At 74.2% G+C, this 55,505-nt stretch carries 50 protein-coding genes (2 of these 50 cut by a window edge); 20 read left to right on the forward strand and 30 right to left on the reverse strand.

Features of this window, described 5'->3' with window-relative positions:
* Positions 1-278 carry the 5' end (the start) of a class I SAM-dependent methyltransferase gene (locus ACZ6S8_RS24750; RefSeq protein ID WP_469459150.1) on the reverse strand. The gene continues 322 nt to the left of window position 1, outside the view, so 278 of the gene's 600 nt are visible here — the first part of the coding sequence; its start codon is at positions 276-278; its stop codon lies beyond the left edge, outside the window.
* 180 nt (positions 279-458) lie between these two features.
* Here ACZ6S8_RS24750 and ACZ6S8_RS24755 point away from each other — a divergent pair, with 180 nt between their 5' ends.
* The 5 genes from ACZ6S8_RS24755 (at position 459) to ACZ6S8_RS24775 (ending at position 5,477) form a co-directional block, all read left to right on the forward strand.
* Complete coding sequence (locus ACZ6S8_RS24755) at positions 459-1,235, forward strand: MHYT domain-containing protein (RefSeq protein WP_469459152.1); 777 nt, start codon at positions 459-461, stop codon at positions 1,233-1,235.
* A 138-nt stretch (positions 1,236-1,373) separates the two neighbouring features.
* The gene (locus ACZ6S8_RS24760) at positions 1,374-3,950 is read left to right on the forward strand and encodes a sensor histidine kinase (protein WP_469459154.1); all 2,577 of its coding nucleotides are present in this window, start codon (positions 1,374-1,376) and stop codon (positions 3,948-3,950) included.
* The gene (locus ACZ6S8_RS24765; RefSeq protein ID WP_469459156.1) at positions 3,947-4,390 is read left to right on the forward strand and encodes a roadblock/LC7 domain-containing protein; all 444 of its coding nucleotides are present in this window, start codon (positions 3,947-3,949) and stop codon (positions 4,388-4,390) included. The genes ACZ6S8_RS24760 and ACZ6S8_RS24765 overlap by 4 nt, the downstream gene beginning before the upstream one ends.
* Positions 4,387-4,785 (forward strand): DUF742 domain-containing protein, encoded by a 399-nt coding sequence (locus tag ACZ6S8_RS24770; protein ID WP_469459386.1) that lies wholly within the window; start codon positions 4,387-4,389, stop codon positions 4,783-4,785. Before ACZ6S8_RS24765 ends, ACZ6S8_RS24770 begins: the two co-directional genes overlap by 4 nt.
* Entirely contained in the window at positions 4,785-5,477 is a 693-nt protein-coding gene (locus ACZ6S8_RS24775; protein WP_469459158.1) for a GTP-binding protein, read from the forward strand. The genes ACZ6S8_RS24770 and ACZ6S8_RS24775 overlap by 1 nt, the downstream gene beginning before the upstream one ends.
* 60 nt (positions 5,478-5,537) lie before the next feature.
* On the opposite strand, the gene ACZ6S8_RS24780 is transcribed toward ACZ6S8_RS24775, so the two are convergent.
* The gene (locus ACZ6S8_RS24780) at positions 5,538-5,975 is read right to left on the reverse strand and encodes a PPOX class F420-dependent oxidoreductase (protein ID WP_469459160.1); all 438 of its coding nucleotides are present in this window, start codon (positions 5,973-5,975) and stop codon (positions 5,538-5,540) included.
* Between the two features lie 105 nt (positions 5,976-6,080).
* Here ACZ6S8_RS24780 and ACZ6S8_RS24785 point away from each other — a divergent pair, with 105 nt between their 5' ends.
* A complete protein-coding gene (locus ACZ6S8_RS24785) occupies positions 6,081-6,479 on the forward strand; it encodes a roadblock/LC7 domain-containing protein (RefSeq protein WP_383916705.1) in 399 nt (132 codons plus the stop codon).
* Between the two features lie 134 nt (positions 6,480-6,613).
* Complete coding sequence (locus ACZ6S8_RS24790; RefSeq protein WP_469459163.1) at positions 6,614-7,528, forward strand: DUF6397 family protein; 915 nt, start codon at positions 6,614-6,616, stop codon at positions 7,526-7,528.
* On the opposite strand, the gene ACZ6S8_RS24795 is transcribed toward ACZ6S8_RS24790, so the two are convergent.
* The 3 genes from ACZ6S8_RS24795 to ACZ6S8_RS24805 form a co-directional block, all read right to left on the reverse strand.
* Positions 7,492-7,893, reverse strand: coding sequence for a YchJ family protein (locus ACZ6S8_RS24795; protein WP_469459165.1), 402 nt, complete (start codon positions 7,891-7,893; stop codon positions 7,492-7,494). The two genes, ACZ6S8_RS24790 and ACZ6S8_RS24795, sit on opposite strands and share 37 nt — an antisense overlap.
* An 8-nt stretch (positions 7,894-7,901) precedes the next feature.
* Positions 7,902-8,831, reverse strand: coding sequence for an acyl-CoA thioesterase (locus ACZ6S8_RS24800; protein WP_469459167.1), 930 nt, complete (start codon positions 8,829-8,831; stop codon positions 7,902-7,904).
* Positions 8,832-8,946: 115 nt separating this feature from the next.
* The gene (locus tag ACZ6S8_RS24805) at positions 8,947-11,469 is read right to left on the reverse strand and encodes a DEAD/DEAH box helicase (protein WP_469459169.1); all 2,523 of its coding nucleotides are present in this window, start codon (positions 11,467-11,469) and stop codon (positions 8,947-8,949) included.
* Between the two features lie 145 nt (positions 11,470-11,614).
* On the opposite strand from ACZ6S8_RS24805, the gene ACZ6S8_RS24810 reads away from it, so the two are divergent.
* Positions 11,615-12,406: a metal-dependent hydrolase gene (locus ACZ6S8_RS24810; RefSeq protein WP_469459171.1), complete on the forward strand. Its 792-nt coding sequence runs from the start codon at positions 11,615-11,617 to the stop codon at positions 12,404-12,406.
* A gap of 110 nt (positions 12,407-12,516) precedes the next feature.
* On the opposite strand, the gene ACZ6S8_RS24815 is transcribed toward ACZ6S8_RS24810, so the two are convergent.
* From ACZ6S8_RS24815 to ACZ6S8_RS24830, 4 genes are all read right to left on the reverse strand, one after another.
* The gene (locus ACZ6S8_RS24815) at positions 12,517-14,298 is read right to left on the reverse strand and encodes an ABC transporter ATP-binding protein (protein ID WP_469459173.1); all 1,782 of its coding nucleotides are present in this window, start codon (positions 14,296-14,298) and stop codon (positions 12,517-12,519) included.
* On the reverse strand, positions 14,295-16,133 hold the full coding sequence (locus ACZ6S8_RS24820; protein WP_469459174.1) for an ABC transporter transmembrane domain-containing protein: 1,839 nt from the start codon (positions 16,131-16,133) through the stop codon (positions 14,295-14,297). Before ACZ6S8_RS24820 ends, ACZ6S8_RS24815 begins: the two co-directional genes overlap by 4 nt.
* Positions 16,134-16,244: 111 nt before the next feature.
* On the reverse strand, positions 16,245-19,181 hold the full coding sequence (locus tag ACZ6S8_RS24825; RefSeq protein ID WP_469459176.1) for an FAD-binding and (Fe-S)-binding domain-containing protein: 2,937 nt from the start codon (positions 19,179-19,181) through the stop codon (positions 16,245-16,247).
* Between the two features lie 36 nt (positions 19,182-19,217).
* Positions 19,218-19,682 (reverse strand): MarR family winged helix-turn-helix transcriptional regulator, encoded by a 465-nt coding sequence (locus ACZ6S8_RS24830; protein ID WP_469459177.1) that lies wholly within the window; start codon positions 19,680-19,682, stop codon positions 19,218-19,220.
* An 86-nt stretch (positions 19,683-19,768) separates the two neighbouring features.
* Here ACZ6S8_RS24830 and ACZ6S8_RS24835 point away from each other — a divergent pair, with 86 nt between their 5' ends.
* Positions 19,769-21,661 (forward strand): ABC transporter ATP-binding protein, encoded by a 1,893-nt coding sequence (locus ACZ6S8_RS24835; RefSeq protein ID WP_469459179.1) that lies wholly within the window; start codon positions 19,769-19,771, stop codon positions 21,659-21,661.
* 63 nt (positions 21,662-21,724) lie between these two features.
* On the forward strand, positions 21,725-22,588 hold the full coding sequence (mltG, locus tag ACZ6S8_RS24840) for an endolytic transglycosylase MltG (RefSeq protein WP_469459181.1): 864 nt from the start codon (positions 21,725-21,727) through the stop codon (positions 22,586-22,588).
* Between the two features lie 65 nt (positions 22,589-22,653).
* Here mltG and ACZ6S8_RS24845 read toward each other — a convergent pair whose 3' ends face one another.
* The 16 genes from ACZ6S8_RS24845 to ACZ6S8_RS24920 form a co-directional block, all read right to left on the reverse strand.
* Positions 22,654-23,799 carry an FAD-dependent oxidoreductase gene (locus ACZ6S8_RS24845; protein WP_469459388.1) on the reverse strand — a complete coding sequence of 382 codons (1,146 nt, stop codon included), beginning with the start codon at positions 23,797-23,799 and terminating at the stop codon, positions 22,654-22,656.
* Positions 23,800-23,849: 50 nt separating this feature from the next.
* Positions 23,850-24,944 carry an LLM class flavin-dependent oxidoreductase gene (locus tag ACZ6S8_RS24850; RefSeq protein WP_469459183.1) on the reverse strand — a complete coding sequence of 365 codons (1,095 nt, stop codon included), beginning with the start codon at positions 24,942-24,944 and terminating at the stop codon, positions 23,850-23,852.
* Positions 24,944-25,993, reverse strand: coding sequence for an ABC transporter substrate-binding protein (locus tag ACZ6S8_RS24855; RefSeq protein ID WP_469459185.1), 1,050 nt, complete (start codon positions 25,991-25,993; stop codon positions 24,944-24,946). The genes ACZ6S8_RS24850 and ACZ6S8_RS24855 overlap by 1 nt, the downstream gene beginning before the upstream one ends.
* A gap of 111 nt (positions 25,994-26,104) precedes the next feature.
* Entirely contained in the window at positions 26,105-26,827 is a 723-nt protein-coding gene (locus ACZ6S8_RS24860; RefSeq protein ID WP_469459187.1) for an ABC transporter ATP-binding protein, read from the reverse strand.
* Positions 26,800-27,669, reverse strand: a complete 870-nt coding sequence (locus ACZ6S8_RS24865) for an ABC transporter permease (protein ID WP_469459390.1) — start codon at positions 27,667-27,669, stop codon at positions 26,800-26,802. The genes ACZ6S8_RS24860 and ACZ6S8_RS24865 overlap by 28 nt, the downstream gene beginning before the upstream one ends.
* A 235-nt stretch (positions 27,670-27,904) precedes the next feature.
* Positions 27,905-27,988, reverse strand: coding sequence for a putative leader peptide (locus ACZ6S8_RS24870; protein ID WP_401533603.1), 84 nt, complete (start codon positions 27,986-27,988; stop codon positions 27,905-27,907).
* A 238-nt stretch (positions 27,989-28,226) separates the two neighbouring features.
* Entirely contained in the window at positions 28,227-28,709 is a 483-nt protein-coding gene (locus tag ACZ6S8_RS24875; protein WP_469459189.1) for a hypothetical protein, read from the reverse strand.
* A gap of 17 nt (positions 28,710-28,726) precedes the next feature.
* Positions 28,727-28,978: a hypothetical protein gene (locus tag ACZ6S8_RS24880; RefSeq protein WP_386523579.1), complete on the reverse strand. Its 252-nt coding sequence runs from the start codon at positions 28,976-28,978 to the stop codon at positions 28,727-28,729.
* 127 nt (positions 28,979-29,105) lie between these two features.
* Positions 29,106-30,470 (reverse strand): cytochrome P450, encoded by a 1,365-nt coding sequence (locus ACZ6S8_RS24885; RefSeq protein ID WP_469459191.1) that lies wholly within the window; start codon positions 30,468-30,470, stop codon positions 29,106-29,108.
* 92 nt (positions 30,471-30,562) lie between these two features.
* Positions 30,563-31,240, reverse strand: coding sequence for an HAD family hydrolase (locus ACZ6S8_RS24890; RefSeq protein WP_469459193.1), 678 nt, complete (start codon positions 31,238-31,240; stop codon positions 30,563-30,565).
* Between the two features lie 45 nt (positions 31,241-31,285).
* Positions 31,286-31,765, reverse strand: a complete 480-nt coding sequence (locus ACZ6S8_RS24895) for an Lrp/AsnC family transcriptional regulator (protein ID WP_267719050.1) — start codon at positions 31,763-31,765, stop codon at positions 31,286-31,288.
* 142 nt (positions 31,766-31,907) lie between these two features.
* Positions 31,908-32,708 (reverse strand): DUF1295 domain-containing protein, encoded by an 801-nt coding sequence (locus ACZ6S8_RS24900; RefSeq protein WP_469459195.1) that lies wholly within the window; start codon positions 32,706-32,708, stop codon positions 31,908-31,910.
* Entirely contained in the window at positions 32,705-33,991 is a 1,287-nt protein-coding gene (locus ACZ6S8_RS24905) for a class I SAM-dependent methyltransferase (protein ID WP_469459197.1), read from the reverse strand. Before ACZ6S8_RS24905 ends, ACZ6S8_RS24900 begins: the two co-directional genes overlap by 4 nt.
* The gene (locus ACZ6S8_RS24910) at positions 33,928-34,665 is read right to left on the reverse strand and encodes a DUF1365 domain-containing protein (protein WP_469459199.1); all 738 of its coding nucleotides are present in this window, start codon (positions 34,663-34,665) and stop codon (positions 33,928-33,930) included. Before ACZ6S8_RS24910 ends, ACZ6S8_RS24905 begins: the two co-directional genes overlap by 64 nt.
* Positions 34,659-35,942 (reverse strand): NAD(P)/FAD-dependent oxidoreductase, encoded by a 1,284-nt coding sequence (locus ACZ6S8_RS24915; protein ID WP_469459201.1) that lies wholly within the window; start codon positions 35,940-35,942, stop codon positions 34,659-34,661. The genes ACZ6S8_RS24910 and ACZ6S8_RS24915 overlap by 7 nt, the downstream gene beginning before the upstream one ends.
* A complete protein-coding gene (locus tag ACZ6S8_RS24920; RefSeq protein ID WP_469459203.1) occupies positions 35,939-38,032 on the reverse strand; it encodes an MMPL family transporter in 2,094 nt (697 codons plus the stop codon). The genes ACZ6S8_RS24915 and ACZ6S8_RS24920 overlap by 4 nt, the downstream gene beginning before the upstream one ends.
* 258 nt (positions 38,033-38,290) lie before the next feature.
* On the opposite strand from ACZ6S8_RS24920, the gene ACZ6S8_RS24925 reads away from it, so the two are divergent.
* The 3 genes from ACZ6S8_RS24925 (at position 38,291) to ACZ6S8_RS24935 (ending at position 42,545) form a co-directional block, all read left to right on the forward strand.
* Entirely contained in the window at positions 38,291-40,063 is a 1,773-nt protein-coding gene (locus ACZ6S8_RS24925; RefSeq protein ID WP_469459205.1) for an SDR family oxidoreductase, read from the forward strand.
* A 16-nt stretch (positions 40,064-40,079) separates the two neighbouring features.
* Positions 40,080-41,456 carry a cryptochrome/photolyase family protein gene (locus tag ACZ6S8_RS24930; RefSeq protein ID WP_469459207.1) on the forward strand — a complete coding sequence of 459 codons (1,377 nt, stop codon included), beginning with the start codon at positions 40,080-40,082 and terminating at the stop codon, positions 41,454-41,456.
* A gap of 69 nt (positions 41,457-41,525) precedes the next feature.
* Entirely contained in the window at positions 41,526-42,545 is a 1,020-nt protein-coding gene (locus ACZ6S8_RS24935) for a MerR family transcriptional regulator (protein WP_469459209.1), read from the forward strand.
* On the opposite strand, the gene ACZ6S8_RS24940 is transcribed toward ACZ6S8_RS24935, so the two are convergent.
* Both ACZ6S8_RS24940 and ACZ6S8_RS24945 read right to left on the reverse strand, forming a co-directional pair.
* On the reverse strand, positions 42,469-43,053 hold the full coding sequence (locus ACZ6S8_RS24940; RefSeq protein WP_469459211.1) for an RNA polymerase sigma factor: 585 nt from the start codon (positions 43,051-43,053) through the stop codon (positions 42,469-42,471). The genes ACZ6S8_RS24935 and ACZ6S8_RS24940 overlap by 77 nt on opposite strands.
* 71 nt (positions 43,054-43,124) lie before the next feature.
* The gene (locus ACZ6S8_RS24945) at positions 43,125-43,619 is read right to left on the reverse strand and encodes a hypothetical protein (protein WP_469459213.1); all 495 of its coding nucleotides are present in this window, start codon (positions 43,617-43,619) and stop codon (positions 43,125-43,127) included.
* 98 nt (positions 43,620-43,717) lie between these two features.
* Here ACZ6S8_RS24945 and ACZ6S8_RS24950 point away from each other — a divergent pair, with 98 nt between their 5' ends.
* The 3 genes from ACZ6S8_RS24950 to ACZ6S8_RS24960 all read left to right on the forward strand — a co-directional run bounded on the left by ACZ6S8_RS24950 (position 43,718) and on the right by ACZ6S8_RS24960 (position 46,337).
* On the forward strand, positions 43,718-44,311 hold the full coding sequence (locus ACZ6S8_RS24950) for a histidine phosphatase family protein (RefSeq protein WP_469459214.1): 594 nt from the start codon (positions 43,718-43,720) through the stop codon (positions 44,309-44,311).
* 76 nt (positions 44,312-44,387) lie between these two features.
* A complete protein-coding gene (locus ACZ6S8_RS24955) occupies positions 44,388-45,905 on the forward strand; it encodes an APC family permease (RefSeq protein WP_469459216.1) in 1,518 nt (505 codons plus the stop codon).
* Positions 45,906-45,914: 9 nt separating this feature from the next.
* Positions 45,915-46,337: a universal stress protein gene (locus ACZ6S8_RS24960; RefSeq protein WP_469459217.1), complete on the forward strand. Its 423-nt coding sequence runs from the start codon at positions 45,915-45,917 to the stop codon at positions 46,335-46,337.
* Positions 46,338-46,441: 104 nt separating this feature from the next.
* On the opposite strand, the gene ACZ6S8_RS24965 is transcribed toward ACZ6S8_RS24960, so the two are convergent.
* From ACZ6S8_RS24965 to ACZ6S8_RS24975, 3 genes are all read right to left on the reverse strand, one after another.
* Positions 46,442-47,722, reverse strand: a complete 1,281-nt coding sequence (locus ACZ6S8_RS24965; protein ID WP_469459218.1) for a cation:proton antiporter — start codon at positions 47,720-47,722, stop codon at positions 46,442-46,444.
* Complete coding sequence (locus ACZ6S8_RS24970; RefSeq protein ID WP_469459220.1) at positions 47,709-48,368, reverse strand: flavin reductase family protein; 660 nt, start codon at positions 48,366-48,368, stop codon at positions 47,709-47,711. The genes ACZ6S8_RS24965 and ACZ6S8_RS24970 overlap by 14 nt, the downstream gene beginning before the upstream one ends.
* Before the next feature lie 122 nt (positions 48,369-48,490).
* Positions 48,491-50,092, reverse strand: coding sequence for a tryptophan halogenase family protein (locus ACZ6S8_RS24975; protein WP_469459222.1), 1,602 nt, complete (start codon positions 50,090-50,092; stop codon positions 48,491-48,493).
* 173 nt (positions 50,093-50,265) lie between these two features.
* On the opposite strand from ACZ6S8_RS24975, the gene ACZ6S8_RS24980 reads away from it, so the two are divergent.
* From ACZ6S8_RS24980 to ACZ6S8_RS24995, 4 genes are all read left to right on the forward strand, one after another.
* Positions 50,266-51,231, forward strand: a complete 966-nt coding sequence (locus ACZ6S8_RS24980) for an AfsR/SARP family transcriptional regulator (protein WP_469459224.1) — start codon at positions 50,266-50,268, stop codon at positions 51,229-51,231.
* Between the two features lie 157 nt (positions 51,232-51,388).
* On the forward strand, positions 51,389-52,897 hold the full coding sequence (locus ACZ6S8_RS24985) for an aldehyde dehydrogenase family protein (protein ID WP_469459392.1): 1,509 nt from the start codon (positions 51,389-51,391) through the stop codon (positions 52,895-52,897).
* On the forward strand, positions 52,894-54,864 hold the full coding sequence (locus ACZ6S8_RS24990; protein ID WP_469459226.1) for a non-ribosomal peptide synthetase: 1,971 nt from the start codon (positions 52,894-52,896) through the stop codon (positions 54,862-54,864). Before ACZ6S8_RS24985 ends, ACZ6S8_RS24990 begins: the two co-directional genes overlap by 4 nt.
* A 3-nt stretch (positions 54,865-54,867) precedes the next feature.
* On the forward strand, positions 54,868-55,505 hold the 5' portion of the coding sequence (locus ACZ6S8_RS24995; protein WP_469459228.1) for a thioesterase II family protein. The gene runs 112 nt beyond the window's last position; only the first 638 of its 750 coding nucleotides appear in the window; the start codon lies at positions 54,868-54,870; the stop codon falls past the right edge of the window.

The following is a 55,505-nucleotide window of genomic DNA, read 5'->3' on the forward strand; positions in this document are numbered from 1 at the left end:
AGCGCGCCGTCGGACCCCCGTCCGGCCCGCTGCGCGGCGGCCAGCATCTGCGGGGTGAGGTCGGCGCCGAGCACCGTGCCGGAGGGGCCCACGGCCGCGCGCAGGGCGGGCAGCGCCCGTCCGGTGCCGCACCCCGCGTCGAGCACGCGGTCGCCGGGCCGCAGTGCGCATTCGGCCACGGCCGTCGTGAAGGCGGGCCCGTCCCCGGGGAACTTGCGGTCCCAGTCCGCGGCGCGCGCCCCGAAGAACTCCTGCACGTGTGTGTGGTCTTCGCTCATGCGCCCATGATCCCCCACCGCGGTCGGCGCGGGCGGGCCGTGCGGACGGTGCGGGCCGTGCGCAAGGTGGTACGCGGCGTGATCGAAGACAAACGTATCTCTGTCATATTCCAGCAGTTCCAGCGGCTTTCGAAATGCGCCCCCTGTTCGCGCCCTCACCCGGACTAGCGTCCGGTGGCCATGGGACACCTGGACCACGCCGCCTACGGCTGGCTGACACCCGCACTGTCATACGTGATGGCATCGATCGGCGCCGCCCTCGGCCTGCGCTGCACCGTCCGCGCGCTCGCCGCGACGGGCGCCTCCCGCCGCAACTGGCTCCTCGCCGCCGCCTCCGCCATCGGCACCGGCATCTGGACGATGCACTTCGTCGCGATGCTGGGCTTCGACGTCATCGGCACCGAGATCCACTACAACGTGCCGCTGACCATCCTCAGCCTCGTCGTGGCGATGGCGGTCGTCGGCGCCGGGATCTTCGCCGTCGGCTACGGCAAGAGCCCCCGCCGGGCCCTCGTCCTGGGCGGCCTCACCACCGGCCTGGGCGTCGCCAGCATGCACTACCTCGGCATGGCGGCCCTGCGCCTGCACGGCGAGGTCTCCTACGACCCGCTCGCCGTGGGGCTCTCCGTCGCCATCGCCGTGGTCGCCGCCACCGCCGCGCTGTGGGCCGCGCTCAACATCAGGTCGCCGCTGGCCGTGGCCGGCGCCTCGCTCGTCATGGGGGCCGCCGTCAGCAGCATGCACTACACGGGGATGCTGGCCGTCGCCGTCAGGGTCACCCCCTCGGAGGCGGCCCTGTCCGGAGCCACCGCCACCCAGTTCATCTTCCCGCTCGCGGTCGGGCTCGGCTCCTACCTGTTCATCACCGCCGCCTTCGTCGCGCTCTCGCCGACCGCCGACGAACGTGCCGCCTCCGCCTCCGCCCAGAACCTGGGGGAGCGCGCCGTCGCGCACTGAGCGGGCCGCGCGACACCGCCCCCCCCGCGACCACCACCCCGCCCGCCCGCGACCACCACCCCGCCCCGGCCACCGCCCCGCCCGACACCGCAGCCCGCACCGCCGCACCCGTAGGCACCGCCCCGGAACGAGGAGCCCATGCGCACACCCCGCAGCACACCGGAAGCAGCGGCGCAGCGGCTGCCCGCGCCCCCGGCCCGCGGACGCCGGGCGCACGCCGGGCCCCCTGCCGAGGAGCCGGCGCCGCCGGAGGCCTTCCCGTACGGCCGCCCCGGTCCGGGCGCCGCGCAGGGGCCCCGGCCCCGGCTGCGCCTGCGTCCCCGAACCGTCCGGGCGAAGATCGTCTCGCTGCTGATGGTCCCGGTCGTCTCCCTCCTCGCCCTCTGGGGCTTCGCCACCGTCAGCACCGCCCAGGACATCGCCCGCCTCAGCCGGGTCCAGCGCGTCGACGCCGGGATACGCACCCCCGTCGCGGCCGCCGTCACCGAGCTCCAGGCCGAGCGGCGCATCGCCGTCCGCCTGCTCGCCGACCCCGCCGCCGACCAGCGGGCCGCCCTCGACCAGCAGGCCCGCCGCACCGACGGCGCCGTCCGGCGACTGCGGCTCGGCGACCGGCACACCGTCGCCGACTCCGGCGGCCACCGCGCCGACATCGTGGCGCGCCTGCGCGGGTTCGTCGCTGCCGCCGAGGCCCTGGCACCCGGCCGCGAGGACATCACCGGCCGGCGCACCTCGCCCGAGGCCGCCTACCAGGCGTACACCCGGGCCGTCGACGCCGCCCTGGCCGTGGGCGGGGCCCTCACCGGCGGCGAGGACGCCGAACTCGGCCCCGACGCACGGGTCCTCCTCGAATTCGACCGCGCCGCGGAACTGCTGTCCCGGGAGGACGCCCTGCTCGCCCTGCCGGGCCAGCGCAACGCCGAAACGCTTCGGCAGCTCACCAGCGCCGTCGAGACCCGCCGCACCCTCACCGACTCCGCCGCCCGCGACCTCCCCGCCGGCGGGCGGGCCTCCTGGCAGGCCGTCGCCGAGAGCGCCGTCCACGCTGCCCTCACCGGCGCCGAGGACCGGGCGCTGGCCGCCGGAACGGCCCGCGAGGCCCAGGGGGCGCCCGCCGGTTGGGAGGCCGCCCACGCCTCGGTCGCCGCCTCGATGCGGGAGATCGGCGAGGCGGCGCGCACCGCCGCCGCCGACCGGGCGGACCCGTTCGCCGGGGGAGCGCTCGGCGCGGCCGGGGCCGCCGTACTGTTCGGCCTCGCCGCCGTCGCCGCCTCCCTCGTCATCTCGGTCCGCATCGGGCGTGCGCTGGTGGTGGAACTCGTCTCGCTGCGCAACACCGCCCTGGAGATCGCCCGCCGCAAACTTCCCGATGCCATGGACCGGCTGCGCGCCGGCGAGAAGATCGACGTCGCCGTCGAGACCCCGGCCGGAGCCGCCGCCGACGACGAGATCGCCCAGGTCGGCGAGGCCCTGGCCACCGTCCACCGGGCCGCGCTCAGCGCCGCGGTCGAGCGGGCCGAACTCGCCAGCGGGGTCTCCGGGGTGTTCGTCAACCTGGCCCGCCGCAGCCAGGTCCTCGTCCACAAACAGCTGACCCTGCTCGACTCCATGGAACGCCGCGCCGACGACCCCAACGAGCTCGGCGACCTCTTCCGGCTCGATCACCTCACCACCCGGATGCGCCGCCACGCCGAAAGCCTGATCATCCTGTCGGGAGCGGCCCCGGGGCGGGCCTGGCGCATGCCGATCCCCCTCACGAACGTCGTCCGGGCCGCGGTCTCCGAGATCGAGGACTATCCGCGGGTGGAGGTGCGCGGGCTCGCCGAGGCCGCCGTCGTCGGCGGCGCCGTCGCCGACCTCACCCACCTGCTCGCCGAACTCATCGAGAACGCGACCCAGTTCTCCCCTCCCCACACCAAGGTCCGGGTCAGCGGCGAGCCCGTCGGCGCCGGCTACGTCCTGGAGGTGGAGGACCGCGGCCTGGGCATGGGCCGCGGCCCCCTGAACGACGCCAACCGCCGCATCGAGCAGTCCGAGGCGCTCGACCTCTTCGACAGCGACCGGCTCGGCCTCTTCGTGGTCAGCCGCCTCGCGGCCCGCCACGGGATCCGGGTCCACCTGCGCACCTCACCCTACGGAGGGACCACGGCCGTGGTGCTGCTGCCGAACTCCCTGCTCCAGGGCGCCCTCACGCCCGGCGCCCCCGCACCGGAACCCCGGGAGCGGGCCGCCCGCTCCGCAGCGGGGCAGCCGCCCTCCGCCGAGGAGCCGGTACGGGAGGGGACCCGCGCCCCGGCCGTACGGGAGGAGTCGCACGCGGTCCCGATCCCGGACCGGACCCCCGCCGGGCCGGGGCCGGGGCCGCGTCCCGCCGCGCAGCCGCGCCCGGCCCCCGTGGCGCCGCTCCGGCCGCGCATCCCCGGCGGCGCGGCCGGCCGTACGCCGTCCACCGCGCCGGACGGGCCGTCCGGCGTCCGGGACGTCCCGGACGCCCCGGTGACGGAACTGCCGCGCCGCGTGCGCCAGGCCAGCCTGGTACCGCAGCTGCGCGAGGCTCCCGAGCCCAAGGTCCCGGCCGGCGCCCGCGCCGCCGAGGACCCGCCGGGCCGCAGCCCGGAGCAGGCCCGGGACCGGATGGCGGCCTACCGGGACGGATGGGTCCGGGGGTCCCGGGAGAACGCATCCCACGCCGCCAGTGAAGGAGAAGAACGATGATCGAACACAAGAGGACCGACCTCGACGGAGCCCGCAGGCCCGGCGAACTGGACTGGCTCCTGGACGACCTGGTGACGCGGGTCCGCGAGGTACGGCACGCCGTGGTCCTGTCCAACGACGGGCTGGCGGTCGGCGCCTCCAGCGCACTGAGCCGCGAGGACGCCGAGCACCTGGCCGCAGTGGCCTCCGGCTTCCACAGCCTGGCCAAGGGCGCGGGCCGGCACTTCCACGCCGGGGGCGTGCGCCAGACGATGGTGGAGATGGACGAAGGGTTCCTGTTCGTGGCGGCGGCCGGGGACGGCTCGTGCCTGGCCGTCCTCAGCGCCGCCACCGCGGACATCGGCCTCATCGCCTACGAGATGGCCCGGCTGGTCAAGCAGGTCGGCGAGCACCTCTACACCCCGGCCCGGCTGGCGGCACGCCCGCCGGCCGCCGGCTGAGGGCGGTCCCGGACGTGAACGGCCAGTGGTACGACGCCGACGCGGGCCCGCTGGTCCGCCCGTACGCCATGACCGGCGGGCGGACGAAGCCGGGGCCCCACGGGGTGCGCTTCGACCTGATCGCGCTGGTCGTCGTGGACCCGGAGGGAACCGCCGCGGACGCCGAGGCGCTGCTGGGACCCGAACACCGGTCCCTGCTGCGGCTCTGCCGGTCCGACACCCAGTCGGTGGCGGAGCTGGCCGCCGATGCCGACCTGCCGGTGGGCGTGGTGCGGGTCCTGCTCGGGGACCTGCTGGAGGGCGGGCACGTCAAGGTCAGCAGACCGGTGCCGCCGGCCCGGCTGCCGGACGAGCGGATCCTGCGTGAAGTCATCGACGGATTGCGAGCGCTGTGATGGGACGACACGACGACGGGACCGCGGGCCGCGCCCCGGACACCGACCCCTGGGACGCCGCAGCGGACGCCGAACCCGACGCCGAACCCGATGACGACGGGGAACTGGCCGCCCTGGCGCTGAAGATCCTGGTGGCCGGAGGCTTCGGGGTCGGGAAGACCACGCTGGTGGGCGCCGTCAGCGAGATCCGCCCGCTGCGGACGGAGGAGGCGCTGAGCGAGGCGGGCGAACTGGTCGACGACACGGACGGGGTGGACCAGAAGACCACCACCACCGTGGCCATGGACTTCGGGCGGATCACCATCCGGTCCGGGCTGTCGCTGTACCTGTTCGGGACGCCGGGGCAGGACCGCTTCTGGTTCCTGTGGGACGAGCTGTCGCAGGGCGCGCTCGGCGCCGTGGTGCTCGCTGACACGCGGCGGCTGGAGGACTGCTTCCCGGCGGTCGACTACTTCGAGCACCGGCGGATCCCGTTCGTCGTCGCCGTCAACTGCTTCTCGGACGCGCGGCGGTACGGAGCGCACGACGTGGCGCAGGCGCTGGACCTGAACCGGGGCACGCCGGTCCTGCTGTGCGACGCGCGGGACAAGGACTCGGGGAAGGAAGTGCTGATCAGGCTGGTCGAGTACGCGGGGCGGGTGCACACGGCCCGGCTGCTCGACTCGGTGGAGCCGCAGGCCGACCCGGTGTGAGCCGGCCCGCGGCCCGGCCGGAGGGGGCGGGATCCCCCCGGCGCTCCGGCGGGGCCCTCGTCAGTCCGCCACTCCGGAGGTGGCGATCACCTTGTCGATCGGGACCCGCACGAGGAGCTCGCCCGGGACGGCGTTGCGGCGGCCGAAGGCCTCGCCGCGCTCCTCGCCCATGTAGCGGGCGCCGATCCTGGTGGCCCAGGTGAGCATCGCCTCGGGGTCGTCGGCGTGCTCGCTGATCTCGGCGCGGCCCTGGAGCACGACGTACGCGAACGGCGGCCGGTCGTCGTCGACGCAGAGCGCGACGCGGCCGTCGCGGGCCAGGTTCCGCCCCTTGACGGTGTCCTTGCCCGTGTTGAACACGAAGGAGTCGCCGTCGAGCACGAACCAGACGGGGGCGATGTGCGGACTGCCGTCCTCGCGGACGGTGGAGAGTTTGCCGGTACGGGTGGAATGCGAGGCGAAAGCCCGCCATTCCTCTTGCGTCATCTTCTTCGCCATGGGGACATCCTCCTTGTCGGAAAGGCGCTGGTGGGGAAGGCTGGCGGCACGACTACGCGGGGTGGGGCGCGGCCATGGCGGCGGCGCCCACGGGAGGGGCTCGAAATGGCACTGGACAAGCAGCTCGACTGGCTGCTGGACGACCTGACGCGCAGGGTCCAGCAGGTGCGGCACGCGGTGGTGCTGTCCAACGACGGCCTGGTGACGGGCGCGAGCGCGGGGCTGGCACGGGAGGACGCGGAACACCTGGCGGCCGTCGCGGCCGGTCTGCAGAGCCTGGCCAAGGGCTCGGGCCGGCACTTCCGGGCCGGGGAGGTCCGGCAGACGATGGTGGAGTACGACGAGGGGGTCCTGTTCGTCATGGCGGCGGGCGCGGGCAGCTGCCTGTGCGTGCTGAGCGCCTCCGAGGCCGACATCGGTCAGGTCGCGTACGAGATGACGCTGCTGGTCAACCGGGTGGGGGAACACCTGGGGGTCGCGGAGCGGCGGCTGACCGGCGGCTGAGCAGGCGGCCGGCCGGGGGCCGCGCGGTTCATGCCCCCGAGGTTGTCCACAGGCCTGACATCCTGTCGTTGCACTGCGTTACGGTCTTCACAGAGAGTAATCACAGCTCGTGGGGGAGGACCGTAATGATGCGCATGGGGACCGTAGGCCGGGACGACGTGGCCATCGGTGTGGCAGGAGAGGCGGCTGAGGCCGCCATCGCAGCCATGGCCGCGACCACGGCCGTGGCTGTGGCCGTCTCCGGGAGCGTGGCCGTGACCGAGGCCGCGCAGCCGGAGGGGCGTGCGGGTGCGTCGGTGGGCGGAGTGCAGGCCGCGGGGGAACTGGGCCTGAGCCGGAGCGAGTTCGCCCGGGCCGTTCAGCTCGGGATCGTACGGGCGGGCCCGCCCGCCGCCGGGGGAGCCGCGCGCTACGCCCGGGCCGAACTGGCCCGGGCCCGGGCCGCCGAGGGCTCGCCGGCCGTCCTGCGCGGACGGCTGGAGACCGTGGCCGGGGCGGAGGCCGCGGCGACGGTGCTGGGCGTCGGCCCGAGCCGGTTCACGCGGCTCGCGCGGTGCGGGCACGTCGTCCCGGTCGGCTACCGGATCAACCGCTACCGGGCGGTGGTCTGGCTCTACCTGGCCGGGGAGCTGCGGGAGTTCGCCGTCCGGGAACCGGGGATGCTGCGCGGGAGCGCGCCCCCGGCCGACCGGGAGCTGATGACGGCCAAGGCGGACCTGCGGCCGCGGAAGTGGCGCGGCCGGCACGTGGGGCTGCTGCTGAGACGGACTGCCGACCCGTGGGAACGGGCGGCCGTGCTGGCCTCCGTACTGCCGGAGCACGACGTGCGCGACGCCGTTCCCGATCCGGCGGAGCGCATCGTCCTGGCCGCGCTCGCCCCTCCCCCTCCGTACGGCCACCCGCAGGCTCCGGCGGCGGCCGCCGTGGCGGAGCGGCTGTTGCGTGCCGAGCCGCCGGACGAGGTCGACTGGTACCGCACCAGCCTGGACTTCGCCCTGGCGGGGGCGCGCGGTCAGTCGAAGTCGACGGGGGAGAGGGGGCCGACGTAGACCCAGGCGCCGTCCTCCCGGGCGAAGGCGCTGTGCTCGTGCAGGGAACCGGTGTGCCGACCCTCGCGGTAGTGCGCCCGGAACTCCACCGAGCCCTCCGTCTCGAACATTCCGCCGCGCTCGGTGGCGAGGATCTCCAGCCGGTCCCACCGCTGTTCCGGGTCCAGGTCGAGCCGGCCCGGCCGGGTCGAGGGATGCCAGGAGCGCAGCAGGTAGGCGGTGTCGCCGACGGCGAAGGCGCTGAACCGGGAGCGCATCAGCCGCTCGGCGGTGGGGGCCTGCCGGTCACCGGAGTGGAAGCGGCCGCAGCACTCCGGGTAGGCGGCGGGCAGCCCGCAGGGGCAGGGGAGGGCCGGGGTGGGCATGGGCGAGCTCAGTTCTCGGGAGAGGCTTCGGAAGCGGGGGAGGAGGAGGGGGCCGCAGCGGTCGGCTTCGCCGCGTAGGGGCGGAAGAGGCCCTCCTGGACGACGGAGACCAGCAGCCTGCCCTCCACGTCGTAGATGCGGCCACGGGCCAGGCCGCGGCCGCCGTGCGCGATGGGCGACTCCTGGTCGTAGAGGAACCACTCGTCCGCCCGGAACGGCCGGTGGAACCACATGGCGTGGTCGAGGCTCGCCATGTCGAAACCGCGCATCCCCCACAGGGGTTCCACCGGGATGCGCACGGCGTCCAGGAGGGTCATGTCACTGGCGTAGGTGAGGGCGCAGGTGTGCACGAGCGGGTCGTCGCCCAGCGGGCCGACGGCGCGCATCCACACCGCGCTGCGCGGATCGGCGTCCTTGAGCTCCTCCGGAGTCCAGCGGAGCCGGTCCACGTAGCGGATGTCGAAGGGCTGGCGGCGGGCCATCCGCTCCAGCGCCTCGGGCAGGGCCCCCAGGTGCTCGCGGATCTCGTCCGCGACCTTGGGGAGCGTGTCCGGATGGGGGAAGTCGAGGCGGGGCGGCAGCTGGTGTTCGATGCCGCCCTCCTCCGGATGATGGAAGGAGGCGGTGAGGTTGAAGATCGTCTTGCCCTGCTGGACCGCGGTGACCCGGCGCGTGGTGAAGGACCGCCCGTCGCGCACGCGCTCCACCTGGTACACGATCGGCACCCCGGGAATGCCGGGGCGCAGGAAGTACGCGTGCAGCGAGTGGACGGGGCGGTCGCTCTCGGTGGTGCGCCCCGCCGCGACCAGCGCCTGGCCGGCGACCTGGCCGCCGAAGACCCGCTGGAGGGACTCCTGCGGGCTGGCACCGCGGAAGATGTTGACCTCGATCTGCTCCAGGTCGAGCAGGTCGACGAGTCTCTCGGCGGGGTTCGTCATCAGGGGATCTCCACTGTCTGGTCCGGTGTCTGGTCCGGCGGGTCCGGAGGCCCTGCCGGGTCCGGTGGCTGCGGCGGCTCCGGCGGGGTCGTGCGGGTTGGCGGGCGGCGGGGGCTCAGAGTTGGCCGAGCTCGCCCACCGAGGTGACGCGCAGGACCGCGCGGCCCTCCTCGTCGGACGCGGCGAGGTCGACCTCGGCGCTGATGCCCCAGCCATGGTCCCCGTTGGGGTCCGCGAAGGTCTGGCGGACGCGCCACAGGCCGTGCGCCGCGTCCTCCTCGATCTGCAGGAGCTTGGGTCCGCGCGCGTCCGGGCCGGTGCCCAGGTCGTCGTACTCGTCCCAGTACCCGTCCATGGCCTCGCCCCAGGCGTCGGCGTCCCAGCCGGACTCGGCGTCCAGCTCGCCCAGCACGTTGACGTGGTCCAGGGCGGCCAGCTCCACCCGGCGGAACATGGCGTTGCGGACCAGGACGCGGAAGGCGCGCGCGTTCGCGGTGACCGGCTTGACCTGGTCCGCCTTCTCCTGGGCCTGCTCCGCCGTCTCCACCTCGGGGTTCGCCAGCTGCTCCCATTCGTCCAGCAGGCTGGAGTCGACCTGGCGGACCAGCTCGCCGAGCCAGGCGATCAGGTCCTGGAGGTCCTCGGACTTCAGGTCGTCGGGAATGGTGTGGTCCAGGGCCTTGAAGGCACTGGCCAGGTAGCGCAGCACGATGCCCTCGGTACGGGCCAGCTCGTAGTAGGAGGTGAACTCGGTGAACGTCATCGCGCGCTCGTACATGTCGCGGATGATCGACTTCGGGGACACGGGGTGGTCCCGCACCCACGGGTGGCTCTTCGCGTACACGTCGTAGGCGTGGAAGAGGAGCTCTTCGAGCGGCTTGGGATAGGTGATGTCCTGGAGCCGCTCCATCCGCTCCTCGTACTCCACCCCGTCGGCCTTCATCTGCCCGATCGCCGTGCCGCGTTCCTTGTTCTGCTGCGCGGCGAGGATCTGGCGCGGGTCGTCGAGGGTGGACTCGACGACCGACACCATGTCCAGCGCGTACGAGGGGGACTCCGGGTCCAGCAGGTCGAACGAGGCCAGCGCGAAGGTCGACAGCGGCTGGTTCAGCGCGAAGTCCTGCTGGAGGTCGACGGTGAGCCGGATGCTGCGGCCCTCCGCGTCGGGGGTGTCCAGCTTCTCGACGACCCCGCCGTCCAGCAGCGAACGGTAGATCGCGATGGCCCGGCGGATGTGCCGCAGCTGTGCCTTGCGCGGTTCGTGGTTGTCCTCGAGGAGGTGGCGCATCGCCGCGAAGGCGTCGCCGGGCCGGGCGATGACCGACAGCAGCATGATGTTGGTGACCTTGAAGCGCGAGGTCAGCGCCTCCGGGTCGGCGGCGATGAGCTTCTCGAAGGTGGTGTCCGACCAGGCGACGAAGCCCTCGGGAGCCTTCTTGCGCACCACCTTGCGGCGCTTCTTCGGGTCGTCGCCCGCCTTCGCGAGGGCCTTCTCGTTCTCGATGACGTGCTCGGGCGCCTGGGCGACCACGTAGCCCGCCGTGTCGAAGCCGGCCCGGCCGGCCCGGCCGGCGATCTGGTGGAACTCGCGGGCGCGCAGCGTCCGGACCCGGCTGCCGTCGTACTTGGTGAGTGCGGTGAACAGCACGGTGCGGATGGGAACGTTGACGCCGACGCCGAGGGTGTCGGTGCCGCAGATGACCTTCAGCAGACCGGCCTGGGCGAGCTTCTCCACCAGGCGCCGGTACTTGGGCAGCATCCCGGCGTGGTGCACGCCGATGCCGTGCCGCACGTAGCGGGAGAGGTTCTGCCCGAACTTGGTCGTGAAGCGGAAGTTGCCGATGAGCTCGGAGATCTTGTCCTTCTCCTCGCGGGTGCACATGTTGATGCTCATGAGCGACTGCGCCCGCTCGACCGCCTGGGCCTGGGTGAAGTGCACGATGTAGACCGGCGCCTGCCGGGTCTCCAGCAGCTCGGTGATCGTGTCGGTGATCGGCGTGGTGACGTACTCGTACGAGAGCGGGACCGGCCGCGTGGCGGAGCGGACCATGGAGGTGGGACGCCCGGTGCGCCGGGTCAGGTCCTCCTCGAACCGCTTCATGTCGCCGAGGGTGGCCGACATCAGCACGAACTGTGCCTGCGGCAGTTCCAGCAGCGGGATCTGCCACGCCCAGCCGCGGTCCGGCTCGGCATAGAAGTGGAACTCGTCCATGACGACCTGGCCGATGTCGGCGTGCTTGCCGTCGCGCAGGGCGATGGAGGCGAGGACCTCGGCGGTACAGCAGATCACCGGGGCGTCCGCGTTCACGGAGGCGTCGCCGGTCAGCATGCCGACGTTCTCGGTGCCGAAGAGCTTGCACAGGTCGAAGAACTTCTCCGACACGAGCGCCTTGATGGGGGCCGTGTAGAAGGTCACCTTGTCCTGGGCCAGGGCCGTGAAGTGTGCGCCCGCGGCGACCAGGCTCTTGCCGGAGCCGGTCGGGGTGGACAGGATCACGTTCGCGCCGGAGACGACCTCGATCAGCGCCTCCTCCTGTGCCGGGTACAGGGTGATGCCCTGGCCCTCGGCCCACGAGGAGAAGGCCTCGAAGAGGGCGTCGGGGTCGGCAGACGGCGGGAGCTGATCAATGAGGGTCACACCCCCCATCTTGCCTGGCTTCCCCCCGGATGCGGGAACCGGCGGACGGAACGAAGATCGTCAACGGTACGCTGTGCCGTCGATGCGGCCCGATCGACTCCGTCGACCGGGCCCGACCAGCACACCACCGGGGCGGGGAACGATCATGATGGGTCCGGCGCACTCACTGTCCGGCGCGGCAGCCTGGCTGGGGGTGGGAGCGGCGACGGCGGCCTCCGGATACCCGATGCCGTGGCCGGTCCTCGTCGTCGGCGCGCTGATCTGCGCCGGAGCGGCCCTGGCCCCCGACCTGGACCACAAGTCGGCGACGATCTCGCGCGCCTTCGGTCCGCTCTCCCGCGGCCTGTGCGAGGTGGTCGACAAGATCTCCTACGGCGTCTACAAGGCGACCCGCTCCCCGAGGGACGCCCGCCGCACCGGCGGCCACCGGACCCTGACGCACACCTGGCTCTGGGCGGTCCTGATCGGCGCCGGCGCCTCCGCCCTGGCCGTCACCACCGACCGGTGGGGCGTGCTCGCGCTCCTCTTCGTCCACCTCGTGCTGGCCGTGGAAGGACTGCTCTGGCGGGCCGCCCGGATGTCGAGCGACATCCTGGTCTGGCTGCTCGGCGCCACCAGCGCCTGGATCCTGGCCGGCGTGCTCGACCAGCCGGGCAACGGCGCGGGCTGGCTGTTCGACGCCCCCGGCCAGGAGTACCTGTGGCTCGGCCTGCCGATCATGCTCGGAGCCCTGGTCCACGACATCGGCGACGCCCTGACCGTCTCCGGCTGCCCCGTCCTGTGGCCGCTGCCGATCGCCGGCAAGCGCTGGTACCCGATCGGTCCGCCCAAGCCGATGCGCTTCCGGGCGGGCAGCTGGGTGGAGCTCAAGGTGCTCATGCCGGTGTTCGTGCTGGCCGGCGGCTTCGGCGGAGCCTCCGCCCTCGGCTTCATCTGATCCCCCGGCGGGGTCACCCCCCCCGGCATGCACGAAGCCCCCGGCACCCGCTGATGCGGGTGCCGGGGGCCTCGTGCACGGCCGCGCCCCGCGGCCGGCCGCCGGTCCGGTCAGCCGTGCCAGGAGCGCCACAGCGACGCGTACGCTCCGTCGGCCGCCACCAGCTCGTCGTGCGAGCCGAGTTCGCTGATCCGGCCGCCCTCGACCACCGCGATCACGTCCGCGTCGTGCGCCGTGTGCAGCCGGTGGGCGATCGCGATGACCGTGCGGCCGTCCAGCACCCGGGCGAGCGAGCGCTCCAGGTGCCGCGCCGCGCGCGGGTCCAGCAGCGACGTGGCCTCGTCCAGGACCAGCGTGTGCGGATCGGCCAGCACCAGCCGCGCCAGCGCGACCTGCTGCGCCTGCGCCGGGGTCAGTGCCGCGCCGCCGGAACCGACCTCGGTGTCCAGACCGGCCTCCAGGGCCCGCGCCCATCCCCCCGCGTCGACCGCCTCCAGCGCCGACCACAGCTCCGCGTCGCCGGCGCCCGTACGCGCGAGGCGCAGGTTGTCCCGCAGCGAGCCCACGAACACGTGGTGCTCCTGGTTGACCAGCGCCACGTGCTCGCGCACCCGCTCCGCCGGCATCCGCGACAACTGCGCCCCGCCGAGGGTGACCTCGCCGGTCCGGGGCGCGTAGATGCCCGCCAGGAGCCGCCCCAGCGTGGACTTGCCCGCGCCCGAAGGGCCGACCAGCGCCATCCGGGTCCCCGGCGGCACCGCCATCGACACGCGGTGCAGGACGTCCACGCCCTCCCGGTAGCCGAAATGCACCTCCTCCGCGCGGACCGTCCGGCCCTCCGGGGCGACGGCCTCGTCACCCGCGTCCGGCTCGATCTCCCGCACGCCCACCAGGCGCGCCAGGGACACCTGCGCGATCTGCAGCTCGTCGTACCAGCGCAGGATCAGCCCGATCGGATCGACCATCATCTGCGCCAGCAGCGCCCCCGTGGTCATCTGCCCCACCGAGATCCAGCCACGCAGCACGCAGTAGCCGCCGACCAGCAGGACCGAGCCGAGGATCGTCATGTAGGTGACGTTCACGACGGGGAAGAGGACCGTCCGCAGGAACAGCGTGTAGCGCTCCCAGGCCGTCCACTCCTTGATCCGCCGCTCCGACAGCGAGATCCGCTCTCCTCCCAGGCGGTGCGCCTCGACCGTGCGGCCCGCGTCGACCGTCTCGGAGAGCACGGCCGCGACGGCTGCGTACCCCGCCGACTCCGACCGGTACGCGGAGGGCGCCCGCCGGAAGTACCAGCGGCAGCCGATCACCAGGACCGGCAGCGCCACCAGCGCGGCCAGCGCCAGCGGGGGCGCCGTCACCGCGAGCGCCCCGAAGAGCAGCCCCGCCCACACCACGCCGATGGCCAGCTGCGGCACCGCCTCGCGCATGGCGTTGGCCAGCCGGTCGATGTCGGTGGTGATCCGCGACAGCAGGTCACCGGTGCCGGCCCGCTCCAGGACGCCCGGAGGCAGCCCCACCGACCGCACCAGGAAGTCCTCGCGCAGGTCGGCCAGCATCTCCTCGCCGAGCACCGCCCCGCGCAGCCGGACCAGCCGGACGAAGGAGGTCTGCACGGCGAGCGCCACCGCGAACAGCAGCGCCACCTGCCCCAGATGGAGCTCGCGCACCCCCGCCGTCAGGTCGTCCACGACCCGGCCCAGCAGGTACGGGCCGGCCATGGAGGCGATCACCGCGACCGCGTTGACCGTCACCAGCAGCACGAAGGCCCGCCGGTGGCGCCGGAACAGCCCGCGCACATAGCCCCGTACGGTCGCCGACGTGCCCACGGGCAGGGTCGCGGCCGATTCGGGGGCCGCCGGATCGTAGTCCGGCGGAGCCACGCCGATCATGCGGACTCCTCGATCTCTGTGAGTGCTTCTTCGAGCTCGGTCAGTTCGCACCGTGCGAGCCGCTGTTCCTCTTCCGTCTCGCGGGTGACGACCGCCCGGTAGAGCGGTTCGCCGTGCAGCAGCTCGCGGTGCGTACCGGTCGCCGCCACCACGCCCCCGTGGATCAGGACGACCCGGTCGGCGCGGTCCAGCAGCAGCGGCGAGGACGCCAGCACCACGGTGGTGCGACCGGCGCGCAGGGCCGCGATGCCGTCCGCGATCCGTGCCTCCGTGTGCGAGTCGACCGCCGACGTCGGCTCGTCCAGTACCAGCACCTCGGGGTCGGTCACCAGCGACCGCGCCAAGGCGAGGCGCTGGCGCTGCCCGCCGGACAGCGACCGGCCGCGCTCGGTGATCCGCGCGTCCATCGGGTCGTCGACCCCGTCCGGGGCGGCCTGCGCCAACGCGTCCAGCACGTCCGCGCACCGGGCGGCCTCCAGCGCGGCCGCCGGTTCGACCGCTCCCGAGGCCGGTACGTCGAACAGCTCGCGCAGCGTGCCCGACAGCAGCACCGGGTCCTTGTCCTGTACGAGGACCAGCGTGCGCGCGGTGTCCAGCGCGAGCTCGTCCAGCGCGACCCCGCCCAGCAGTACCGAGGCGCCGCCGTCCCCGTCCATCGGGTGCCCGCCCAGCCGTTCGGCGAGCCGTCCCGCGAGGTCCGGGTCCCCGCACACCACGGCGGTGAACCGGCCCGTCGGCGCGAGCAGCCCGGTCTGCGGGTCGTACAGGTCGGCTCCCGGCGCGGGCGCGTCCGGAACCGGGCGCGCCCCCTGCTCCGCGGCTTCCGGCTCACCGGCCTCCGCGCGCGTCAGCGACAGCACCCGGGCGGCCCGTTCGGCGGAGGGGCGGGAGAAGGAGTACGCCATGGCGATCTCCTCGAAGTGCCGCAGCGGGTAGAGCAGCGTGGCCACCGCGCTGAACGCGGCCACGAGTTCACCCACCGCGATGCGCCCGTCGACGACCAGCGTGGCCCCGTACCAGACGACCGTGATCAGCAGCGCGCCCGGCAGGAGCACCTGGATCGCGGAGATCAGCGCCCACATCCGGGCGCTGCGCACGGCGGCCTTGCGGACCTCCTGCGACGCCTCGCGGTAGCGGGCGAGGAACAGCTCCTCGCCGCCGATTCCGCGCAGCACCCGCAGCCCCGCGACCGTGTCCGAGGCCAGCTCGGTCGCCCTGCCCGCCTTCTCCCGCTGGAAGTCGGCGCGCCGGGTGGCCCGCGGCAGCAGCGGCAGCGCGGCCAGGGCGACCACGGGGACGCCGATCGCGACGACCACGCCGAGGGCGGGGGCGTAGAAGAGCAGACCGACGCAGACGAGGACGACGGCGAAGGCCGCGGCGAGGAACCGGGACACGGCTTCGACGAACCAGCCGATCTTCTCCACGTCGCCCGTGGAGACCGCGATCACCTCACCGGCGGCGACCCGCCGGCTCAGCGCGGAACCCAGCTCGGCCGTCTTGCGCGCGAGCAGCTGCTGCACGCGGGCGGCGGCGGTGATCCAGTTGGTGACGGCGGTGCGGTGGAGCATCGCGTCGCCGACGGTGATGGCGGCGCCGAGCAGGAGGAGCAGGCCCCCGACGAGCAGCAGCCGGTGCGCGTCGCGGTCCACGACCGCGTCGACGCCGAGGCCCAGGGCGTACGGGAGTCCGGCGATGCCGGAGAAGTGCAGCAGGCCCCAGCACAGGCTCTTGGCCTGCCCGCCGAGTTGGCCGCGTCCGAGCCACACGAGGAACCGGGGACCGGAGCGGGCGTCGGGTACCCCGGGGTCCGGATACGGAAGATCACTGATCTGCATGACGCCCCAAGACGGTCGAGTGGTTCAAACCGTGCAAGGTTCGCCTTCCGGACCCGTTCCCGGCAATCGATTTTCCACCCGGGGGCGGGCATCGCGCTGCGTCCCTCCCGTTCAGGGGCGGGTGGCGTGCTCCAGTTCGAGCAGGGCCGAGTAGTAGCTCCGCCCGGTGGCCCGGTCCATGCCCACCTCGCACATGCGGTTCGCCGACAGGTGCGCGTCGAACGAACGCGCCGTCACCTCGGCGGCCTCCCGGGCCGTCGCCGAGGCCGCCAGCTCCGGGTGCAGCATGCCGCGGTCGCCCGCGAAGGCGCAGCAGCCGGCGTCGTCCGGTACGACCACCTCGTCGGCGCACGCCGCCGCGACCGCGAACAGCTGTGCCTCGTCGCCCAGGTGCCGCATCGAGCACGTGGGGTGGAGCACGGCCGATCCGGCGGTGCGCCGGACCTCCAGGTGCGGCAGCAGTTCCTCCGCCGCCCAGACGACCGAGTCGACGACGGTGAGTTCCGCGTGCAGCGCCCGGTTGTCGTCCGTCAGGTACGGGACCACCTCGTGGGCGATGCCCAGGGTGCAGGAGGAGGCGTCGACCACCAGCGGCAGCCGCCCGCCGGCCGTCCAGCCCCAGGCCGCCTCGACGATCCGGTTGGCCATCACCCGGTTCCCCGCCTCGTACCCCTTGGAGTGCCAGATCGTCGCGCAGCAGGTGCCGTGCACGTCGCGGGGGATCCACACCGGCTTGCCGGCCCGCTGCGACACGGCCACCACGGCCTCCGGCAGGGAGGGGCCGGGGCGGCCGTCCGGGCCGCCGAAGATCCGGTTGACGCAGGCCGGGTAGTAGACGGCCGCGGCGCCCACCCGCGGGGTGACGGGCAGCCGCCGGGCCGCGGCGCCGGGGAGCTGCGGCAGCCACTGCGGTACGAGGTCCGGGCGTACGGCCCTGCGCGCGGCCCCCGTGACGGCTTCGAGCAGCCCGTCCCCGACCCGGTCGCTGATCTTCGCGGCGGCGGCCACGGCCAGCCGGGCCGCCGTCTCCACGGCCGCGAACCGCCGCGCGGCGAGCGCGGCCGCCCGCTCCTCGCGGGCGCTGTGCCGCCGGTGGCGGAAGTCCTTCATCAGGGCGCCGGTGTCGATGCCGACCGGGCAGGCGAGCTTGCAGGTGGAGTCGCCGGCGCAGGTGTCGACCGCGTCGTAGCCGTAGGCGTCGAGCAGGGCGTCCAGCACGGGGGAGCCCGGTTGCTGGCGGGTCATCTCGCGCCGCAGCACGATCCGCTGGCGCGGCGTGGTCGTCAGGTCCTCGCTGGGGCAGGTCGGTTCGCAGAAGCCGCACTCGATGCACGGGTCGGCCGGCGCCTCCACCCGCGGGATCGTCTTCAGCCCGCGCAGGTGGGCGCGCGGGTCGCGGTCGAGGACGATGCGCGGGGCGAGCACCCCGTCCGGGTCCATGACCCGCTTGGTGCGCCACATCAGCTCGGTGGCCTTCGGGCCCCATTCCCGTTCGAGGAAGGGCGCCATGTTGCGTCCGGTGGAGTGCTCGGCCTTCAGCGAACCGTCGAAGCGCTCCACGGTGAGCCGGCAGAAGGCATCCATGAAGGCCGCGTACCGCTCGACGTCGCAGGGGTCGGCGGCGTCGAAGGCGAGCAGGAAGTGCAGGTTGCCGTGCGCCGCGTGGCCGGCGACGGCCGCGTCGAAGCCGTGCAGGGCCTGGAGTTCGAGGAGGGCCGCGCAGGCCTCGGCCAGCCGCGAGGGCGGCACGGCGAAGTCCTCGGTGATCAGGGTGGTGCCCGGGGCGCGGGCACCGCCGACGGCGGTGACGAAGGCCTTGCGGGCGGTCCAGTAGCCGCTGATGGTCCTCGCGTCCCAGGTGAAGGCGTTGGTCACGGAGGCGGCCGGCGCGACCAGGTCCAGCCGCGCGAGGACCTCGGCCGCGCGGCGCTCGCAGGCGGCGCGTCCCGCCTCGTCCGGCGCCCGGAACTCCACCAGCAGCGCCGTGGTCTCCCGCGGCAGGTCCGCCCAGTCGGCGGGCACGCCCGCGACGCTGACCGAGGCGCGCAGGGTGTTGCCGTCCATCAGCTCGACGGCGAGGGCGCCCGCCTCGTTGAACAGCGGGACGGCGGCGGCCGCGGCCGGAAGGGAGGGGAAGAACAGCAGGCCGGTGCAGAGCTCGCGGTCCAGGGGGAGCGTGTCGAAGACGACTTCCGAGATGAAGCCGAGGGTGCCCTCCGATCCGACCGCGAGACCGCGCAGGACCTCGACGGGGGTGGCGCCGTCCAGGTAGGCGTCCAGGCGGTAGCCGGTGGTGTTCTTGATCTCGTACTTGGCGCGGATCCGGGCGACGAGCTCGGGGTCGTCCTCGATCTCCCGCTTGATCTCCATCAGCCCGCGGCACAGGGCCGGTTCCGCGCGGGCCAGCTCCTCGTCGGCGAGCGGGTCGGCGGTGTCCACCACCGTCCCGGTCGGCAGGACGAAGGTGAGGGAGGAGAGGGTGCGGTACGAGTTCCTCGTGGTCCCCGCCGTCATGCCGGAGGCGTTGTTCGCGACGACCCCGCCGAGGGTGCAGGCGATGGCGCTGGCCGGGTCGGGGCCGAGGATCCGCCCGTGCCGGGCCAGCGCGGCATTGGCCCGTACGACGGTGGTTCCGGGGCGGATGCGGGCGCGCCGGCCCTCGTCCAGCACCTCGACGCCGGCCCAGTGGCGGCGCACGTCCACGAGGATGTCCTCGCCCTGAGCCTGGCCGTTGAGCGAGGTCCCGGCCGCGCGGAAGACGACTTCGCGCTGCCTGCCGTGGGCGTAGGAGAGGACCGCGGAGACGTCGTCGATGTCCTCGGCGATCACGACGACCTGGGGCACGAAGCGGTAGGGGGAGGCGTCCGAGGCGTAGCGGACCAGGTCGGACACCTTCCACAGGACCTTCTCCGCGCCGAGCAGCTCGGTCAGCTCGGTGCGCAGGGGCTCCGGGGTGCCGCCGGCCCGGTGTTCGGGCAGCCGGTCGGGCGTGGGGCCGCCGATGCCGCGCGGGCGCAGGGCTCCCGGCTTCGGTTCCAGCATCGGCATGTCCGACCCCTCGCCTCGTCGCGGCCCACGAGGGGCCTACCGGCAGGCACCCTCCGGCGGAGCGTCCGCCAGGGCGTTCAGCAGCCCGCCGAGCATCTCGCGCTGATCGGCGGTCAACGGAGCCAGGATCTCCTCCGCGGCGTCGGTTCGCGCGTTGCGCAGGCGGCGCAGCGTGGCGCGGCCGGCGTCCGTGAGCTCGATCCTTATGACCCGCCGGTTCGCGGGGTCCGGCGCGCGGCGCACGCAGTCCGCCGCCTCCAGGCCGTCCACGAGCGTGGTGACGGCGCGGGGGACGACCTCCAGACGGGCGGCGAGGTCCGCCATCCGGGGCGGCTGCGCGCCTTCGTAGTGCGAGACCAGGCGCAGCAGGCGGCCCTGGGCGGGCGTGATGCCGAGCGGCTCCATGTGGCGCTTCTGGATGCGGTGGAGCCGACGGGTCAGGCGCAGCAGCTGCTCGGCGAGAACGCCGTCTGTGGTGTCGGTCTCGGAAGGTGTCCTCATACTGGGAAACAGTATCAGGACCGGATTCATTGTGAGTATAGGTAACAATGAGCTATGCTCATTCGAGTCTCGTCAGAAGGAGGCCCATGCGCCCCGAAGAACCGAAGTGGACCCCATCGAACGAATCCCTCGACCCCACCCGCCCCGCCCCGGCGGAGCAGCCCCGCGAGCTGCGCCGCATCGTCTCCCTCTTCCGGCCGTACCGGGGCCGCCTCGCCGTCGTCGGTCTCCTGGTCGGCGCCTCCTCGCTGGTCGGGGTCGCCTCGCCGTTCCTGCTCCGGGAGATCCTCGACGTCGCGATCCCGCAGGGCCGCACCGGGCTGCTCAGCCTCCTCGCGCTCGGCATGATCCTCACCGCCGTGGTCACCAGCGTCTTCGGCGTGCTCCAGACCTACATATCGACCACGGTCGGCCAGCGCGTCATGCACGACCTGCGCACCGCCGTCTACGCCCAGCTCCAGCGGATGCCGCTGGCCTTCTTCACCCGCACCCGCACCGGCGAGGTGCAGTCCCGCATCGCCAATGACATCGGCGGCATGCAGGCCACGGTCACCTCGACCGCGACCTCGCTCGTCTCCAACCTGACGGCCGTCATCGCCTCGGTCGTCGCCATGCTCGCGCTCGACTGGCGGCTCACGCTCGTCTCGCTGCTGCTGCTCCCCGTCTTCGTGTGGATCAGCCGGCGGGTCGGCCGCGAGCGTAAGAAGATCACCATGCAGCGCCAGAAGCAGATGGCCGCGATGGCCGCGACCGTCACCGAGTCGCTGTCCGTGAGCGGCATCCTGCTCGGCCGCACCATGGGCCGCTCCGACTCGCTGACCTCGTCCTTCTCCGACGAGTCCGAGAAGCTCGTCAGCCTGGAGGTGCGCTCCAGCATGGCCGGGCGCTGGCGGATGTCCACCATCGGCATCGTCATGGCCGCCATGCCCGCCCTGATCTACTGGGCGGCCGGTTTCGCGCTGCAGACCGGCGCGCCCTCGCTCTCCGTCGGCACCCTCGTCGCCTTCGTCACCCTCCAGCAGGGCCTGTTCCGGCCCGCCGTGAGCCTGCTGTCGACCGGTGTGCAGATCCAGACCTCGCTCGCCCTGTTCGCCCGCATCTTCGAGTACCTCGACCTTCCGGTGGACATCACGGAACGCGAGGACGCGGTGCGCCTGGGGCGGGCCGCGGGCGAGGTCCGGCTGGAGTCCGTGGACTTCGCGTACGACACGGAGAACGGGCCCGCCCTGAAGGGGATCCACATCACCGTCCCGGCCGGCAGCTCCCTCGCCGTCGTCGGCGCGACGGGCTCCGGGAAGAGCACCCTGAGCTACCTCGTGCCCCGGCTCTACGACGTGACCGGCGGACGGGTGGCCCTGGACGGCGTCGACGTCCGTGACCTGGACTTCGACTCGCTGGCCCGCTCCATAGGCGTGGTCTCCCAGGAGACCTACCTCTTCCACGCCTCGGTCGCCGACAACCTGCGCTTCGCCAAGCCGGACGCCACCGACGAGGAGATCGCCGACGCGGCCCGGGCGGCCCAGATCCACGACCACATCGCATCCCTGCCGGACGGGTACGACACCCTCGTCGGCGAGCGCGGCTACCGGTTCTCCGGGGGTGAGAAGCAGCGGCTCGCCATCGCCCGCACGATCCTGCGGGACCCCCCGGTGCTCATCCTCGACGAGGCCACCAGCGCCCTGGACACCCGCACGGAACACGCCGTCCAGCAGGCCATCGACAACCTCTCCGCGGGCCGCACCACCATCACCATCGCGCACCGCCTGTCCACCGTCCGCGACGCCGACCAGATCGTGGTCCTCGACGCGGGGCGAATAGCCGAGCGCGGCACGCACGAAGAGCTGCTGGAGGCGGAGGGACGCTACGCCGCCCTGGTCCGCCGGGACCGGGACGCCGCGCTGGCGCCGGTGGCGGCGCCGGACGCGGCCCGCGGGGCGGGAGCTGCGCAGGGTGCCGAGCTCGCTCCGATAAACGTGTGATCGTATGACCGGTGCACGGGTGGGGTGCCGGAAATGTGACACTTCGCGGGTTAGCGTTCCCGCATGCGTCATGAGTACCTGCCGCCACCACAGCGCCGTTCCCGGCTGACCCGTCGGGGCCGGCTGGCGCTCTTCCTCGGTACGCTCCTCGCGATCGGGGCGGTGGCCCTGATACCGCTGCTACGGGGTGCGGACGCCCCGGAAAAGCCCCGGATGCTGGTGATCCCCGAGGGCTGGCGGGCCTCCCAGGTGTACGCCGCGGTCGACCGCGAGCTCGCACTCCCCGCCGGCTCGGCGAAGGCCGCGGCGGCGACCGCGGGACTGGCGCTGCCCGCGGAGGCGAAGGGCAATCCGGAGGGCTACCTCTTCCCGGCGACGTACCCGGTGACCTCGAAGTCCACGCCGGCCGGCCTCCTCGCGTACATGGTGCAGACGGCGAACCGGAAGCTCGCCACCCGGGCCGTCGCGGACGGCGGAAGGGTGCACGGGATGACCCCGTACCAGACGGCGACGCTGGCCAGCGTCATCCAGGCCGAGGCCGACAGCCGTGCCGACATGGGCAAGGTCGCCCGGGTGGTGCACAACCGGCTGGCGAAGTCGATGCCGCTCCAGATGGACTCCACGATCAACTACGCGCTGAACCGCAGCACGGTCGACACCACGCTGGCGGAGACGCGCATCGACAGCCCCTTCAACTCCTACGAACGCCAGGGCCTGCCGCCCACGCCGATCGACAGCCCCGGGCTGGAGGCCATGGCGGCCGCCGTCGCCCCGACGCCCGGCGACTGGCTGTTCTTCGTGACGGTCAAGCCGGGGGACACGCGCTTCTCGGCGACGTACGAGGAGCACAAGAAGCACGTGGCGGAGTTCAACCGTCTTCGCGCCGCCGCGGGCGCCGGAACCAAGGCGGGGCCTCCCGCGCACTGACGCCCCGACCGGGGCCCGCGCCGCGAAACGAGAGGCGCGGGCCACCGGCGCGCGGTCCGAGCGGATCAGCCCGCCGGGGCGTCGGCCGCCACGAGCGACGACGGTTCCCCGAGCGCCGCTGCGCCGGGGGCCGCCGACCGCTCCCGGTCCAGCAGGCGGCGGATCTCCCGGGCGGCGGCGCCGCCCGCGCGGTTCGCGCCGATCGTGGACGCCGAGGGGCCGTAGCCCACCAGGTGGATCCGCTCGTCCCGAGCGGCCCGGGTGCCCTCGACGCGGATGCCGCCGCCCGGCTCGCGCAGGTGCAGCGGGGCCAGGTGGTCGACCGCCGCGCGGAAGCCGGTGGCCCACAGGATCACGTCGGCCTCCACGCGGCTGCCGTCCGCCCAGAGGGCCCCCGTGGGGGTGATGCGGTCGAACACGGGCCTGCGGTCGAGGACCCCCGAGGCCAGGCCGGCCCGCACCGCCGCGTTCAGCGGGAGCCCGGTCACGCTGACCACGCTCTGCGGCGGCAGTCCCTTCCGTACCCGCTCGTCGACCAGCGCGACCGCCGCGCGGCCCTCCGCCTCGCCGAAGTCCCCGTCGTGGAACACCGGCGGCCGGCGCGTCACCCAGACGGTCTCCGACGCCACCTCGGATATCTCCAGCAGGTGCTGCACCGCGGAGGTGCCGCCGCCCACCACGATGACGCGGGCCCCCGCGAACTCCTGCGGCCCCGGATAGTCCGCGGTGTGCAGCTGGCGCCCGCGGAAGGTTTCCTGGCCCGCGTACCGGGGCCAGAACGGGCGGTCCCAGGTGCCCGTGGCATTGATCAGGGCCCGCGCCGACCAGGTGCCCGCCGAGGTCTCCACCCGCAGCCTGCCGTCGGCCGCGCCGCGCACCGCCGAGACGTCCACGGGGCGCCGTACGCGCAGGCCGAAGCGGTCCTCGTACGCGGCGAAGTACTCCCCGATCACCTCCGAGGAGGGCCGCAGCGGGTCGGCCCCGGTCAGCTCCATGCCGGGCAGCGAGTGCATCCCGTGGACCCTGCCGTAGGTGAGCGAGGGCCAGCGGAACTGCCACGCCCCGCCCGGGCGGGGCGCGTGGTCCAGGACCACGTGGTCCAGCCCCGCCCGGGTGAGGTGGTACGCGCTGGACAGGCCCGCCTGCCCGGCACCGACCACCACCACGTCCACGTCCACGTCCGTGTCCGCGTTCACGCCCGCGCCCCGCATCAGATCGTTCACGGTTCTACCAACCTGCGGGGGTGCGCGGATCTTCCCGGCTACGGGGCGAGCAGCCCGCGGGAGGCGAGCTCCGGGGTCACCCCCTCGCCGAACCAGTACGCCTCCTCCAGGTGCGGATAGCCCGACAGGACGAAGTTCTCGACCCCGAGCGCGTGGTACTCCTCGATCCGGTCCGCCACGTCTCCGTGGCTGCCGACCAGCGCCGTTCCGGCGCCGCCGCGGACCAGCCCGACACCCGCCCAGAGGTTCGGCGCGATCTCCAGCTTGTCCCGCGAACCGCCGTGCAGCGCGAGCATCCGCTGCTGTCCCACCGACTCGCTCGCCCCCAGCAGGGTCTGCGCCCGCGTGATGTCCGCGTCGTCCAGATCGGCCAGCAGCCGGTCCGCCGCGCCCCACGCCTCCTTCGCCGAGTCGCGCGAGATGGTGTGCAGCCGGATCCCGAACCGGACCGTCCGCCCGCGCTCCTCGGCCAGTGAGCGGATCCAGTCGATCTTCTCCTTCACCTGCTGCGGCGGCTCGCCCCAGGTCAGGTAGACGTCCGCGTGCTCGGCCGCGACCGGCCCCGCGGCCGCCGAGGACCCGCCGAAGAAGATCTCCGGCAGCGGGTCCGGCGGCAGCGCGGTCAGCCCGCCGTCGATCCGGTAGTGCTCCCCGTGGAAGTCGTACGGCTCGCCGCGCCAGGCGCCCCGTACGACCGACAGGAACTCCGCGGTCCGCTCGTAGCGGCGGTCGTGGTCGAGGTGGTCCCCGAAGCGGCGCTGCTCCGCGGAGTCGCCGCCCGTCACCACGTTCAGCAGCAGCCGCCCGCGGGTGATGCGCTGATAGGTGGCGGCCATCTGGGCCGCGAGCGTCGGCGAGATCACCCCGGGCCGGAACGCGACCAGGAACTTCAGCCGTTCGGTGTGCTGGGAGAGGGCGACCGTGGTCAGCCAGGCGTCCTCGCACCACGTCCCGGTCGGGGTCAGCACCGCCTCGAAGCCGAGGCGCTCGGCGGCCTTGGCGATCTGCGCGAGGTACTCGATGTCCGGTTCGCGCACCCCGGGCGCGGCCGTGTTGTGGGCGTAGGCGTGCCGGTCGACCAGGGTGCGGCCGTCGCCGCCGGTGGGCAGGAACCAGTGCAGGCGGACGGTCATCAGGAGTCCTTCCCGTACGTGCGGGCGGGGGTGGTGGACGGCGGCAGCGTGCCGTTGAAGCGGGGGTCGACGAAGTCCTTGAAGACGACCTTGCCCGGGATCAGCTTCAGCTCCGTGAAGGTGTCGGCGATCTTCTGCTCGGAGGCCACGGCCGCGTCGTCCACGGCGACCGGCACCCGGGTGCCGTTGCTGCGCTTGACCGCGTCGAAGGCGACCTCGTACGGCAGCCCGGTCTCCTTCGCCCAGACCTTCGCCCACTCCTCCGGGTGCTTGAACACCCAGTCCTGGGCGCGCTGGAGCCGCGTCAGGTAGTCGCCGATGGCCTTGCTCTTGCCCGCGTCCTCCAGGGCGGAGGGCGCGGCGACCTGGAAGCCGAGGCCGTTGACGACGCCTTCGCCGGAGGTGAGGATGCGGGCCCCGGTGCGCAGCACCTGGGAGGTGTACGGGTCCCAGACCGCCCAGGCGTCGACCGAGCCGCTGTTGAAGGCGGCCAGGGCGTCGGCCGGCTGGAGGAAGTTGACGGTCACGTCGGAGAGCTTCAGGCCCGCCTGTTCCAGGGACGCGATCAGCTGGAAGTGCGCCGAACTGCCCTGCGCCACCGCGATCTTCTTCCCGCGGAGTTCGGTGGGGGACTGGAGGGCGGAGCCCTTCGGGACGAGGATCGCCTCGCCGGTGGAGGAGCCGTGGGTGGCGGCCACCACGGTGATCTTCGACTTGGCGCCGGCGGCGAACACCGGCGGGGTGTTGCCCACGCCGCCGATGTCGACGGCCTTGGCGTTGACGGCCTCCAGCAGCGGGGGGCCGGAGGTGAAGGTCGACCACTTGATGGAGTAGTCGAGGCCGTCCAGTTCGCCGGCGGCGCGCAGGAGCGACTCGTTGCCGCCCTTCTGGTCCCCGATGTTGAGGGTGACCTTGGCGCCGCTCTTGCCGCCGTCCGCGGCGGGCGCCGAGCCGCTGTCCGCGGCGCTGTCGCCACCGCAGGCCGTCAGGGCCAGGGACAGCGGGATCAGGGTGGCCAGCAGGGGCAGGGAAAGGGAGTGGCGTCTCATGTCGCTTCTCTTCGATCTCTCGTACGGGGCGGGGCGGGGCGGGGCGGGGAGGCCGGGCAGGGTGACGGGGGTGGGGGAGCGGGTGGGCCGGGCGGGTGGTCGGGCGGGTGGTCAGACGACGCCGAGTTCGGCGAGGAGCCGGGTGCGCAGCGCGGCGAACCCCGGGTCCCCGACGTCGCGCGGGCGGTCCAGCGGGACCTGGACGTCGTAGGAGATCCGGCCCTCGTCCATGACCAGGACGCGGTCGGCCAGCAGGACGGCCTCGTCGACGTCGTGCGTAACCAGCAGCACCGCGCAGCCGCGCCGCTGCCACAGCTGGGCCACCAACTGCTGGGCCTTGATGCGGGTGAGGGCGTCGAGCGCGCCGAACGGCTCGTCGAGCAACAGCAGATCGGGTTCGCGCACCAGGGCGCGGGCGAGCGAGGCGCGCTGCGCTTCTCCGCCGGACAGGGTCTTGGGCCAGGCGTCCGTACGGTGCTCCAGGCCGACCTCGGCCAGTGCCCGCTCGGCGCGCTCGCGGTCGGGACGGCCGGGGAGTCCGAGGAGCACGTTGCGCCAGACCCGCTTCCAGGGCATCAGCCGGGGGGCCTGGAAGGCGACCGCGCGCCGCTCGGGGACCAGGACCTCGCCGTCGATCTCGCGGTCCAGGCCGGCCAGCACGCGCAGCAGGGTGGACTTCCCGCATCCGCTGCGGCCCAGGAGCACGGTGAACTCCCCTGCACGCAGGGTCAGATCGAGGTGGTCGATGACGGCCCGCCCGTCGAAGGACCGGGTCAGCCCGGCCACCCGTACGGCGGTGGGGGCGGCTACTGCCCCGTGAAGGTCGGTCGCCATTGCAGCAGCAGCCTTTCGAGAGCGCGGACGACGAGGTCGGCGGTGAGGCCGAGGAAGGCGTAGACGACGAGGCAGACGACGATGACGTCGGTGCGGAAGAACTCGCGGGCCTGGTTCATCAGGAAGCCGATGCCGGCGTCGGCGTTGATGGACTCGCCGAACACCAGGGCCAGCCAGGCGGTGGCCAGGGAGTAGCGCAGGCCGGTCATGAACCCGGGCAGCGCGCCCGGCAGGACCACGTGTCGCACCAGTCCCCACCGCCCGAGGCCCAACGCGCCTCCGGCTTCGATCAGTTGCTCGTCGACGCCGCGGATTCCGGCGTACACGTTCAGGTAGAGGTGGAAGGCGGTGCCGAGGGCGATGAGGGCGACCTTGGGCGCCTCGCCGATGCCCATCCAGATGATGAACAGCGGGATGAGGCCGACCCACGGGACCGTGCGCAGCATCTGCACGCTCGCGTCGATCAGGTCCTCGCCGAGCCGCGACAGGCCGGACAGCAGGGCGAGCGCCGTCCCGGCGGTCCCGCCGATCACCAGGCCGATCGCGACCCGCTGCAGGGACACGGCCATCGCTCCGGGCAGGGTCCCGTCACCGATCAGGCCGGCCGCGGCGGACGCGATGGTCGACGGCGGCGCGAGGGTGTCGACGGGCAGCCACCCCAGGCTGCTGGCCAGCTGCCACAGTCCGAGGAGCAACAGTGGTCCGACGGTCCGGCGGATCCAGCGGGGGACGGAGCGCCGTCGTGCCGACGTCGGGACGACGGCCACGAGGGCCGGAGAGAGGGAAGCCGCCGCAGGTGCTGTTTTAGGGGATATATCCGGCGGCGCGTGGTCGAGGTCGATGCTCATGGAGGCTCCACGGAAGGTGAGGCGGGGAGGCGGGGAGCGCGCGCCGGGCCGGCCCCGTACCGGTGCGGCGGAACGGGGTCGACCGCACGGCCGGGCTGCGAGCCGGACTGCGGACGGGACTGCGGAGGGAATGCAGGACCGGGCCGCGGGGCCGGATCACCGGGCCGGTGGGCTCAGGGCGCGCGCAAGCCGAGCGCGGAGCGCTCGTGACACGTCGGGGAAAAGGGCGTCAGCAGCCGCGGCAACACGCGGCGGAGGCCACCCGCAGCAGGTCGATGTGACCGCGCGTGGTGAGCATGGCTGAACGCAACATGCGGCGAAACCTAGCCAGATGGCCGGGGGCGGGTCAATGGTGTCTCGCCCACTGGACCTGGTGTCTCCGATATTGGGACACGCCGCTGTGCACGCCGCTCTCCACGCGGCCGTGCACGCCGCCGTCAGCGGCCTCCGCGGGCGGCCGGGCGCGCCGACGGCCCGGCAGTCCCTCGGCCGCTCCGGGTGCTCCGGGCGGGAGGGCGCTGTCGGGCCCGGGTCGGGTTCGGGGCCGCCGGTCAGGCGGACGCGGCGATCCAGGAGGCGAGTTGCTCCGGGGTGGTGGACGGGTCGGCGACCAGGGTGGCCAGCTCGTCCTCCTGGAAGGTGGCCGTGGTGACGGCCGGGCAGCGGTGGCAGGCGTCGACGCCCGTCTGCTGCCACCACTGGCAGCGGGAGCGGAGGTGGCACCGTGGGACCGCGCGGGCATCCGCCGCCGCCACCGGCGGCGGCAGGGTCAGCACCCGTTCCACCAGGGTGCAGTCGTTCCCCCGCCGGTTCGCGCAGCCGGTGACGCAGTGCGAGGCGAACCGCAGGACGCGGGTCGGCTCGATCCCCTCCGGCACGGCGCCGAGCACTTCGGACGCCGGGACCGGGTCGGCGAGGTACGTCACCCGGCCGTCGGCGCCCGAACGGACGCCGAGGACCACCGATTCGGGGGCCCGGGCGTCGCCGCTCGGGCACCAGGTCGCCGGCGCGGCTGCTGACTGGTCGGTTCCCACGGTGCTCACCCGTCCCGTCAGCCGTCGATCGCGGCGGTCGACTCGTCCAGCGCACGGCCGACGGGCCCGCCGATGGTGCCCTGGAGGCCGAGCGCCTGCTCCTGCTCCACCGCCTGCGCCAGGTTCTCGTGCAGCTGCTGCACGGAGGTGATGCGCGTGGACTGGCTCGGGGCCGCGTCGGCCGCGTTCGCCGCGCCCACCGCCGTGATCGCGATGCCCGCCGCGATCACGGCCGCGGCGCCGCCGGCCTTGAGCTTGTTCTTCTTCATGGGGCTTCTCCCGGTGTGGGCGGCGGAGGGTCCGCCGCGGTCCTGTAGCGGAACGAACGTAGGCCGGGGAAACGGCCCGGAGCGGCAGTTCCCGGCGGCAGTTGGGGAGGCGCGGTGCGGGGCGCCCCTAGGGGCGGGCGGGGCGCAGGGTGGCCGGGACGGGGCCCACCGGTTGCAGGGTGAGGCCGGGGAAGACCCCGGTCCGCCGGGCCCCCGTGTCCAGGTGGAACCGCTGCCCGAGGACGGCCAGCACGAGCGCCGCCTCCACCAGGGCGAACCGTGCCCCCAGGCAGGCCCGGGGGCCGCCGCCGAACGGGAACCAGGCGTGCTCCGGCACCGGGTCCGGGGCGTCCGCGTCCCAGCGCTCGGGGCGGAAGGACTCGGGCTGCGGGAACCACCGCTCGTCCCGGTGCACCGACCAGGGGCTGGTCCACACCGAGGTGCCGACGGGCACCGCCCGCCCGCCGATGGAGGCCCCCTCCGCGGCCACCGCCGAGATCAGCCAGATCGGCGGGTAGATCCGCAGGGCCTCCTTGACCACCTGCCGGGTCCACGTCAGTTGCGGGTAGTCCTCGTACGTCGGAAGCCGTCCGCCGAGCACCCGGTCCAGTTCCTCGGTCAGCCTGGCCCGCGCCCCGGGCGCCCCGGACAGCAGCTGCCAGGCCCAGGTCAGGGTGGTCGAGGTGGTCTCGTGGCCGCCGATGTACAGCGTGATCGACTCGTCCCGCAGCTCCGTGCGGGACAGCGGGTCGCCCCGTTCGTCGCGGGCCGCGAGCAGCCTGCCGAGCAGGTCGTCCCGCTCGGCGCCCGCCGCGGAGGCGCTCTCGTGCTCGCGGATGACGTGCTCGATCTCCCGGTCGAGGACCGACACCGCGGCCCGCATCCGGCGCCGCCCCGGGGTCCGCACCCACGGCGGCAGGAACAGCGTGATCCCGCGGAACTCGGTCCCCAGCTCCCGCTGCGCCGTGGCCATCGCCGCGCTGATGGGCGCCTCGCGGCCGGCGGCGTCGCTCCCGAACAGGGTGCGGACCGCGATCCGCTGGGTGAGCCCGGCCATCTCCCGGTGCACGTCGATCCGGTCACCCTCGCGCCAGCCGCGGACCAGGGCGTCCGCGCACTCCACCATCGCGTCGGCGTACGAGCGGACCTGGCGCGGCCGTACGGCCGGCTGGACCAGCGCTCGCTTGCGACGCCAGTCGTCGCCGGTGGCGACCACCACGCCGTTGCCGAGCAACTGCCTGAAGGCCCAGCCCAGTTCGGTCGGCTTGAAGGTGGACTCGACGGCGCCGAGCAGCTCGCCGGCGTGCTCGGGCCGGGAGACCAGCACGTTGCGGTGGGGGCCTAGCGACCACGGCACCCAGTCGCCGTAGTCGTCGCGCAGGGATTCGAAGAAGGCCAGCGGGTCGCGGGCGAAGGCGGGGAGATTGCCGAGGAGGGGCCACCGGCGCGGTCCGCGCTCGGTGCCCGGGGGTGGCAGCAGGGTGGCGGTCACCCGGGCATGGTGGCAGCGGACCGCGCGGGACGCCAGGGACGGAGCGGGGCCGTATGCCCGCCGCGGTCAACGGCCGCCGCCCAGCGCCCCGTTCAGCCGGTCCGCAGGGCCGTCAGCCAGTCGTGTGCGGCCTGCGCGCTGAACTCCCGCTGCCCGCCGGGGAAGAGCAGGTCCGCGCCGGCGAACGCCGGGTCGTGCGCGGTCTGCGCCACGTACGGGACGGCCACGCACGCCATGCCGGCGGCCCGCGCGGCCAGCGCGCCCGGCGCCGCGTCCTCGACGACCACGCAGTCGGCCGGTTCGGCGCCGAGCCGGCGGGCCGCCTCCAGGAACACGTCCGGCGCCGGCTTGCCGTGGGCCACCTCCTCCGCGGAGACCACCGTGGTCAGCAGGGCGTCCAGGCCGGTGCCGGCCAGCACGGCGTCGATCGCCTCCAGGGAGGAGCCGGAGGCCACCGCCATCGGCACGCCGGCGGCGTGCAGCCGCTCGACGAACGCGCGCATCTCGGGGAAGGCCTCCGTCCCGGTGCGGGCCAGCTCCAGGTAGACGGCGTTCTGCTCGGCGAGCAGCTCCTCCACCGGGGCCGCGAGCGCGTACCGGTCCCGGAGGATCTCCAGCGTCTCCAGGGTCCCGATGCCGATGAAGCGGGCGTGCTCCTCCCACGTGAAGTCGCGCACCCCGTGCCGTGCCAGCGTGCGGCGCCCGGACTCGTAGTAGTTCGGCTCGCTGTCCACGAGGGTGCCGTCGAGATCGAATATGACGGAAATCATCCGCTGCGCCCGTTCTGCCGGTTCTGTCCTGTCTAGACCATTCTGTCAGGTCTTACGGGCGGCCCGGCCCACGGACTCGACCAGCGGCAGCAGCCGGTGCGCCACCCGCTCGCGCAGGGCCACCTCGGTACGGGTGCGGACCACGCCGGGCAGCTGGATCAGCCGCTGGATCACGTCCTCCAGGTGGGCGTTGTCCCGGGCCGCGACGCGCGTCAGGAGGTCCCCGCCACCGGTGATGGAAAAGGCCTCGATGATCTCCGGGACGGCGGAGAGGGCGTCGCCCACGTCGTCGAGGTGCCCCTGGGTGACCTCGATGTGAACGAAGGCCAGCACCGGGTGGCCGAGCGCGGCGGGGGACAGGGAAGGGCCGGTCCCGGTGATCACCCCGGTCCGCTCCAGCCGGTCCAGACGGGCCTGCAGGGTGCCGCGGGCCACCCCGAGGAGCCGGGCGTACTCGCGGACGCTGGTGCGCGGCTGCTCGATCAGCAGGCGCAGGATTCTGGTGTCGAGCTCGTCCACCGCCATGCCGCGACTGTACCAATGGCCCACTGCGCCGCCCACCGGCCCGCCCACCGGCCCGCGCTCCGGCCTGCGCTCCGGCCCGACGACCCCGCCGGGCGGCGCGCCCCCGGTCGGCCGGTGCGCGCCGCCCCCCGGCCCGCCCCCGTCAGCCGGTGCGCGCCGGGCCGCCGCGCGGCGGCCGCGGGAAGAAACCGCTCGTCCGCTCCCGGTACGCGGCGTACCCCGGCCGGTCCGCCATGTGCCGCTCCAGCAGTCGCTTCCCGCTGCCCGCGGTCAGCAGGTACGACATGACCAGCGGAGCCACCACCGAGACCGCAGCCGCCCCCACCGAACCGGCCGCGACCAGGTAGATGCCCCACCACACGCAGAAGTCGCCGAAGTAGTTCGGATGCCGGGTCCAGGACCACAGGCCCCGGTCCATGATCCGCCCCCGGTGCGCGGGATCGGCCTTGAACCGGGCCAGCTGGTGGTCGCCCACCGCCTCGAAGACGAGCCCGGTCAGCCACAGCAGCGTGCCCACGAGCGCGAGCGGTCCGAGGCCGCCGGTCGCGTACGACCCCGCCTGCACCGGCAGCGACACCAGCCACACCAGGGCCGCCTGGAGGAGGTAGACCATGCGCAGCGCGTACAGGTTCCGGTTCCCCGGGGCCTTCGCCAGCATCCGGTCGTACCGGGGGTCCTCGCCGTGCCCGCGGCCGCGCCAGGCGATGTGCCCGGCCAGCCGCAGTCCCCAGACCGCCGTGAGCACGGCCAGCAGCAGCGCCCGTCCGCCGCCGTCGGACATCCCGTACGTCGCCGCGGCCACCGCGGCGAAGGCGAGGCCCCACGCCACGTCCACGACCCGGTGCATCCGCTTGCGCACGCCGACCGCGAAGGTGGCGAGCATGACCGCGAGGGCGACCGCCGCGGCGACCGCCAGGTTGACGCCGAAACCGGACCAGTTCACGCCCGGTCACCGTCCCCGTCGCCCGCGGTCAGCAGGATCTGGTGCACGTCCAGGTAGCCCGAGGCGAACCCGGCCTCGCAGTACGCCAGGTAGAAGGTCCACATCCGCCGGAAGGTCTCGTCGAAACCCAGCTCGGCGACGCGGTCGGCCCGCTCGGTGAACCGTTCCCGCCACAGCTTCAGGGTCTGCGCGTAGTGCGCCCCGTACCCCTCGCAGCGGGCCACCCGCAGCCCGGTGTGCCGGCGGGCCATCTCCTCCACCACCTGGACCGACGGCAGCATCCCGCCCGGGAAGATGTACTTGTGGATCCAGGTGTACGTGTCCTTGGTCGCCAGCATCCGCTCGTGCGGCATGGTGATCGCCTGGATCGCCACCCGCCCGCCCGGCGCCACCAGCCGGTCGAGCGTGGCGAAGTAGACCGGCCAGTACTCGGCGCCCACCGCCTCGATCATCTCCACGCTGACCACGGCGTCGTAACTTCCCTGCGCCTCGCGGTAGTCGCAGAGCCGGACCTCCACCCGGTCCTCCAGCCCGGCGGATTTGATCCGCCGCTCCGCGAGGTCCTTCTGCTCCCGCGACAGGGTCAGGGTGACCACGCGGGCGCCCCGCCGGGCCGCCCGGATCGCCAGCTCGCCCCAGCCGGTGCCGATCTCCAGCAGCCGGGTGCCGGGGCCGACGGAGGCCAGGTCCAGCAGCATGTCGATCTTCCGGTGCTGCGCTGCCGCGAGGTCCCCGTGCCGGGCGGGCAGGGCGCGGAACACCGCCGACGAGTACGTCATCGTCGGGTCGAGGAACTCGGCGAACAGCTCGTTGGACAGGTCGTAGTGGCGCTCGATGTTGCTGCGGGAACCGTCCGGAGTGTTGCGGTCGGTGACCGGGTGCCGGGCCGCCCACAGCCCGCGCAGCCTCTGGAGCGGCGCCGGCACCAGGGCCGCGACGTGCCCGGCCAGCACGGTCAGCACCGCCACCGGGTCCCGGGCGTCCCACTCGCCGGCCACGTAGGACTCGCCGAAGCCGATCAGGCCCTCGGCCGCGATCCGCCGCTCGAAGGCGACGGGGTCGTGCACGGCCATGGCGGGACCGCCCCGGCCCAGGGTGCCGCCGGGCCCCATCCGGACCTGGAGCGGCAGCCGGTCCAGGGCCCGGCGGATGATCAGCCGGCCGACCGCCGCCCGGGTCCGGGAGCACGGCGGCACCAAGGGAAGAGTCGTCGTCGCGGTCACTTCACACCCTCCTGGGGTACGGGTCGGGGGCGCGGCCGCACCGGCACGCCGCGCAGCCACAGCCGGATGCCGTGGAAACGGATGCCCACCGCCACTGCGGCGGTGGACCAGGGGTGGCGCAGGGCGGCCCGCAGGACGCCGCGGGCGCCGGCGGGCCGGCGCACACCGCGGACGGTGGCCGTCAGCCGGGCGCCGTCGGCCCCGCCGGCGAGCTGGACGCTCAGCGCGAGGCGGCCGTCCGGCGCGGGCAGCCGCATCCGGTAGGCGCCGTCCACGTCGAGGAACGGGGAGACGTAGAACTCCTTGGGCACGCTGCCCTCGGCCTCGGCGGCCTCCGGGCCGAGCAGGTAGCAGTGGCGCCCGCCGTACGTGTTGTGCACCTCGGCCACCACCTGGCGCAGGGCCCCGTCCGGGCCGTGGCACCAGTACACGGTGAGCGGGTTGAAGACGTACCCGAAGACCCGGGCGTGCGCGAGCATCCGCACGCGGCTCCCGGGCGGCAGCGGCGCGCCCCGGGAGGCGAGGAAGCCGTCCAGGCCCGCCCGGATGGTGGGACGGCCGCCGCCGAAGTGGTCCCGCGCATCGAAGCGGGCCAGGGTGCGCAGCGGCCCCGGCAGCCGGGGCAGTTCGTCGAGGTCCACCAGCCACAGGTAGGTGCGGTGCCGCAGCGCGTACGCGGGGCCGCCGGCGCGCACGTGCCGGATGTCGGCCTCGTACAGGGCGGGCTTCACCACGCCACCCCCAGCGCGGCCGCGGCCTCCACGCCCGAACGGCAGCCGTCCTCGTGGAACCCCCAGCCGTGGTAGGCCCCGGCGAAGGCCGTCACCGGCCCGGAGAGCGCGGGCAGCAGCCGCTGGGTGGCCACCGACTCCGGCGTGTACACGGGGTGTTCGTACTCCATCTCCGCCAGGACCCGGTCCGGTCGCACCGCGCCGGCGCCCGCGTTCAGGGTCACCACGTACGGCTCCGGCGAGTCCAGCCCCTGGAGGCGGTTCATGTCGTAGCTCACCCGGACCCGCGCCTCGTCCGGCCCGCAGCCCGACAGCCGGTAGTTCCAGCAGGCCCGGGCCCCGCCCGCGCGCGGCAGCACCGAGTCGTCGGTGTGCAGGACCGTCCGGTTGCGGGAGTACCGGAACGCGCCGAGCGCGGCCCGCTCGGCGTCCGTCGGGTCGGTCAGCAGCCCCAGCGCCTGGTCGGCGTGGACGGCGACGACCACCGAGTCGTACAGCGCCTCGGCGCCGCCGGCGGTGGTGACGCGCACGCCCTCCGGAGTACGCGCGAGGGCCCGTACCGGAGTCGCGGAGTACACGGTGTCCAGGCGCTCCCGGAGCCGCTCCACGTACCGCTGCGAGCCGCCCGTGACCGTGCGCCAGCTCGGCGAGCCGCCCACCGCGAGCATCCCGTGGTGGTCGAGGAAGCGGAACAGGTAGCGGGCGGGGTAGCGCAGCGCGGTGTCCGCCGGGCAGGACCACACCGAGGCCACCAGCGGGATCGCGAAGTGCGCGGTGAAGTAGGGGCCGAAGCCGCAGCGTTCCAGGAACGCGCCGAGGGTGATCTCGCGGGTGGTCTCCGGCGCGGCCAGCAGCCGCCGGGCCTGCCGGTGGAACACCGGGACCTGCGCCAGCATCCGCAGGTACGCGGGCCGCAGGGCGCTGCGCGGCCGGGCGAACAGGCCCCGGGGCCCGCGGGCGCCCGCGTACTCCAGACCGCAGCCCTCGCAGTGCACCGACAGACTCATCGTCGTCGGCCGGGTGGCGACGCCCAGCTCGCCGAAGAGCCGCAGCAGCTGCGGGTACGTGCGGTCGTTGTGGACGATGAAGCCGGAGTCCACCGCCCGTATCCGCCCGTCGGGGCCCTTCAGGTCGTGGGTGTGGGCGTGTCCGCCCAGCCGGTCGTCGGCCTCGTACAGGGTGACCTCGTGGCTGCGGGCCAGCACGTATGCCGCCGTAAGCCCCGAAACGCCCCCGCCGACCACGGCCGTGCGCGGCCGCGGTCCTTCTCGTTCGGTCATCGCGTTCCCTCCTTCAGCCCTACTTCGGAGCCGGAGGGGTGTGCGGATGTGTCGCCGGGCGAACCGGGCCACCACGATTTCGGGCCGAGGTCCAGCACGAGCGCCGGAACGAGCAGCGAGCGGACCACGAGCGTGTCCAGCAGGACGCCGAAGGCCACGATGAAGGCGATCTGCACCAGGAAGGCGAGCGGGATGACCCCGAGGGCCGCGAAGGTCGCCGCGAGCACCACGCCGGCGGAGGTGATCACCCCGCCGGTGGAGGTCAGGCCGCGCAGGACGCCCTCCCGGTGGCCGTGCGCCGCGGTCTCCTCGCGGACCCGGGACATGAGGAAGATGTTGTAGTCGACGCCCAGGGCGACCAGGAAGACGAACCCGTAGAGCGGGACGGAGGAGTCCGTTCCGGTGAACCCGAACACCCCGCCGAAGACGAGGGCGCTGACGCCCAGCGTGGCGAGGAAGTTGAGTGCCACCGTCGCCACCAGGAGCAGCGGCATCACCAGCGAGCGGAGCAGCCCCGCGAGGATCACCAGGATGATCGCCAGCACCACCGGCACGATCAGCATCCGGTCCCGGGCGGCGGTCCGCTGGGTGTCGTACTGCTGGGCCGTGTAGCCGCCGACGAGCGCGTCGGCCCCGGGGACCGCGTGCACGGCCGACCGCAGCCCGGCCACCGCGTCCTTCGCCGCGTCGCTGTCGGCCGCGTCCGACAGGACGGCGTCGATGCGGACCCGCCCGCCCGGACCGGGCGCGCCGGACTGTGCCGCGCTCGCCACGCCCGGGACGGCCCGTGCGGCGGCGACGACCTCGGCGGAGCGGTCCGCGTCGGCGATCACCACGGCCGGATTGCCCGCGCCGCCCGGGAAGTGGGCGCCGAGCGCGGCCTGCGCGGACACCGAGGGGGCGTCGTTCACGAAGATCTCGTCGAGCGGAACCCCCTTCGAGTGCAGCATCGGGGAGAAGGCGGCGCAGGCCAGCAGCCCGGCCAGGGTCAGCGCCCAGACCCGCCGCGGCGCCCGGTCCACCAGCGCAGCGACCCGGGCCCACAGCCGGTGGCCCCCGTCGGCGGCGGACTTCGGGCGGGCCGGCCAGTACGCGGTGCGGCCCAGCAGGACCAGGGCGGCGGGCAGGAAGGTCAGGGCGGCCAGGACCGCGCAGCCGATCCCGATCGCGCCCACCGGGCCCAGCGCACGGTTGTTGGTGAGGTCGCTGAGCAGGAGCGCCAGCAGTCCGAGGGCGACCGTGGCGGCGCTGGCCGTGACCGGGCCGAGCGTGCGCCGCCAGGCGGCCCGCATCGCGTCGAACCGGTCGGGCCGCTCGGCCAGCTCCTCGCGGAACCGGGCCGTCAGCAGCAGCGCGTAGTCCGTCGCGGCGCCGATGACCAGGATCGACAGGATGCCCTGCACCTGGCCGTCGACGCGCACCAGGCCCCGGTCGGCCAGCGCGTACACGATCGCGCAGGCCAGCCCGAGGGCGAGCACCGCCCCGAAGACGACCACCAGCGGCAGCAGCACGCTGCGGTAGACCCCGAGCAGGATGACCAGGACGGTGGTCAGCGCCACCCCCACCAACAGCCCGTCGATCCCGGCGAACGCGTCGCCCAGGTCCGCCTGGGTGGCCGCCGGTCCCGCGAGCAGCGCGGTGGCCCCGGGCACGGTCGCGGCCGCCTCCCGCACCTGGTCCAGTACGTCCGGCAGCGCGTCCCCGAGGTCGGGCCGCAGCGGTACCACGCCCTGCAGGGCCCGGCCGTCCTGCGACGGCAGGGCCGGCGAGGCCGGTCCGGCCGTGCCCTCGCGGCCGCCGAGCGAGGCGAGGGCGGCCGTCGCGGCCTCCCGCTGACCGGGGGTCACCCGCTGTCCCTCCGGGACGGTCCACACCACGACGGCCGGCAGCGACTCGGTCTGCCGCAGGGCGCGCTGGGCCTCCACCACCCGGGTGGACTCCGCGCTGCGCGGGAGGAAGGCCGCCTGGTCGTTGGTGGCGACCTCGCCGAGCTTGCCGGCGTACGGGCCGAGCAGCCCGCCGACGGCCAGCCAGCCGAGCAGCAGCAGGAACGGAATCACCAGGCGGGTGATCCGCGGGGACGGGTGCATGGCACTCCCGGTTCGGAGGGGTGTCTGGTTCTGGTGGTGCTTCGGGTGCTTCGGGTGCTTCGGGTGCTTCGGGTGGTGCGGTGGCTCAGGTGGCTCAGGTGGTGCGGCGCTCGCGGCGCCACGGTGCGAGGGTCAGGGGTATCTGCATCGGCTTTCGGCCAGGACACGTCATCCGGATGCGCCGATCGGGCTAACGGCGCATCCGGACGGGCCGGACCGGCGGAAACCCCTGCGGGACGACACGGAGCGGAGACAACCATGACGGGCCTGAACTGCCTGGTCACCGGAGCCACCGGCTACATCGGCGGCCGACTGGTGCCCGAACTCCTCGACGCCGGGCACCGGGTGCGCTGCCTGGCCCGCACCCCGGCGAAGCTGCGCGACCACCCTTGGGCCGGGCGCGCCGAGGTGGTGGCGGGCGACGCCACCGACGCGGGATCGGTCGCGGCCGCCCTGGAGGGCATCGACGTGGCCTACTACCTGGTCCACGCCCTCGGCGGCGGCTCCGGCTTCGAGGACCGCGACCGGGACGCCGCCCGGATCTTCGCCGAGCAGGCCGCCGCGGCCGGGGTCCGCCGCATCGTCTACCTCGGCGGGCTCACGCCCTCCGGCATCCCGGTCCGGGAACTCTCCCCGCACCTGCGCTCCCGCTCCGAGGTCGGCGAGATCCTCCTCGCGGGCTCCGTCCCGGCCACCGTCCTGCGCGCCGCCGTCATCATCGGCTCCGGCTCGGCCTCCTTCGAGATGCTGCGCTACCTCACCGAGCGGCTGCCGGTCATGGTCACCCCCAGCTGGGTCGGCACCCGCTGCCAGCCCATCGCCGTCCGCGACGTCCTGCGCTACCTCGTCGGCAGCGCCACCATGCCGCCCGAGGTCGACCGGGCCTTCGACGTCGGCGGCCCGGACGTGCTCACGTACGAGGACATGATGCGCCGGTACGCCGTGGTGGCGGAGCTCCCCAAACGGCTCATCCTGCGGGTGCCCATGCTCACCCCCCGCCTCTCCAGCCACTGGATCGGCCTCGTCACCCCGGTCCCGCGGGCGCTGGCGCGGCCGCTGGCCGAATCCCTGCGCCACGAGGTGGTCTGCTCGGAGCACGACATCGCGCGGTACGTGCCCGATCCGCCCGGCGCCCCCATCGGCTTCGACCAGGCGCTGACGCTGGCCCTGCGCCGGGTGCGGGAGGCCAAGGTGGACACCCGCTGGTCCTCCGCCTCCGTCCCGGGCGCGCCCAGCGACCCGCTGCCGACCGACCCCGACTGGGCGGGCGGGAGCCTCTACAAGGACGAGCGCGAGCGGGAGGTCGGAGCCTCGCCCGAGGCGCTGTGGCGGGTGGTGGAGGGCATCGGCGGGGAGAACGGCTGGTACTCCTTCCCGCTGGCCTGGTCCGTGCGGGGCTGGCTGGACCGGCTCGCGGGCGGGGTCGGCATCCGCCGCGGCCGCAGGGACGCGGTCCACCTGCGGGTGGGGGACTCCCTCGACTTCTGGCGGGTGGAGGAGATCGAACCGGGCCGCCTGCTGCGTCTGCGCGCCGAGATGCGGCTGCCGGGGCTCGCCTGGCTGGAGATGTACGCGGAACCCTGCCAGGACGCCCCCGGCGCGGGGAACGGCCCGGGCTCCGCGCCCCGGACGGCGGGCACCGCCGAGGCGGCGACACCCGGCGCGAACGGCGGCGGGACCGCCGGCCTGAACGGCGGCGGGAGCCCCGGCCTGAACGGGACCGCCGGCCGGAACGCGACCGCCGGCCGGAACGCGACCGCCGGCCGGAACGGGGTTCCGGTTTCCGGCGCGGCCCCCGGCGCCGGGACGGCCCGGACGCGTTACCGCCAGCGCGCGCTGTTCCACCCGCGCGGGCTGCTCGGGCACCTGTACTGGTGGAGCGTGTCGCCGTTCCACGCCGTCGTCTTCGGCGGCATGGCCCGCAACATCGCCCGCGCCGCCGAACGCCTCGACGGCGCCGAGGGCGACGCCGCATCCAAGGGCGGCCCCGTCACCGAAGTACCGGTCGACAGCCGTCCCCCACAGTCCTGACGCGGAGCGAGAGCCCATGAACGTCGCGGTCGTCCTGTACACCTCGGACCTGCGCCTGCACGACCACCCGCCGCTGCGGGCGGCCCTCTCCTCCTGCGACCGGGTCGTCCCGCTCTTCGTCCGCGACCGCGTCGTCGAGGCCGCCCCCGGCTTCGCCTCGCCCAACCGGCGGGCGTTCCTCGCCGACTGCCTCGCCGACCTCGACACCGGCCTGCGCGAGCGCGGCGGCCGGCTCGTCGTCCGCTCCGGGGACGCCGTCGAGGAGACCGCCGCCCTGGTCCGGGAGGCCGACGCCGACGAGGTCCACATGTCCGCCGGGGTCAGCGCGTACGCCCACGCCCGCGAGGAGCGCCTGCGCGCCGCCCTGGAAGCCGAGGGCCGGCGGCTGTACGTGCACGACATGGTGGTCACCACCGTCGCCCCGGGGGCCGTCACCCCCGCCGGATCCGACCACTTCGCCGTCTTCACCCCGTACTTCCGCCGCTGGGCCGACCTGCCGCCGCGGCCCGTGGGCAACGCCCCGCGCGGGCTGCGCGTCCCCGACGGCATCGGCTCGGAACCGCTGCCCGGGCGCAGCGCCGTCACCGGCGCCTCCCCGGGCCTCGCCCGCGGCGGCGAGACCGAGGCCCGCCGGCTGCTGACGGCCTGGCTGCGCTCCGGCATCACGCGCTACGAGGACGTCCACGACGACCTGGCGGGCGACGCCACGTCCCGGCTCTCCCCGCACCTCCACTTCGGCACGCTCTCGCCCACCGAGGCCGTGCAGCGCGCCCGCGCCGCGGGCGGCCCCGGCGCCGACGCCTTCGTACGGCAGCTCTGCTGGCGCGACTTCCACCACCAGGTGCTGGCCGCCCGCCCGAAGGCCGCCGCCGAGGACTACCGCGACCGCCGGGACCACTGGCGCACGGGCCGCGCAGCGGAGGAGGAGACACAGGCCTGGAAGGAGGGCCGCACCGGCTATCCGGTGGTCGACGCGGCCATGCGCCAGCTGCGCCACGAGGGCTGGATGCACAATCGCGGAAGGCTGCTCGCCGCGAGCTTCCTCGCCAAGACCCTGTACGTCGACTGGCGGATCGGCGCGCGCCACTTCATGGAGCTGCTCGTGGACGGGGACCTCGCCAACAACCAGCTCAACTGGCAGTGGGTCGCCGGGACGGGCACCGACACCCGGCCCAACCGCGTCCTCAACCCGGTCCGCCAGGGCCTGCGCTACGACCCCGAGGGCCGCTACGTGCACCGCTGGGTGCCGGAACTCGCCGGCCTGCCCGCCCCGCGCGTCCACGAGCCCTGGCGGCTGCCCGCCCCCGAGCGCGCGCGGTACGACTACCCGGACCCGGTGGTGGAGCTCGCCGACGGCCTCGACCGGTTCCGCACCGGCCGGGGGACCGGATGAGCACCGCCGGGCCGGCCCGCGGTACGACCACCCGGACGTCCGGCCCCGCGCCGGACGTATCGTGAGCAGGTGCAGCCCGTGCCGCCGACCACACCGCCGCAGGACCTCCCCGCCGCCGCGCTGAGCACCGGAGCCGTCGCCCGGCGCCTGGGGGTGTCGCCCACCACGCTGCGCTCCTGGGAGCGCCGCTACGCCATCGGCCCCGCCCGCCGCGAGGACGGACGGCACCGCCGGTGGACCGCCCAGGACATCGCCCGGCTGGAGCTGATGTGCGCGCTCACCGCGCAGGGCGTGCCCCCCGCCGAGGCGGCACGGGCCGCCCAGGGCGCCGCCCCCGACGCCCCCGCCGTGCAGGAGGAGACGGGCCGCGCCCCCGGCGGGCCCAACGCGCTGCCCCTCGGCGAGGTCCGCCCGGAGTGCCGGGGGCTCGCGCGGGCCGCCGTACGCCTCGACGCGCCGGCCGTGGAGGAACTGCTGGACGCCGCCGTCGCGGAGCACGGCCTGGTCACCGCCTGGGAGGAGGTCATCGCGCCGACCCTGCACGCGGTCGGCCGCAAGTGGGCCTCGGCCGGGGAGCGCTACGTGGAGGTCGAGCACCTGCTGTCCTGGTACGTCTCCTCCGCGCTGCGCCGGATCCGGACCGCGCCCGGCCGACCCCGCACCCCGCCGGTGCTGCTCGCGTGCGTCCCCGGCGAGCTGCACAGCCTGCCGATGGAGGCGCTGGCCGCGGCCCTCGGCGAGCGGGGCCTGCCGGTGCGGATGTTCGGGCCCGCGCTGCCCGCCGACGCGCTGCACGAGGCGGTGCGGCGCACCGGCCCCCGCGCCGTCGTGCTGTGGTCCCAGTCCCGGGTCACCGCCGACCGGTCGCTGGTCCGCTCCGTGGCCGGGATCGAGTGGGGCCTGCGCGGCGCCCGCGGCCACTCGGCCCTGCTGCTCGCCGGACCGGGCTGGGCCTCGGGGCCCCAGGACCCGCGCGCCGAGCGGCTGTTCGGACTGCGCTCGGGGGTCGAGCTCATCGCGACGCTGGCAGCGGGGTCGCCTCCAGCGAGCGGCGCAGGACGTGCAGCGCCCGCCGCATATGGCTCTTGACGGTGCCCAGCGGCAGCCCGGTGCGGGCCGCGATCTGGGTCTGGGTGAGGTCCCCGTAGAAGGCCAGGCGCAGCACCCGCTGCTGCGCCGAGGGCAGCCGGGACAGCTCGCCCAGGACGAGCACCCGGTCCACGACGCGCTCCGGCTCGGGCTCAGGCCAGGCGTGCCCGCCGGGGCGCGGGACCAGCGCAGGGAAGGCCCGCGCGGCCGCGGCGGCGGCGCGGGCACGCCGGGTGCGCGCCTCCAGGGCGTCGGCCACCTTGTGCCGGGTGATGCCGGTGAGCCACGCCCCGAGCCCGCCGGGCCCCGGGCGATAGCCGTGCCGGCCGCGCCAGGCGGCCAGGAACACCTGCTGGGTCACGTCCTCGGCCTCCCGCTCGTCGCCGAGCGAGCGGCGTGCCAGGGAGTGCACCAGCGGCCGCCAACGGCGGTAGACCGCCTCCATGCAGCCTTCGTCGCCCGCCGCGAACCCGGCGGTGACGCGTTCCTCGCGTTCCTCGTCGTCCATGGCACGAGCCTCGCGAGCACGCCCATCCCGGCAAACTCGCAGCGTTTTCGCATCGATTCCCGGCGGGGTGCTCAAGCCGCTTCCGCGGGCCGGCCCTCGCCCGCCATGAACCGCCACACCAGCCCGTGGCCCAGGACCACCAGCAGGATCAGCAGCAGCGCCTCGGCCTGGATCGGCCGCAGGTTCACCGCGCCGGCCACCTCGGGCGCCGCGCCGACCACGGCCACCAGTACGTACAGGGCCGCCACCCCCAGCCGGTGCCACAGCAGCTCGGAGGAGTCCCCGCCGGACCGTCCCCGCGCGAGCAGCCGCAGCGTGGACACGCAGCCGACGACGGACACCACCACGAAGCTGGCCCGCCAGATCTGCGGCTGTTCCGTCCCGCCCACCTGGGCGAACAGGCCCATCAGGGCGGGCAGCAGGAACGAGAGGTAGATCCCCCCGACGACCCGGCGCAGTGCGGGCGCGCGCATCCAGTCCGGACGGCCCTGCACCACGTTCCACCACAGGCCGACGAGCGTGAAACAGGTCGCGGAGAAGAGGGCGTAGAACGTGCTCACATCCATGACGCCCGACAGTGACACGCCTCCCGGGGTCATCCATCGCCGACATGCCGGGAGGGCCGCGGGGCCTCGCGCGGGGTGCAGGGCGTAGGGTCCGGAGGATGAGCGACCTGCTGCTGGTGAGGCACGGCGAGACGGCGTGGAGCGCCAATGGGCGGCACACCGGACGCACCGACGTGCCGCTGACCGCGCGCGGCGTCGAGGAGGCCATCTCGCTGGCCCCCTACTTCCGCGACCGGCACCCGGCACTGGTGCTGACCAGCCCGCTGCGCCGCGCGGTGGCCACCGCGCAGCTCGCGGGCCTCACCGGCGGGGTCACCGACCCCGACCTGTACGAGTGGGACTACGGCGGCTACGAGGGCGTCACCACCGCCGAGATCCGGCGCACCGTCCCCGCCTGGTCGCTGTGGACCGACGGGGTGCCCCCCGGCGACGCCGAGCACCCGGGGGAGAGCGCCGCCCAGGTGGGCGCCCGGGCGGACCGGGTCCTGGCCCGGATCGCCCCGGTGCTCCGGGCGGACGCCGGGGACGCCGTCGTGGTGGCCCACGGTCACTTCCTGCGCGTCCTGACCGCCCGCTACCTGGGGCTCGGACCCGAGGAGGGGCGGCTGTTCCTGCTCCGGACCGGAACGGTCAGCCTGCTGTCCACCGAGCACGGTCTCCCGGTGATCGCCGGCTGGAACACCCACCCCTGACCCGTCCCCACCCCGGCCGGCCCTGTTCCCGGCCGCTCGCCTCGCGCGCACGCGGGCCCGGGGCGACGATGCGTACATGGCCCACGACGACGGTGCGGGCGGTGGCGGCGGACCGGAGACCGGGATCCCGGAAGCGGGGCTGAAGGCCAACGCGATCGGGTTCCTCGACGCGCTCGTCATCGGCCTGAACTCCACTTCGCCCGCGTACTCCCTGGCAGCGGTGATCGGCCCGATCGTGGCCCTGGTCGGGATCTACGCCCCCGGCGTGATGCTGGCGTCCTTCGTGCCGATGCTGCTGATCGCCGCCGCCTTCTACTACCTGAACAAGGTCGACCAGGACTGCGGGACCACCTTCTCGTGGGTCACCCGCGCCATGGGGCCCTGGGCGGGGTGGCTCGGCGGCTGGGCGATCGCGATGACCGGAGTCCTCGTCATCGGCTCGCTCGCCGACGTGGCCGTCCACTTCGGCCTGCTCGCCGCGGGGCTCGACGGCTGGGCCGCCAACGCGCTCGTCCGCCAGGGCCTCACCGTCCTGGTGATCCTGGTGATGACGGCCATCTGCGTCATCGGCACCGAGATGTCGGCCAAGCTGCAGAACGTGCTGATCCTCGCCCAGGTCTTCTTCCTCCTGGTCTTCGCCGTCGTGGCCCTCTACCGGGTCTACGCCGACACCGGCACCCTCGACTCGATCGAGCCGTCCGCGGCGTGGCTGAACCCGTTCGGGGCCGGCGGCGCCGCGCTCACCGGCGGACTGCTGCTCGGCGTGTTCATCTACTGGGGCTGGGAATCCGCGGTCAACCTCACCGAAGAGGTCGAGAACTCCGCCACCGCCCCCGGCAAGGCCGGGATCTGGTCGACCGTGGTGCTGCTGGTGACCTACCTGTCGGTGGGCTTCGCCGTCGTCGCGTACGCCGGCACCGTCTTCCTCGCCGAGAACGCCGGCGAGGAGGAGGCCGTCTTCGCGGTCCTCGCCCACGAGGTCATGGGCGGCTGGGACTGGGTGGTGCTCCTCGCCGTCTGCACCTCCGCGCTCGCCTCCACGCAGACCACCATCATCCCGGCCTCGCGGACGGCCCTGTCGATGGCCCGCCGGCACGCGCTGCCGCCGCGGCTCGCGCACATCCACCCGCGGTTCCGGACCCCCGACGTGAGCACGTGGTGGGTGGCCGGCATCGCGATCGCCTGGTACCTCGTCGTCAACCAGATCAGCGAGAACGCGCTGCTGGACTCGCTGACCGCGCTCTCCCTGCTCATCGCGTTCTACTACGCGCTCACCGGGCTGGCCTGCGCCGTCTACTACCGCCGCCACCTGCTGGAGAACGTGCACAACTTCGTGCTCATCGGGCTCGGCCCGGTGCTCGGGGCCGGACTGCTGGCGTGGCTGCTCGTGGAGTCGATCGGCGACATGGCGAACCCGGAGAACTCGGCCGGCGGCGTCTCCTGGTTCGGGCTCGGCCCGCCGCTGGTCATCGGCATCGCGATCGCCGTCGTCGGCGTGCTCGTCATGTGCTTCTGGCGGGTACGGGACGGCAGGTTCTGGCAGGAGCGGCGCAGCGTGGCAGACCCGGAACTCGTCCACGCGAAGAAGTCCTGAGGAGGCCCGATGTCCGTCGTCCTGGGATACGACGAGTCGCCCGGTGCGGAACGTGCCCTGCGCGTGGCGCTGGAGGTCGCCGCGGCCTTCGGGGAGCCCCTCGTCCTCGTCTTCGGCGCCGCGGCCCCCGGCTCCACCGGGGAGGAGTACCGCGCCCATCGCGAGGCCGTCCGGCAGGCGGGCCGCAGCGCCCTGGCGCACGCCGTCGAGGAGGCCGACGCGGCCGGGGTGCCGTCCGCGGTCGAGGTGGTCGACGAGAAGCCCGCCCAGGCGCTGATCGACGCCGCCGAGCGGCACGACGCCCGGGTGATCATCGTCGGCAGCTGGGGGGACAGCCCGATCCGGGGCGCCCTGCTGGGCTCCACCCCGCACAAACTGCTGCACCTCTCTCCGGTCCCGGTGCTGTGCGTACCGACCGGGAACGGATTCTGACGCCGTACGCTCCCGGCGCCGCACCGCCCCCGCCGTGACGGCCGCCGCCGCGGTGCGGTCCCGTACGGGGACCGCACCGCGGCGGCGCCGGGTCCGGCCGCCCGTCAGGGGCCGGAGAGCGCGGTCTCGGGCACCGGCTTGACCGGGGTGGCCGGACGGGGCGCCTTCCCGGAGCGGAGCAGGGTCAGGGCCGGACTGGTGGCGGCCGTCGTCACCAGCGCCATCAGCACGAGCATGGTGAACAGCTCCGGCCCGATGACGCCGAGTTCGAGGCCGACGTTGAGGACCACCAGCTCGGTCAGCCCCCGGCAGTTCATCAGCGCCCCGATCGACATCGACTCCCTCCAGGGTCTTCCGCAGACGCGGGCCGCGGCCGTCGCGCCGCCCCATTTGCCGAGGACGGCGACCACGAGGATCGCCCCCGCCCAGAGCCAGAGCTCGGGCGTGGCCGTCAGGCCACCGATGTCCGTGCGCAGCCCCGTGTGGACGAAGAACAGCGGCAGCAGCACGGGAACGGTGAAGGCCCGCAGCCGCGCCGCGGACGCCTCGATGCGGTGGCCCGTGCGCGGGGTGACGACCCCGAACAGGAACGCGCCGAACAGGGCGTGGACGCCGATCCGGTCCGTGGCCAGCGCCGACAGGCTCAGCCCGCTGAACAGCGCGACGAGCACGATCCCGTCCTGGTACCGCTCGGCCCGGGCCGCCCAGCGCGCCAGCAGCGGCCTCACCAGGTAGAACATCACGAGGGTGAAGGCCACGGCGAGCGCCGCGGTGGTCGCCGCCTCCATCGGGGAGCCGGCGGAGGCCAGGGCCACCACCAGGGCGAGCAGGCACCACGCGACGACGTCGTCCACGGCCGCGCAGGCCATGGCGAGCGCGCCGAGCGGGGTCCCGTACAGCCCCCGGTCGATGAGGATCCGGGCCAGGACGGGGAACGCGGTGATGCTCATGGCCACCGCGATGAACAGCGTGAACGGGACCTGCCCCACCCCGTCCGGCGCGAAGTCGCCGTACATCGCGACCGCGAGGAGCGCGCCGAGGGCCAGGGGCAGCAGCATGCCGGCCTGGCTGACGGCCACCGCGACGCGGGTGTGCCCGCGCAGGCTCTTCAGGTCGAGTTCCAGCCCGACCAGGAACATGAAGGCCAGCAGCCCGAGCTGGCCGAGCACGGAGGTGTACGGCAGCACGGCCGGCGGGAAGAGCCAGTGCTGGGCGTCCGGCCAGATCCAGCCCAGCAGCGAGGGGCCGAGCAGGATGCCGGTCGCGATCTCACCGACGACCGGCGGCTGGCCGAAGCGCCGGAAGAGGGCCGCCCCCGCCTGGCAGGCGAGGATCACCACGGGGACGGCGACCAGGAGCGCGGGCATCGGGTCAGCGGATGACACGGGTACCTCCTTCGGCGGTTGCGGCGGGCCGGACGAGCGGGACGGCGGGCAAGACGGCGGCCGGCGGCGGCGCCGCGGCGGCCTCGGACCAGAGCGCGTAACGGCGCAGCCCGTACAGCAGCGGCTGCGGATCGTCCCGTACGGTCACCCGTCCGACCTCGGCGAACACGGCCGTGTGGTCCCCGAAGGCGACGGTCCGCACCACGGTGCAGTCCGCGACGGCGTGCGCGTCCTCGGTGAGGTGGGGGCCGCCCGCGCCCAGCGGCAGCCGCCACTCGGTGCGGTCGAAGCGGTCGGCCGCTCCGGAGGCGAACAGGTCGGAGGTGCCGCGGGCCCGCTCGTGGAGCAGGTTGAGCGCGAAGTGACCCTGGGCGAGGAGCACGGCGAGCGTCGGGCTCGCGGCCCGTATGCACACCACCAGGGTGGGCGGCTCCAGCGCGACGCTCGCCACGGAGCTGCAGGTCAGGCCGTGGGGCGCGGCGTCGGAGTCCAGCGTGGTGACGATGGACACCCCGGTGGGGAAGGCGGCCATGAAGGGACGCAGGTCGGCCCGCCGGCCGGCGGCCGCGGACTCGTCCGGGGCGTCCGGCGACGCGGGCGGCGCCTGCTGGGGTGCGACGGGATGGGGCGCGGAGTGGTGGGGCATGTCTGACTCCTGAGGTGGCTGAAACACTGCGGCCCGGCAGCCGGCGGGAGAGCCGTGCTGCCGGGCCGTGGGAGCGGGGGCCGGCCGCCGCGCCCGTGGGGCGGGCGGGCGACCGGGAGGCCTTACGCGCCGTGCAGTTGGCGCAGGTAGTCGTATGCGCTGGGCAGGGTCTCCAGCAGGTTCTGCTGCTGGCGCTTGACGGTGTCGAACAGCGGCTCGGCGCCGGCGACCGATTCCGGCCGGTGGGCGAGGGAGGGCAGCGGGGCGTCCGGTTCGAGACCGAGGCCCGCGAAGATGCAGTAGTAGCTGCCGTTCGTCCAGAAGTTGCGGAACTCCGCCTCGAAGTTGCCGTAGTAGGTGGACTCGTCGGTGATCGGCGAGTTGATGGGCAGTCCGGCCTTGTAGGCGGAGATCTTCTGCTGGATGTTGTCCGGGAGTGTCAGCGTCTTCTGCGCCTGCCAGAACGGGGTGTCGTTGCGCGGCGCGTAGTAGAAGTGCGCCTGGATGAAGTCGCGGGTGTCGTCGAACATCACCTCGATCTCGTTGTTGAAGCTGTCGATCAGCCCCTTGTTGAAGGTCTTGTCCGGGAAGTGCTTGGCCAGCTGGTAGATCGCCGCGGTGATGAAGTAGATCCCCGTCGACTCCAGCGGCTCCAGGAAGCAGGACGACAGACCGATGCTGACGACGTTCTTCACCCACGCGCGGCGGTTGCGGCCGACGCGGAAGCGGATGTGGTTGAACTTCGTCTCCTCCACGTCCAGGCCCCACATGTCCGCGAACTCGCGGGTGGCGGTGTCCTGGTCGGCGAACTTGCTGGAGTACACGTAGCCGGTGCCGAAGCGCCCCAGCATGGGGATCTTCCAGGCCCAGCCGGAGGACATCGCGATCGACGAGGTGTACGGCTCCACGCCGTTCGCCTCGTCGTCGTGCGGGACGGCGGTGGCCACCGCGCTGTCGCACAGCAGGTGGTCGCTCATGTCGATGAACGGCTCCGCCAGCGCCTGGTTGATGAGCAGGCCGCGGAAGCCCGAGCAGTCCACGAACAGGTCGGCCTCCAGGGCCAGTCCGCCCCTGGTGTGCAGCCGGGTCACGTAGCCGCGGTCGTCCTGCTCGACGCGCGTCATCTCGTCCTGCACGTGCTTGACGCCCTGCTTCTCCGTGGCGAAACGGCGCAGGAAGTCGGCCACGAGCTGGGCGTCGAAGTGCCACGCGTACCGGGTGGCCGGCCGGCCGTCGAGCCAGCGCGGGGCCTTCATCGCGTCCATCACGGGGGGTTCGCGGAAGCAGGCGTAGTCGAACGGCTCGGTGGTGCGGCCCTCGTACTTCCGCTTGAACCAGTAGTGCGACAGCGGGGTGTGGTCGTAGTCCGGGAGCAGTCCGAACGGGTGGTAGAAGTGGTCCGGGCCGCCGCCGGGGAGCTCGCGCGCCGTCGCCTCGCCCTGCCCTCCGGTGCGCCAGTTGACGAAGCGCACGGCCATCTTGAAACTGGCGTTGCACTCCCTCATCCACTCGTCCTCGGCGATGCCCAGGTAGTCGAAGAACGACCGCTGCAGGTTGGGCACCGTGGCCTCGCCGACGCCGATGCGCGGAATGGAGGGCGCCTCGAGGACGGTGATGTCGACCGTGCCCTGGAGCGCCTTCCCGAGATACGCGGCGGTCATCCAGCCGGCCGTGCCGCCGCCCAGGATGACGACCTTCTGAAGCCGGGTGTCGGTGCTGGTCATGAAACAGCCCTCATTTCGGAGTCGGCGGTTCGGGTGGTCGTGCTCATCAGGGTGGAGAACCGGCCTTTCACCGTTCTACACAGTGCGCTTCCGGCCGTTGTAGAGCGCTTGTAGACCCCCCGAACACACTCGTCGCAGGCAGAGCGGCAGGCGCAGACCACGGGGAGGGCTCCATGAGCACCGCAGCGATCGAGACAGCGGAGCCGAGGGTACGGGTCCGGTTCCTCGGCGACTTCGAACTGACCGTCAACGGCGCCCGCGTGGAGCGCTGGAGGGCCGGCAAGGCCCGTGGCCTGTTCCAGTACCTCGTGGTGCACCGCGGCCAGATGCTCACCCGCGACCGGCTGTACGAGTCCCTGTGGCCCGGCACCGACAGCACCTCGGGCAGCTCCCTGAAGGTGGCGGCCCACGCCCTGCGCCGGGTGCTCGACGCCCACCCCGACCGGCCGGGCGACTCGGGCATCCGCCTGGTCTACCGCGACTTCGGCTACGTCCTGCACGTCAACGGCCTGTGGTCCGACCTCGACCGGTTCCAGGAGCTCGTGCACACCGGCCTGCGGGCCTCCGTCGCCCGGGACGCCCCGCTCGCCCGGACCCGGCTGCGGGCGGCCCTCGACCTGTACGGCGGGGAGTTCCTGCGCGGCGAGAACGCCGACTGGGTCGTCGAACAGCGCGAGTACCTCAGGGCGCTCGCGCTGCGGGCCCTCGGCGTGCTGCGGGCCGACGCCGAGGCCCGCGAGGACGCGGTCGAGCTGATCGAGCTGTGCATGCGCACGCTGGAGATCGACCGGCACCACGAGGAGACGTACCGCGCGCTGATGTCCGCGCACGGCCGCCGGGGCGAACTCGCCTGTGTGCGCCGCTGGTACGAGCTGTGCGCCCGCCGGATGCGCGACGAGCTGGCCGTGGCGCCCGGCCGCGAGACCCAGCAGCTCCTGCGCGCCCTGATCCCGGCCGCCGCCCGGACCCCCGCCCCCGAGAGCGCCCCCGCCACCGTCCGCGCACTGAGGTCCCCGGCCCGCCGGCCCGCCGCCGCGGCCTGGGGTGCGGATCCCCGTACGACCGCCCTCGCCCGCCCGGTGCGGCGGGCCCGGCCCGACAACAGGGCCCCGGCCGCCCTGGCCCGCACGGCCGACTGAGCCGCCGTCCGGGCACCCGCGTGATTCCGCGACGCAGCGATCCCCGCGATCCCCGCGCTTTCCGTGACCGAGTGAGGACTCCACCGTGACCGTGCTGACCGTGCCCACCGCGCCGCAGGACTCCGGCCTGCGCAGATCCGACCCGGGCGGGACCCCCCTGCCCCCGCGCCACGACGACCAGTGGATCGGCGGCGCCTGGACCGCCTCCGACGCGGACGGCCGCCTCGTCGTGACCGACCCCAGTACCGAACGGGCCCTGGCCACCGTGCCCGCGGGCACCGTCCGCGACGCCGACCTCGCGGTGCGCGCCGCCGCCGGCGCCTTCGAGCGCTGGGCCGCCACCCCGCCCCGCGAGCGTGCCGCCCTGCTGCGCCGGGTCGTGGAGGCCATGGAGGTGCGCGCCGACCGCTTCGCCGACGTGATCACCGCGGAGGTCGGGGCGCCCGCCCGGATGGCGCGCCAGACCCACGTGGGGCTCTCCCTCGGCATGGCGGCGCACTGCGTGGAGACCGCGGCCTCGTACGCCTTCGAGCAGCGCGTGGGCCACTCCCTGGTGGTGCGCGAGGCGGCCGGGGTGGCCGCCTGCATCACCCCGTGGAACACCCCGCTGCTCCTGACGGTGCAGAAGATCCTTCCCGCGCTGGCCGCCGGCTGCACCGTGGTGCACAAGCCGAGCGAGATCACCCCGCTGCACGCCCGGCTGCTGGCCGAGGCGATCGCCGAGGCCGATCTGCCGCCCGGCGTCTTCAACATGGTCGTCGGCACCGGACCCACCGTCGGAACCGCCCTGGTGACCCACCCGCTGGTCGACGTGGTCTCCCTGACGGGCTCGACCCGGGCCGGCCGCGCGGTGTCCGCACTGGGCGCCGACCGCATCAAGCGCGTCCACCTCGAACTCGGCGGCAAGAACGCCAGCCTGGTCCTCGACGACGCGGACCTCGCGGCGTCCGTCGCCGCCACCGTCGACCAGATGCTCTTCAACACCGGCCAGACCTGCCTGCAGTGGAGCCGCCTGCTGGTGCCCCGCGACCGCCAGGACGAGGCCGTCCAGCTCGCCGGGCAGGCCATGGACGGCTACGTCACCGGCGATCCGCGCGACCCCGCCACCGACCTCGGCCCGCTGGTGTCCGCCGAGGCGCACGCCCGCGTCACCGAGTACATCCGCCGCGGCGCGCAGGAGGGCGGCGCGCGCCTGGTCCGCGGCGGCGCCGGCCGGCCCGCCGGCCTCGCCACCGGCTACTACGTCCAGCCGACGATCTTCGCCGACGTCGACCCGCTGACCACGATCGGCCAGGAGGAGATCTTCGGCCCCGTCCTCTCGGTCATCCCGTACGACGACGAGGACGAGGCGGTGCGGATCGTCAACGGCACCCGCTACGGGCTGCACGGAGCGGTCTGGTCCGGCGACGCCGCCCGCGCCGAGCGGGTCGCGCGCCGCTTCCGCTCCGGCCTGGTCGACGTGAACGGCGGCCAGTTCAACCCGGCCGCCCCGTTCGGCGGCTTCAAGCAGTCCGGGATCGGCCGCGAGTGCGGCACGGCCGGCCTGGAGGCCTTCCTGGAGACCAAGTCGATGCAACTGCCCCAGGGCGGCGGCCAGGTGGTGGGCCCGCGGCTGCGGTCCACCGCGGCCGCCCGCCCCGCGGACACGGAGAGGAACGACGGATGACCGAGCGGACCGCCGCGTACCCGGGGGGCGCCACCGCCCCCGGAGCACCGGCAGACGACACCCCGGCCCCCGCCGGCCCGGAGCTGTTCGACCCGGCACCCGCCGGGTGGGCGGAGGCCGGCCCGGGCGCCGGCACTGCGGGCGCTGGCACTGCGGACAGCGAAGCCGTCGCCGGGCCGACCGCGGCCGAGACGCTCCCGCCGCTGTTCGCGCGCCTGGAGCGGTGGACCCGCGAACAGCCCGACGAGAGCGCCGTCAAGGCCTCGGACGGCACCCTCACCTACGCGGCGCTCACCGCCCGCACCGCCCGCTACGCCACCGCGCTCGCCGCGGCCGGCGTCGGCCCCGAGACCTCGGTCGGACTGCTCCTCGGCCGCTCCCGGGAGAGCGTGCCCGCCCTGCTGGCCGTCTGGAGCCTCGGCGCGACCGCCGTCCCGCTGGACCCCGGCCACCCGGTCGAGCGCCTCGGCCACGTGCTGCGCGACGCCGACGCCGCCGTACTGGTCGCCCCCGCGGCGCCCGACGGGCTGGAGCCGGGCGCGGCCCGCCTGCTGACCCCCGCCGACGTCCGCCGTACGGCGCCCGGCCCGCTCGCGGTGTCCGTACCGGCCGCCGACGGCTGCGCGTACCTCATCTACACCTCCGGAACCACCGGCCGCCCCAAGGGCGTCGAGGTCACCTACCGGGGCCTGGACACCTTCGTCGAGGCGCTCGTCGGACTCGGGCTGCCGCCCGGCGGGCTCGGGCTCAACGCCGTCTCGCCCGCCTTCGACGGCTGGCTCTGGTGCACCCTGCTCTACCTCACCCACGGCCAGGGCGTGGCCCTGGTGGACCTGTCCCTCGACGGACTGCGCGCGGCCGCCGCGGAGGGCCGAGAGGCCCTGCCCGCCGGTCTGCGGACCGTCTCGCTCACCCCCTCGCTGCTGGCCGCGCACGGCTCCGGACTCGACGCGGCGGAGGTGGTCTTCGTCGCCGGCGAGGCCTGCCCGGCCGCCCTGGCCGAGCGGTACGCCCGCGGCCGCCGGCTGCTGAACGTGTACGGGCCGACGGAGGTGACCATCGCCGCGACCTGGGCCGACAGCAAACGGGGTGACGACGTGAGCACCATCGGGCGACCGCTCCCCGGCTACCGGGCGTACGTCCTGGACGAGGACCTGCTCCCGGTGCCCGCCGGCACCGAGGGCGAGCTCTACCTCGGCGGGCCCGCCGTCGCGCGCGGCTACCGCAGGCGCCCCGGACTCACCGCGAGCCGGTTCCTGCCCGACCCCTTCCTGGGCGGCGGCACCCGCATGTACCGCACCGGTGACGTCGTCGTCCGCCGCACCGGCGGCGAACTGGAGTACCGGGGCCGCCGGGACGACCAGGTCAAGATCCGCGGACACCGCATCGAACTGGGCGAGGTGGAGCGGGTCGCCGCCGAGCTTCCCGAGGTCGTCGCCGCGGCCTGCTGCCCGCTCGCCTCGGGCGAGTCCCTCGGCCTCGCCGTGGTCGCCGCACCCGGCGCCGACCCGGCCGGGCTGTCCGCGCGCGTCGTGGAGCGCTGCCGCAAGCAGCTGCCCGCGGCCGCCGTGCCGGGCACCGTACGGGTCCTCGACCGGATCCCGACCCTGACCACCGGCAAGGCCGACCGCGAGGCGCTGTCCCTGGCCCTGTCCGCCCCGGAGTCCGGGGCGGAGCCGCACGGGGAGTTCGCCGCCGCCACCCCGACCGAGCGCCTGGTGACGGGCGTCTGGGCCGAGGTGCTCGCCATCGAGGTGCCGGACCTGCGCGCCGACTTCTTCGAGCTGGGCGGACACTCCCTGGCCGCGGCCCGGGCGGTGTCCGAGCTGCGCCGGATCACCGGCCTGCGCGTCGGCCTGGACACCCTCCTGGACCGGCCGACGGCCTCGGAGTTCGCCGCCGAACTGGACCGGCTCCTCGCCGCCCGCGAGGCACCGGCCGCCGACGACACCGCCGAGGGGGCCTGAGCCGTGGGCACCTGGATCTCCACCTGGAGCACCGACCCGGCGGACGCCGCCCTCCCGGCGCTGCTCTGCCTGCCCCCGGCCGGGGCCGGCTGCCAGCAGTTCCGCTCCTGGCAGCCCCGGCTGGCCGGCACCGCCCAGGTGTACGGCGTACAGCTGCCGGGCCGGGAGAACCGCTGGCGCGAGCCCATGCCGGACACCTTCGGGGAGGCCGTCGCCGCCGCGGCCGAGGAGCTGACGGCCACCGTCGCCGCCGACCGGCCGCTGATCGTCTTCGGCCACAGCTTCGGCGGGCTCCTCGGCTACGAGCTCTCCCGTCTCGTGCGGCCGCGGGCCCTGGTGGTCAGCGGCTGCCGGGCCCCCGGCTTCTGGGACGGGGCCGGCCGGGGCATCGTCGACGACGCGGAGGAACTGGACAAGCTCTTCGACACGGCGGGCGTCGACCCCGCGCTCCTCGACGAGGCCACCCGCGACCTGATGGTCGCGATGCTCCGCAAGGACGCCCGGCTGTCGCTGAGTTACGTCCACCGCCCCGGCGACCGCCTGGACGTGCCCGTGCACGCCTGGGGCGCCGACGGCGACGAGACGGTCAGCTCCGAGGAACTCGACGGCTGGGCCGCCGTCACCACCGCCGGATTCGCCCG

The organism is Streptomyces sp. NPDC048461 (assembly GCF_055587105.1).

Excerpts from the sequence above, each read along its gene's own strand:
- ACZ6S8_RS24755 (WP_469459152.1), top strand. The coding sequence starts at position 459 with ATGGGACACCTGGACCACGCCGCCTACGGCTGGCTGACACCCGCACTG.
- ACZ6S8_RS24760 (WP_469459154.1), top strand. The coding sequence starts at position 1,374 with ATGCGCACACCCCGCAGCACACCGGAAGCAGCGGCGCAGCGGCTGCCC.
- ACZ6S8_RS24765 (WP_469459156.1), top strand. The coding sequence starts at position 3,947 with ATGATCGAACACAAGAGGACCGACCTCGACGGAGCCCGCAGGCCCGGC.
- ACZ6S8_RS24775 (WP_469459158.1), top strand. The coding sequence starts at position 4,785 with ATGGGACGACACGACGACGGGACCGCGGGCCGCGCCCCGGACACCGAC.
- ACZ6S8_RS24780 (WP_469459160.1), bottom strand. The coding sequence starts at position 5,975 with ATGGCGAAGAAGATGACGCAAGAGGAATGGCGGGCTTTCGCCTCGCAT.
- ACZ6S8_RS24785 (WP_383916705.1), top strand. The coding sequence starts at position 6,081 with ATGGCACTGGACAAGCAGCTCGACTGGCTGCTGGACGACCTGACGCGC.
- ACZ6S8_RS24790 (WP_469459163.1), top strand. The coding sequence starts at position 6,614 with ATGGGGACCGTAGGCCGGGACGACGTGGCCATCGGTGTGGCAGGAGAG.
- ACZ6S8_RS24795 (WP_469459165.1), bottom strand. The coding sequence starts at position 7,893 with ATGCCCACCCCGGCCCTCCCCTGCCCCTGCGGGCTGCCCGCCGCCTAC.
- ACZ6S8_RS24800 (WP_469459167.1), bottom strand. The coding sequence starts at position 8,831 with ATGACGAACCCCGCCGAGAGACTCGTCGACCTGCTCGACCTGGAGCAG.
- ACZ6S8_RS24810 (WP_469459171.1), top strand. The coding sequence starts at position 11,615 with ATGATGGGTCCGGCGCACTCACTGTCCGGCGCGGCAGCCTGGCTGGGG.
- ACZ6S8_RS24815 (WP_469459173.1), bottom strand. The coding sequence starts at position 14,298 with ATGATCGGCGTGGCTCCGCCGGACTACGATCCGGCGGCCCCCGAATCG.
- ACZ6S8_RS24820 (WP_469459174.1), bottom strand. The coding sequence starts at position 16,133 with ATGCAGATCAGTGATCTTCCGTATCCGGACCCCGGGGTACCCGACGCC.
- ACZ6S8_RS24825 (WP_469459176.1), bottom strand. The coding sequence starts at position 19,181 with ATGCCGATGCTGGAACCGAAGCCGGGAGCCCTGCGCCCGCGCGGCATC.
- ACZ6S8_RS24830 (WP_469459177.1), bottom strand. The coding sequence starts at position 19,682 with ATGAGGACACCTTCCGAGACCGACACCACAGACGGCGTTCTCGCCGAG.
- ACZ6S8_RS24835 (WP_469459179.1), top strand. The coding sequence starts at position 19,769 with ATGCGCCCCGAAGAACCGAAGTGGACCCCATCGAACGAATCCCTCGAC.
- mltG (WP_469459181.1), top strand. The coding sequence starts at position 21,725 with ATGCGTCATGAGTACCTGCCGCCACCACAGCGCCGTTCCCGGCTGACC.
- ACZ6S8_RS24845 (WP_469459388.1), bottom strand. The coding sequence starts at position 23,799 with ATGCGGGGCGCGGGCGTGAACGCGGACACGGACGTGGACGTGGACGTG.
- ACZ6S8_RS24850 (WP_469459183.1), bottom strand. The coding sequence starts at position 24,944 with ATGACCGTCCGCCTGCACTGGTTCCTGCCCACCGGCGGCGACGGCCGC.
- ACZ6S8_RS24855 (WP_469459185.1), bottom strand. The coding sequence starts at position 25,993 with ATGAGACGCCACTCCCTTTCCCTGCCCCTGCTGGCCACCCTGATCCCG.
- ACZ6S8_RS24860 (WP_469459187.1), bottom strand. The coding sequence starts at position 26,827 with ATGGCGACCGACCTTCACGGGGCAGTAGCCGCCCCCACCGCCGTACGG.
- ACZ6S8_RS24870 (WP_401533603.1), bottom strand. The coding sequence starts at position 27,988 with ATGTTGCGTTCAGCCATGCTCACCACGCGCGGTCACATCGACCTGCTG.
- ACZ6S8_RS24880 (WP_386523579.1), bottom strand. The coding sequence starts at position 28,978 with ATGAAGAAGAACAAGCTCAAGGCCGGCGGCGCCGCGGCCGTGATCGCG.
- ACZ6S8_RS24890 (WP_469459193.1), bottom strand. The coding sequence starts at position 31,240 with ATGATTTCCGTCATATTCGATCTCGACGGCACCCTCGTGGACAGCGAG.
- ACZ6S8_RS24895 (WP_267719050.1), bottom strand. The coding sequence starts at position 31,765 with ATGGCGGTGGACGAGCTCGACACCAGAATCCTGCGCCTGCTGATCGAG.
- ACZ6S8_RS24915 (WP_469459201.1), bottom strand. The coding sequence starts at position 35,942 with ATGACCGAACGAGAAGGACCGCGGCCGCGCACGGCCGTGGTCGGCGGG.
- ACZ6S8_RS24920 (WP_469459203.1), bottom strand. The coding sequence starts at position 38,032 with ATGCACCCGTCCCCGCGGATCACCCGCCTGGTGATTCCGTTCCTGCTG.
- ACZ6S8_RS24925 (WP_469459205.1), top strand. The coding sequence starts at position 38,291 with ATGACGGGCCTGAACTGCCTGGTCACCGGAGCCACCGGCTACATCGGC.
- ACZ6S8_RS24930 (WP_469459207.1), top strand. The coding sequence starts at position 40,080 with ATGAACGTCGCGGTCGTCCTGTACACCTCGGACCTGCGCCTGCACGAC.
- ACZ6S8_RS24940 (WP_469459211.1), bottom strand. The coding sequence starts at position 43,053 with ATGGACGACGAGGAACGCGAGGAACGCGTCACCGCCGGGTTCGCGGCG.
- ACZ6S8_RS24945 (WP_469459213.1), bottom strand. The coding sequence starts at position 43,619 with ATGGATGTGAGCACGTTCTACGCCCTCTTCTCCGCGACCTGTTTCACG.
- ACZ6S8_RS24950 (WP_469459214.1), top strand. The coding sequence starts at position 43,718 with ATGAGCGACCTGCTGCTGGTGAGGCACGGCGAGACGGCGTGGAGCGCC.
- ACZ6S8_RS24955 (WP_469459216.1), top strand. The coding sequence starts at position 44,388 with ATGGCCCACGACGACGGTGCGGGCGGTGGCGGCGGACCGGAGACCGGG.
- ACZ6S8_RS24960 (WP_469459217.1), top strand. The coding sequence starts at position 45,915 with ATGTCCGTCGTCCTGGGATACGACGAGTCGCCCGGTGCGGAACGTGCC.
- ACZ6S8_RS24970 (WP_469459220.1), bottom strand. The coding sequence starts at position 48,368 with ATGCCCCACCACTCCGCGCCCCATCCCGTCGCACCCCAGCAGGCGCCG.
- ACZ6S8_RS24975 (WP_469459222.1), bottom strand. The coding sequence starts at position 50,092 with ATGACCAGCACCGACACCCGGCTTCAGAAGGTCGTCATCCTGGGCGGC.
- ACZ6S8_RS24980 (WP_469459224.1), top strand. The coding sequence starts at position 50,266 with ATGAGCACCGCAGCGATCGAGACAGCGGAGCCGAGGGTACGGGTCCGG.
- ACZ6S8_RS24990 (WP_469459226.1), top strand. The coding sequence starts at position 52,894 with ATGACCGAGCGGACCGCCGCGTACCCGGGGGGCGCCACCGCCCCCGGA.